The sequence below is a fragment of the Frigoribacterium sp. Leaf186 genome (assembly GCF_001423905.1).
In the GTDB taxonomy this organism is placed as follows: Bacteria; Actinomycetota; Actinomycetes; order Actinomycetales; family Microbacteriaceae; genus Frigoribacterium.
Map to the genome: position 1 here is coordinate 99,512 of NZ_LMPQ01000001.1, position 56,856 is coordinate 156,367.

Sequence of the window (56,856 nt, forward strand, 5' to 3'; positions counted from 1 at the left end):
GGGACGATGACCTCCGAGCTCACCTGGCCCCTGATCATCGACGCACTGCTGACCGGTCGCGACCTCTCGATCAGCGAGGCCACGTGGTCGATGGACCAGGTGATGACGGGCGACGTCACCCCCGCGCAGTTGGGTGCCTTCCTGGTGGCGCTCCGGGCCAAGGGCGAGACCGTGGACGAGATCGTGGGCTTCCGTGACGCCGTCCTGGCGCACGCCGTCGCCCTGCCGGTCGACACCATGGCTGTCGACATCGTCGGCACGGGCGGCGACCGCTTCGGCACCGTGAACGTGTCGACCATGGCCTCCGTCGTCGTCGCCGCCACGGGCGTGCCCGTCATCAAGCACGGCAACCGCGCTGCGAGCTCGTCGTCGGGCTCGTCGGACGTCCTGTCGGCACTCGGCATCGACCTCACCATCGGGGCCGATCGCGTCGCCGCGGTGCTCCAGGAGGCCGGGCTGACCTTCGCGTTCGCCGCCGCCTTCCACCCGGGCTTCGGCAACGCCGCCGTCGTCCGGCGCGAGATCGGCGTTCCCACCGTGTTCAACTTCCTCGGGCCGCTCGTCAACCCCGCCCGGCCGGAGGCCAGTGCGGTCGGCGTGGCGTCGCTCGACAAGGTGCCCTTGATCGTCGGGGTGTTCCAGACCCGTGGTGCCACGGCGCTGGTGTTCCGGGGCGACGACGGTCTCGACGAACTCACGACGACCGGTCACAGCCACATCTGGGAGGTCACGGCCGGGTCGGTGACCGAGCACGACCTCGACCCGCTCGAGCTCGGCATCCCGAGGGCCAGCATCAGCGACCTGATCGGCGGAGACGCCGTCCACAACGCCGGCGTCGCCCGGGAGGTGCTGGCGGGGGCGCGGGGACCGGTGCGCGACATCGTGTTGCTCAACGCCGCGGCGGGCCTCGTGTCGTACGGGCTGGCCGCCGATCCCGGTCAGCGAGAACGCCCCCTCCTCGCCCGGTTCCGTGAACAGCTCGAGGTCGCGGCCCGGGCCGTCGACTCGGGGGCGGCGATCGCCAAACTCGACCAGTGGGTGGCGGCGACGCGCGCGTCCTGACCGTCACCGCGCCTCCTGACCGTCACCGCGCCTCCTGACCGTCACCGCGCCTCCCCGCCCTCGCGGCACGTCCTCGTGACCGGGGACGTGCCGGGCGGGACGACGAAGGGCCCGTCCTCGCGGACGGGCCCTTCGCACGGCGTGGATCAGTTGACGTCTTCGTCGACCCAGTCGAAGGTCTTCGTGACGGCCTTCTTCCAGAGGCGGAGCGTGCGGTCACGCTCGTCCGCGTCGATGTTCGGCGTCCAGCGCTTGTCTTCCTGCCAGTTGGCGCGGAGGTCGTCGAGGGTCTCCCAGAAGCCGACCGCGAGACCGGCCGCGTAGGCCGCGCCGAGTGCGGTGGTCTCGGCGACGACGGGTCGCACCACGGGCACGTCGAGGATGTCGGCCTGGAACTGCATGAGGGCGTCGTTGGCCGTCATGCCACCGTCCACCTTCAGCTCGGTCAGGTCGACACCCGAGTCGGCGTTCACGGCGTCGAGCACCTCGCGGGTCTGGAACGCGGTCGCCTCGAGGGCTGCGCGGGCGATGTGCCCCTTGTTGACGTAACGCGTGAGGCCGACGAGGGCGCCTCGGGCGTCGGAACGCCAGTAGGGCGCGAACAGGCCGGAGAAGGCGGGCACGAAGTAGACGCCGCCGTTGTCGTCGACGGTCTTGGTCAGCTCTTCGACCTCAGGCGCCGAACCGATCATGCCCAGGTTGTCGCGCAGCCACTGGATCAGCGAGCCGGTGACGGCGATCGACCCCTCGAGTGCGTAGTGCGGGGCCGCGTCGCCGAGCTTGTAGCCGAGGGTCGTCAACAGGCCGTTCTTCGAGTGGACGATCTCTTCGCCCGTGTTGAAGATCAGGAAGTTTCCGGTGCCGTAGGTGTTCTTCGACTCGCCCTGGTCGAAGGCGGCCTGGCCGAAGGTCGCGGCCTGCTGGTCGCCCAGGATGCCGGCGATCGGCACCTCGCGCAGCAGGCTCGACGCCTCGACGGTGCCGTAGACCTCGGACGAGCTCTTGATCTCGGGGAGCATCGACTTCGGCACGTCGAACGCCTCGAGGATGTCGTCACGCCACTGGAGCGTCTCGAGGTCCATGAAGAGGGTGCGCGAGGCGTTGGTCACGTCGGTGACGTGGACGCCGCCGTCGGTGCCGCCCGTGAGGTTCCAGAGGACCCAGGTGTCGGTCGTGCCGAACAGCAGGTCGCCGGCCTCGGCCTTCTCGCGGGCACCCTCGACGTTCTCGAGGATCCAGACGACCTTCGTGCCCGAGAAGTACGTGGCGAGCGGCAGGCCGACGATCGGCTTGAAGCGCTCGACGCCGCCGTCCGCCGCGAGGCGGTCGACGATGGGCTGCGTGCGGGTGTCCTGCCAGACGATCGCGTTGTAGACGGCCTTGCCGGTGGTCTTGTCCCAGACGACGGCGGTCTCGCGCTGGTTGGTGATGCCGACGGCCTTGATGTTGTGACGCGTGATGTCGGCGCGGGACAGGGCCTGGCCGATGACCTCGCGCGTGTTCTCCCAGATCTCGGCGGGGTCGTGCTCGACCCAACCGGCACGGGGGAAGATCTGCTCGTGCTCCTTCTGGCCGGTGGCCACGATCGAACCCGAGTGGTCGAAGATGATGGCGCGGGTGCTGGTGGTGCCCTGGTCGATGGCCAGGACGTAGTCGGTGTCGCTCACGGGTGGAACTCCTTCGTCGTTGATGGATGCGGCTCGCACAGAGGCCCGGGTCGGTCCATTCGAGCGGACGGGCCCGAGCCTCTGCTGGGAGCGGGTGGTGCGATCGGGGTCGGTCGGCGCGGGTGAGCCGGCCTCGGCCGATCAGGGGGACGCCGGGGTCAGGCGGCGAGGGGGAGGAGCGGGAAGGACAGCAGTGCCGCGAGGGCACCGCCGACGAGGGGGCCGACGACCGGCACCCAGGCGTAGGACCAGTCGCTGCCGCCCTTGCCCTTGATGGGCAGGAAGGCGTGGGCGATGCGCGGTCCGAGGTCACGGGCCGGGTTGATGGCGTAGCCCGTCGGGCCACCGAGCGAGGCGCCGATGCCGACCACGAGCAGGGCGACGGCGAGGCCGCCGAGCGGGCCGAGGTTGGCGGCGTTCGGCGAGGCGCCGTTGGTGATGGCGATGATCGTGAAGACCAGCACGAAGGTGCCGATGATCTCGGTGACGAGGTTCCAGCCGTAGTTGCGGATCGCGGGGCCGGTCGAGAAGACGCCGAGCTTCGTCGCGGGGTCGGGCTCGTCGTCGAAGTGCTGCTTGTAGGCGAGCCAGACGACGACCGCACCGATGATCGCTCCGACCATCTGAGCCAGCACGTAGACGAGGAAGGCCCCGAACGTGATGTTGCCCAGGATGAGCTGCGCGATGCTGACGGCCGGGTTCAGGTGTGCCCCCGACGAGTACGAGGCCAAGATCCCGACGAAGACCGCGAGGCCCCAGCCGAAGTTGACCATGAGCGTCCCGCCGTTGAAGCCCTTCGTCTTCGTCAGCGCGACGTTGGCGACGACGCCGCCACCGAGGGTGAGCAGCAACGCGGTGCCCACCGTCTCTGAAAGAAAAATCAATCCCAGGTTCACGTCGACCTTCCTTGTCGTACGGCGGGGCGACAGTGCACCCGCGGTGAGCGTGTGTCAACACCTTAGTGCTGTGATCACACGCGATGAGAAGGAAACATCGGGTGTTTGCACATATGTGCATCGGGGTGCCCTGGGAGTAGGTTGAGCGGCAGCCTGATGCCCTCAGCACCGTGTCCCGCGCCGCGAAAGGTACTTCGATGAAGAAGCTCATCAACGATCCGTCCGATGTCGTCGACGAGGCCGTGGCCGGCTTCGGCGCGGCTCACGCCGACCTGGTCGTCGTCTCCCACGACCCGACGTTCGTGCGGCGGGCAGCGGCCCCCACGCCGGGCAAGGTCGCGATCGTCAGCGGTGGCGGCAGCGGTCACGAACCCCTGCACGCCGGGTTCGTCGGGTTCGGCATGCTCTCGGCCGCCGTGCCCGGTCCGGTCTTCACCTCGCCGACGCCCGACCCGGTCGTCGCCGCCACGCAGGCCGTCGACGGCGGAGCCGGGGTGCTCTACATCGTCAAGAACTACACGGGAGACGTCCTCAACTTCGAGACCGCCGCCGACCTCGCCGAGGCCGAGGGGATCACGGTGCGGTCCGTGCTCGTCGACGACGACGTGGCGGTGAAGGACTCCCTTTACACCGCCGGTCGTCGAGGCGTGGCCGGCACCGTCGTGGTCGAGAAGACGGCGGGTGCCGCGGCGGAACGCGGCGATTCCCTCGACGCGGTGGCCGAGGTCGCCCGTCGCACGAACGAGGCGACCCGGACCATGGGCGTCGCGCTCACGGCGGGGACCGTCCCGCACGCCGGCGAGCCGAGCTTCACGTTGGCCGACGACGAGATCGAGATCGGCATCGGCATCCACGGCGAGCCGGGGCGAGAGCGCGTCCCGCTCGAGCCCGTCGACGCGGTCGTCGACCGTCTGCTGGCGGCCGTGACCGACGACCTCGGGGTCACGTCCGGTGACCGGGTGCTGCTCTTCGTGAACGGCATGGGGGGCACGCCCCTCGTCGAGTTGTACATCGCCTACCGTCATGCCGCCGAGGTGCTCGAAGGTCAGGGCGTCGAGGTGACGCGCAGCCTCGTCGGTTCGTACGTGACGTCCCTCGAGATGCAGGGCATGTCGATCACGGTGACGCGCCTCGACGACGAACTGACCGAGCTCTGGGACGCGCCGGTCGAGACCGCCGCGCTCCGCCGGGGGCGGTGACCCGGCGCCGCCGGACCCGACGAGACCACGCCACGCCGACACCACCACACGGTCACACCGCTGCACCGCTGCATCGCACCACGGCGTGACGCCGCACCACCGCACCACGAGAGGAACGACGACCGCATGACACTCGACGCCACCTGGACCCGGGCCTGGATCGACCGGACGGCCGACGTCGTCGCCGCCGAGCACACGGCTCTCAGCGAGCTCGACCGGCAGATCGGCGACGGCGACCACGGCGAGAACCTGTCGCGGGGCTTCACCGCCGTGCGCACCCGGCTCGCCGACCTGCCCGCGGACGCGACGCCGGGTGCGGCGCTCAAGCTCGTCGCCACGACGCTGATCTCGACGGTCGGCGGCGCCTCGGGTCCGTTGCTGGGCACGGCGTACCTCAAGGGGTCGGCGGCCCTCGGCGACGCCACCGAGCTCGACTCGAAGGCGGTGGTGGCGTTCCTCACGGCGGCTCGCGACGGAGTGGTGCTGCGCGGCAAGGCGGAGGTCGGCGACAAGACCATGATCGACGCCTGGACGCCGGCCGTCGACGCCGCCGCGGCTGCCGCAGCCGGGGGAGCGAGCCCCGCGGACGTCCTCCGCGCGGCCGCGGACGCCGCCGCCGCCGGAGCCGCGTCGACCGAGCCCCTGGTGGCCCGCAAGGGTCGGGCCAGCTACCTCGGCGAGCGAGCCGTCGGCCACCGGGACCCCGGCGCCCAGTCGTCGTCCCTCATCATCGCCGCGGCGGCGGACGCCGCCGACGGCACGACCAAGGAGTCCTGAGCATGCCCACCATCGGAATCGTCGTCGTCTCGCACAGCACCAAGATCGCCGAGGGCGTGGTCGAGTTGGCCCGCCAGATGGCGCCCACGACGACCCTCGTCGCCGCCGGCGGCACGGACGACGGCGCCATCGGCACGAGCTTCGACAAGATCTCGGCCGCCCTGGCCGAGGCCGGAGCCGGTGGGGGAGCGGTCGTCCTCTGCGACCTCGGCTCGGCCATCCTCACGAGCGAGACGGCCGTCGACTTCCTCGACGACGCCGACAAGGAGCGCGTGATCATTGCCGACGCCCCGTTGGTCGAGGGCACGGTGGCCGCGGCCGTCGCGGCCGAGACCGGGGGAGACCTGGACGCCGTCGCCGCGGCGGCGCGCACGGCGACGGGCGTCGCGGACGCCCACGCCGACGAGCGCGAGCTGCGTGGCGGGGACGCCATCGAGCGCTCCGCGGTGCTGGTGAACGAGTCCGGGCTGCACGCCCGGCCCGCCGCCGACCTCGTCACGCATGCGTCGAAGTACCAGGCCGACGTGACCGTCAACGGTGTCGACGCGAAGAGCCTCCTGCGCATCATGGGGTTGAACGTGGGCGTCGGTTCGACCGTGGCCGTGATGGCCACGGGCCCCGACGCCGCCGCGGCCGTCGACGACCTCATCACGCTGATCGAGGGCGGGTTCGGCGAGAAGGCGAGCTGACCGCCCCGCGCGACCCGTGCCTCCCGGGCGCCGACGTCAGCGGCGGCGCGACCACTTCGTGAGCAGCATGTCGCCCGAGAGCAGCACGTGGTCGAGGCTCAGGCCCTCGAGCGCCATCGCCTCGCGGGCCGCGACGATGCGCGGCCCGGCCCCGCCCTCGAGGTTGGGCGAGACGGTCAGGCAGAGCTCGTCGACCACGTCGGCGGCCACGAGGTCGCCGAAGAGCGCCGGCCCGCCCTCGGTGTGGACCTGCGGGAGTCCTCGGTCGACGAGGGCCCGGACGAGGAGGCGCGGGTCGACCCGGTCGTGACCGCACGACACCACGTCGGCGACCTCGTCGAGTCGGGCCCTGGCGTCTCGAGGGGCGCCGTCGTGCGTCAACACCACCGGCCGCACGGGGGCGTCGGCGAAGACGCCGCTCGTCGGGTCGAGCCCGAGGGACCCGGAGACGATGGCGAACACGGGGTGGTCGGGAAGGCCGGCCGCACGGCGCCACGCCACCGCGTCGTCACCGAGGCTCATCGGGCCGTAGCCCTCGTCGCGGACGGTGCCCGCCCCGACGACCACGACGTCGCAGAGGCGGCGCAGCAGGTCGAACACGAGCAGGTCGGCCGGGCCGCCGAGGTCGCGCGTGCGGCCGGCGGCCGTCGCCGACCCGTCGACGCTCGCGACGAAGTTCGCCCGCACCCGAGGGTTCGCGCGGTCGCGCGGGGCGTGCAGGTCGACGAGGTCGTCGAGCGTCAGCGCCCTGCCGATCTGGGGGGGAACGGGGTGCAGTTGCGTGATGGTGGTCGCGGTCACGAGGCCCCTTCGTCGATGTTGTGGCGTTCCAGGACGGGGGCCCGCCAGCCGAGGATCGCCTCGACCATGCGGACGGCGTCGACGCTGGCCCGGACGTCGTGCATCCGGACGATGCGCGCGCCCTGCAGCACGCTGACGGTGGCCGCGGCGAGCGAACCCGCGAGCCGGTCGGGCTTGTCGCGGCCGAGCGACTCGCCGACGAAGTCCTTGTTCGACACCGCGGCGAGCGTCGGGTGCCCCAGGGCGGCCACCTCGGACAACCGGCGCGTGAGCTCGAGCGAGTGTCGCGTCGTCTTGTTGAGGTCGTGGCCCGGGTCGACGACGAGTCGGTCGTCGCGGACGCCGTGGGCCCGCGCGAGGTCGACCCGGCGGGCCAGGAACTCGACGACCTCGGCGACGACGTCGTCGTACCGGGGGCGCGGATGGGGGCGTCGCGGTGCCGCGAGGCTGTGGGTGACGACGAGCGTGGCGTCGGAGTCGGCGACCACGTCGGCCAGGCGGGGGTCGTGCAGCCCCGTCGTGTCGTTGATCACGTGGGCCCCGGCGGCGACGACCCGCTCGGCGACCTCGGGGCGGAAGGTGTCGACCGAGATCACGACGTCGGACCGGACGGCGAGGGCCTCGACCACGGGCAGCACGCGGTCGAGTTCGTCGGCGGGGGACAGTTCGGGCCCCGGTGCGAAGGGGACGCCGCCGATGTCGACCCAGTCGGCGCCCGCCTCGGCTGCGTCGACGGCGGCCTGCACCGCACGGTCGAGCGCGAAGGTGGCGCCCTGGTCGAAGAAAGAGTCGGGCGTCCGGTTGACGATCGCCATCACGGCGACCTGTCGTGAGAAGTCGAAGGTGCGTGCCCCGATGCGCCGCACCGGGACGTGCAGCGTGGGCAGGACGACGGCCGAGGCAGCGGCCCCGCGGGCATCGCCGGCGGGGTCAGGCACGGGAGGCGCCGATGAGGGCGACGGCCTCGGCGCGCGCCGCCGGCTCGGAGAGCACGCCCCGGCTGGCGAGCGTCACCGTCGTGCTCGCGGTCTGGCGAGGGCCCCGCGTCGTCACGCAGCCGTGCGACGCGTCAAGCACGACGAGGACTCCGTCCGGTCGGGCCCCGGCCTGGACGGCATCGGCGATCTCTTCGCCGAGGCGCTCCTGCAGCTGCGGTCGCGAGGCGACGGCGTCGACGACCCGGGGGAGCGCGCCCAGTCCGACGATGGTCTCGCCGGGCACGTAGGCCACGTGGGCGACGCCCACGAAGGGCAGCAGGTGGTGCTCGCACACGGAACGGAACGAGATGTCGCGGACGATGACGACCTCGCCGAGCTGGTGGCTCTCGGCCGGGACGGTGGCCTGGGCCACGAGGTCGGCGGCGTCGACCGTGAGCCCCGAGAAGAACTCGGCGTAGGCGTCGGCCACGCGTCGTGGCGTCGACTCGAGCCCGGGCCGCCCCACGTCCTCACCGATGGCGGCGAGCAGTTCGAGCACGGCGGCCTCGATGCGGGGCCGGTCGATCGGCGGGTGGGTCATCGCACCATCCTCTCAGGCGGTGGGCTCGGTCGTGCCGTCCGCCTCGTCGGCGTCTCGGTCGGCGCCGGCGGCGCGGTCGGCGCGATCAGCGCCGTCGGCGCGGTCGCGGGGGAGCGCCTCGTGGTGCCGCCGTCCGTGGCTGCGCCGCGCCTCCTTCATCTCGGCCTCGAACAGGTGCCTCCTGCCGCCCGCCAAGGCATCACGAGCGTTCTTCTCGTGCTCGCGGAAGGCGGCATGGTAACCGTCGTCGTAGTCCTCGACGAGCTGGTACGTCCACGGGCCCTCGACGACGTTGCGGCCCACGAGGTCGCGTTCGAGCAGGTCGGCGATCTCGGCGTGGCCGGCGTCCCGCAACGAGTCGACCGCATCGCCGAGCGCGAGGTCGGCCTTGCCGGTCAGGCGGTGGAACCCGTACAGGAAGCCCCGGGCCTGCTCGACGATCTCGAGTGCGGCCGAGAGATCGCCGAGTGCTGCCACGGTCGCGTCGTCGAGCCCGTCGGGTCGGCGGTGCGCCTCGTCGGGGCCGTCGCCGTCGGTGGCGTCGTCTGCTTCGGTCGTGTCGGTCGCGTCGGTCGTCATGCGACCAGGCAACTCCGAGGAGGCGCGACGCGCGCCGCCGGGGAGCGGCTGTCAGTCCTCAGATCAGCATTACTTGACATAATGTACATTATCAGTCACCCGGGGCTGGTCCGGAGAGGGGTTGGTGGCAACCCGTCCGGCACGCGCTGTCGGCCTGCGCCTGGCGCTGGTCGAGTCAGCCCCGGCCGAGCACCTGACGCAACAGGTCGGCCAGGTCGGCGGGTTCGACCGGCTCGTCGGTGGTCGCCAATTCGTCGAGTGTGAACCAGCGCGACGCGAGGATGTCGGTCCGCTCGTCGTCGGTCCAGTCGTCGTCGACGACCTCGAAGTGCGGCAGGCGCACGACGAAGAACTCGGCGTGGCCGTGGGTGTGGTCGGCGTCGTCCCACGGCACCTCGAAGTCGTCGACGCGCACCACGTCGCCGACGTGGGTCACGACCTGGCCGGTCTCCTCGTGCAGTTCACGGACGGCCGCCTCGACGTGCGTCTCGCCCGGGTCGACCCCGCCGCCCGGAGTGATCCACCGCGCGAACCGGCTCGTGTCGGGTGCGACCGTCTTCATCAGCAGCAGACGGTCGTCGTCGTCGAGGACGAGGAGTCGCGAGGTCGGACGCACGACCCTCTCGGTCACGAGGTGGCCCGCCTCAGACGATCGGCGCGAAGTCGCTGGTGTCGCCCACGAGCCGGGTGTGGTCGGCCGGGACCGGGTCGACGGCGGCCGACGCGACCTCGGCCGCGAACTCGGCGACGTTGTACAGCTTGCCCGCGCTCTCTTTGCGCGACGAGATGGCCCCCGGGTTCGACCGCTCGAGCAGCGTCGCCGTGATGGTGCCCTCGATCATGTCGCCCGAGACCACGACGAACTCGACGCCCGCGGCCTCGAGCTGGGGCAGCATCTCGCGCAGGGCGTCTTCGCCGGCGCGCTTGCTGAGGGCCACCGGCCGGTACTCGGGCATCGTCTCGGTGGTGCGGATGAAGTGCGCCTGGTGGCTGGTGACGAAGACGACGCGCGACCCCGGGGCGAGCAGCGGCAGCGCGGCCGTCAGCAGGGCCACCTGGGCGTCGCGGTTGAGCTTCAGGGCGTAGTCCTCGGCCATGCCGGTCTCCATGCCGCCCGAGGCGTTCATGACGAGGACGTCCAGCCCGCCCCACGCGTCGCGGACCGTGTCGAACATCGCGGTGAGGCTGGCGTCGTCGGTCAGGTCGGCACCGATCGCGATGGCCTCGCCACCGGCCTCCTCGATCTTCGACACGAGCTGCAGCGCCCGCTTCTCCTTGTTGCGGTAGTTGACGACGACCTTGGCCCCGGCCTCGGCGAAGTAGCGCACCGTGTCGGCGCCGATCCCCCGGGACGACCCGGTGACCAGGACTCGGGCTCCGGTGAGGGACTCTGCGGCGAGGGGATTGGACAAGGCGTGCTCCAGACTGTGCAAGGGGTCGGTCGGCCCGCGGGCCGGACTCGACCCTACCAACGACCCTCGTCAGCGTCGGTGGCGGGTGGTAGTTTCCATAACAGGGGAACGAGAGAAGGTCCACATGGACGTCCTGAACGATTTCGCATGGGTCGCGTGGGTCGCGCTCATCCTGGTGTTCGTCATCGTCGAGGTGACGACGCTCGAATTCACCTTCTTGATGCTGGCCATCGGCAGCGTCGGCGGTCTGCTCGCGGGGCTCTTCGGCGCGCCGTGGTGGCTGCAGGCGATCGTCGCCGCCGTGCTCGCCGTCCTGCTGCTGTTCACGGTGCGGCCTCCCCTTCTCCGAGCCCTGCGCCGAGGGGGCGACCCGACGCCCAGCAACGTCGAGGCCCTGCTCGGCCTGCGCGGCACCGTCGTGGTGCCGATCGGCTCCGACCCCGGGCAGGTGAAGCTGTCCAACGGCGAGACCTGGACGGCACGGGTGCTGTCCTCCCCCACGACGTCGGCGGCCGCCGACCTCGCCCTCGACACCGGGTCCCCGGTCGTCGTGACCGCCATCGAGGGGTCGACGGCGTTCGTCGCCCCCGCAGAGAGGTCCTGAACCCATGGACACCATCAGTGCCGGCACCGTCGTCACGATCGTGGTCGTCGCGATCATCGTCGTGCTCGTCCTCGTCATCCTGTTCCGCTCGGTCCGCATCATCCCGCAGGCGAGCGCCGGCGTCGTCGAACGACTGGGTCGGTACCACAAGACCCTCTCCCCCGGGCTCAACCTGCTCGTGCCGTTCATCGACCGGGTGCGCCCGCTGATCGACATGCGCGAACAAGTCGTCTCGTTCCCGCCCCAGCCCGTCATCACCGAAGACAACCTGGTCGTCTCGATCGACACGGTGGTGTACTTCCAGGTCACCGACGCCCGGGCCGCCACGTACGAGATCGCGAACTACCTGGGTGCCGTCGAGCAGCTCACGACGACCACGCTGCGCAACGTGGTCGGCGGGTTGAACCTCGAGCAGGCGCTGACCAGCCGCGACAACATCAACGGTCAGCTGCGCATCGTCCTCGACGAGGCGACGGGCAAGTGGGGCATCCGGGTGGGCCGCGTCGAGCTCAAAGCCATCGACCCGCCCCTGTCCATCCAGGACTCGATGGAGCAGCAGATGCGCGCCGAGCGCAGCCGTCGCGCCGCCATCCTGACCGCCGAGGGCACCAAGCAGTCCCAGATCCTCGAGGCCGAGGGCTCACGCCAGTCGTCCATCCTCAAGGCCGAGGGCGACGCGAAGGCCCAGGTGCTGCGCGCCCAGGGTGAGGCCGAGGCCATCGCCACGGTCTTCAACGCCATCCATGCCGGCGACCCCGACCCGAAGCTGCTGGCCTACCAGTACCTCCAGACCCTGCCGAAGATCGCCGACGGCACGGCCAACACGATGTGGATCATCCCGAGCGAGCTGACCGAGGCGCTGAAGGGCATCGGGCAGGGGTTCTTCGCCCCGCGCGACCCGAACGCCCCCGGGTGGACCCCGACCGAGGCGCCCAAGGTCTCCGAGATGGACGTCACGCCCGACCTGGCGTCGACGGTCGACCTCGAGGCCGAACCCGACCTGGGCTTCCCGACGGTGACCACGCCTGGTGGCACCACCGGCGGCACTCCTCCCCGAGGAGGCGCGGCGGGCGACGCTCCCGCCGGTCCCGCCCCCGAGGGGGGCACCGCGGGCACCGGGCCGACCACTCCCCCCGCGACCTCGTCGTGACGTCCGCTCCCCCGGTCTCGGCCGGCTGGTTCGCGCCGCCCGGGCCGCGCGTGCTCGCCCACCGCGGCCTGGCCGTCGAGGCGCCCGAGAACACCATGCTGGCGTTCGCCCTCGCCGTGTCGGCCGGAGCGACCTACGTCGAGACCGACGTGCACGCCACGCGCGACGGCATCGCGGTCATCAGCCACGACCCCGACCTGAGGCGGCTCGCCGGACGTGACCAGCGCCTCCTCGACCTCGACCTGGCCGACGTCAAGACCGTCCGGCTCGACGGCGAACACGAGATCCCGACCCTCGACGAGGCCCTGGACGCGTTCCCCGAGACGCGGTTCAACGTCGACCTCAAGTCGGACGAGGCCGTCGCGCCGGCGGTCCGGGCGATCAAGCGGGTGCGCGCGACGGACCGCGTGCTCGTCACCTCGTTCGACCATCGGCGCCGCCTCCGTGCCGTGGCGGCGCTGCCGGGCGTGGCCACCTCCGCCTCGTCTCGCGGCATCACCGCAGCCGTCGCCGCCGGGCTCGTCCCCGTCGCCGGCCTCCGACGCGCCCTCCTCCGGCGGGCGTTGGCTGGCTGCGGCGCCGTGCAGGTGCCCGAACGCAAGGGGCCCGTCCGCATCGTGACGGCCTCGCGCGTGGCCGAGTTCGCCGCGTTGGGCGTCGAGACCCACGTCTGGACGGTCAACGAGCCCGCCGTGATGGCCCGCCTCCTCGCCCTCGGCGTCCACGGGATCGTCTCCGACCGGGCCGATCTGGCCCTCGTCGAGGTCGGTCGCCTCGCGATCTGAGCGTCGTTCCCGCCTGCCCGGGCACTGTGAAGCGACTGTGAAAGCGCACGGCTCGGAACGGGCAGGGTCCAGAACGGGTTACAACGGGTGATTGCAACGCGAGAGGAGACCACACAATGGCAGATCGCAGTTTGCGCGGAATGAGGCTCGGCAGCCAGAGCCTGCAGAGCGAAGAGGGCGTGGAGTTCTCGCCCCGCAAGAAGGCCGTCTACCAGACGACCGACGGTCAGACGTTCGACATGGTGTTCGCTGCGGACGCCGAGATCCCGGACATCTGGCAGTCCCCCAAGAGTGGTCAGGAAGGCCGCCTCTTGTCGGCCGACGGCAAGCCGGTCGAGATCGACGCCGGCGACGTGAAGGTCCCCCGCAGCCACTGGGACATGTTGCTCGAACGTCGCAGTCGAGCCGAGCTCGAAGAGCTCCTGCAAGAACGACTCGACTTCTTGCGGGCCCGCAAGGGTCAGCACAAGATCGGCGCCTGACCGCAGACCACGAGAGGCCCGGACACCGCGAGGTGCCCGGGCCTCTCGCCGTCGCGTGCGGTGGGGGCGTGCCGATCAGTCGACGACTCGCCACCGCGGCAGCACCGGGTCGGGTGCCTCGTCGAGCAGGCGGCGTCGACGTGACCGGCGGGTGCCGATGAAGAGTCGGGACAGGACGAGCACGGCCAGCCCGAAGAACGAGACCAGCAGCTCGATCGCCCGACTGGCGACGACGGCCGGGGTGGTGCCCGTCCCGAGGTCGACGACGGCGACCATCGTGCCCGGTTCGTAGTCGGGGATGCTCGCCGTCGTCCGCCCCGAGGCGTCGATGGCCCGCGTCGACGCGACCGTCGAGACGTTGACGAGGGGGCGTGCGGTCTCGATCGCCCGGAGGCGCGCGATCGCGAGCTGCTGTTCGTTCTCGTCGGTCTGGCCGGGCCTCGTGCCGAAGTCCGCGTTGTTCGTCTGGCCGATGATCACCTGGGCGCCCTCGTCCATCATGTTGGTGATGAGCTGGTCGTCGACGATGTCGAAGCAGATCGAGATGCCGGCCCGGAACCCACCCAGGTCGAAGACCTCGTCCCGCGTGCCCGGGGTGTAGTCGCGACCGATGAGGTCGATGAGGTCGGGGGCGAACGGGCGCCAGAAGTCGCGGTCGGGGACGTACTCGCCGAACGGGACCGGGTGCTTCTTGTCGTACTGGTCCTGCACGGCACCGTCGGCCCAGAGCAGGGACGAGTTGTAGACGGTCTCGCCGTCGTCGCTCTGCGTGATGACGCCGGAGACGAGCGGGGCGTCGTAGCCGCGGCTGATCGCGTCGAAGACGTACCGCCCGGCGGTGTCACGGGTCGGGTCACGGTCGCTGCCGCCCTCGGGCCAGACGATCATGTCGAGGTCGCGCTGGTCTTCGGGGAGCTGGGCCAACTGGGCCTGCAGGCTGCTCATCGCGAGCACCTGGGCGTTGGTCAGGTCGCCGTACTCGCGATCGGAGAAGTAACCGGCGTCGCCGTCGCCCTGGACGGCGGCGATGGTCGCCGTCCCGGCGGAGTGGGTGGGCCAGGCGGGCACCACCAGTGCGGCCACGACCACGGTGGCGCCGGCGAGCACCCGGGTCGACCCGCGGACGGTGGTCTGGAGGGCGAGCTGGAGGAGCGCCGCGACGATCGCCACCATGAGGAACGACAGGCCCGAGATGCCCAGCCAGGCGACGAGTCCGGCGAACGGGCTCTCGGACTGGCTCAGGGCGACCCGACCCCAGGCGAAGCCACCGTAGGGCCAGTTGCCGGCGACGAACTCGCGGAGCGTCCACAGCCCGCCGACGACGACGGGAAGCAGGACGGTCCGGCCCAGGGTGCCCGGCCAGACCCGGGGCACCCAGCGGTACGCGAGCGTGATCAGCATCGCTCCGGCCGCGAAGAACAGGGCCTCGAGCGTCGACAGGGCGGCCCACGGAACCACGCCCAGGAAGAGCGTCGCCCACGAGATGTGGATCAGGTAGAACGACAGCCCGGCCACGAGGCCCACGAGGAACGAGCCGCCGAGCGACCGGCCTTTCAGTGTGAGCAGGACGAAGCCGATGCCGACGAACGTCAGGGGCCAGATGTCACCGTCGGGGAAGCCGCCGTCGAGGACGGCACCCGCACCGAGCGCGACGACCACGGCGAGCCAGAGGGGCAGTCGGACGTCGGTCGCTCGGGAAGACACCCCGCGATTCTAGGTGGCGGCGTCTGGGAGACCCGCCGCCCGCCCACCACCCCGCCGGCTGGAGGAGCGACGCCTCAGGGGCCGACCGCCGTGTACGCCACGATGCCCCGGCGGACCGCGTCCAGCGCCTGACGGGCCGTCGGGCCGACGGGGAGGTCGCCCACGACCGACAGCTGGTCGAGCAGGTCGATGGTCTGCTTCGTCCACCGGACGAAGTCGCCCGCGGCGAGGTCGGCGTCCTCGAGGACGGAGTCGAGAGGAGCCCCACGGGCCCATCGGTGCATGGCGAGGGCCAGCCCCGGCGCGGGCTGCTGGCTGCCCGGCAGGCGGTTCTCCTGTTCGAGGTCGTCGAGCTCGGCCCAGAGCGTCTGGGTGGCGTCGAGTGCGGTGCGGAACTCGCCTCGCGGCAGGAAGCGCTCGGAGAGCTGCCCCTCGTCACGGCGGGGTTCGTACACCAGGGTCGCCGCCATCGCCGCCAGGGACGGGACGTCGAGGAGGTTCCAGAGGCCGAGGCGCAGGCTCTCGGCCACGAGGAGGTCGCGATCGCCGTAGATGCGTCGGAGCGTGCGGCCGGCCGGGGCGACGGAGACCTCGGCGTCGCGTGGTACGCGACCCGTGCCTCCGGCCTTCGTGCCCGTCGGGACGAGGTACCCGCGGTCGAGCAGGACGTCGGTGACCCGGTCGAAGACCTTGGCCACGGCACCCGTGCGACTGCGGATCTGGGCCGACAGCTGGTCGGTCTGCTTCTTGAGCTTGAACCACCGTTCGGACCACCGGGCGTGCTGCTCGCGCTCGGGGCAGGCGTGGCACGGGTGCTGCCGCAGCTGCCGGCGGAGTTCGGTGATTCGGCGCTGACGCTTGTCGCGCTCGGCGCGCGACTGCGAATCGGCGCGGGCGGCGCCCTGCTTCTCGAGGTCGCCCACCTCGCGACGCAGCAACGTGTACTCACCGAAGTCGCCGAGGTGACAGGCCATCGAGGCGGCGTAGCCGTCGAGCGACTGCTGCTGCGACCGCACCTTGCGCGCCAGGTCGACGACCGAGCGGTCGGCCTGGAACTGCGCGAACGAGGTCTCGAGGACCTCGCGGGTGCGCGAACGCCCGAACTGCTCGATGAGGTTGACGGCCATGTTGTAGGTCGGCCGGAAGCTGCTGTTCATCGGGTACGTGCGGCGCGACGCGAGGGAGGCGACGGCCTGGGGGTCGAGGCCCTGCTGCCACTGGATGAGCGAGTGGCCCTCGACGTCGATGCCCCGGCGGCCGGCACGGCCGGTCAGCTGGGTGTACTCGCCCGGGGTGATCGGGACCCTGGCCTCGCCGTTGAACTTCTCGAGCTTCTCGAGGACGACCGTCCGGGCCGGCATGTTGATGCCGAGCGCGAGGGTCTCGGTCGCGAAGACGACCTTGACGAGCTTCTTCTGGAAGAGCTCTTCGACGACCTCCTTGAAAGCCGGCAGCAGCCCCGCGTGGTGCGCGGCGACGCCGCGCTCGAGCCCGTCGAGCCACCGCCAGTACCCCAGCACCGCCAGGTCTTCGTCGCGCAGGGTGCGGCACCGGGCCTCGACGATCTCGCGGATCTCGTGCCGCTGCTCGGCGGTCGTCAGACGGATGCCCGACCGCAGCACCTGGGCGACGGCCTGATCGCAACCGACGCGGCTGAAGACGAAGAAGATCGCCGGCAGGAGGTTCTGGTCGTCGAGCATCTCGACGATCTTCCAGCGGTCGAGTCGGCCGGGGCCGCCCTGCGTCGGCGGCACGACGTGGCCCCGCGAGCCGCCGCGCCCGGACGAGTGCCCCTCGCTGCGTCGACCGCCGCTGCGCCCGCCACGCCGCCCGAGGGAGGTCGCCCGGAGCAGCTCGGGATTGACCCTGTTGGTCGCGGCCTGCCCCGACGAGTCGAACAGGTCGAGGAACTTGCCGCCGACCAGGACGTGCTGGTCGAGGGGCACTGGGCGGTCCTCGGAGACGACGACCTCGGTGCTGCCGCGCACGGTCTGCAGCCAGTCACCGAATTCTTCGGCGTTCGACACGGTGGCGCTCAACGAGATGAGGCGCACGTCGAGGGGCAGGTGGATGATGACCTCTTCCCACACGGCACCACGGAAGCGGTCGGCCAGGAAGTGCACCTCGTCGAGGACGACGTACCGGAGGTCGGTGAGCATCTCGGAACCCGCGTAGATCATGTTGCGGAGGACCTCGGTGGTCATGACGACGATGCGGGCCCGCGAGTTGACGTTCGTGTCGCCGGTGAGCAGGCCCACCTCGGAGGCCCCGTACTCGGCGACGAGCTCTTGGAACTTCTGGTTGCTCAGCGCCTTCATCGGAGCGGTGTAGAAGACCTTGGCCCGGGGGTCCTGCATCGCGAGGTGGATCGCGAACTCGGCCACGAGGGTCTTGCCCGCACCGGTCGGGGCGGCGACGAGGACGCTGTTGCCGTCTTCCACCGCGGCACACGCGGCTATCTGGAACGGGTCGAGAGAGAACCCCAGGCGGGACCGGAAGGCCTGGAGCCTGGGCGTCTTGACGCGCGTCTTCGCGGCGGCGAAGCGTTCCGCCGGGCTGAGGTCGGGACTCACCGGATCAGCTCGCAGCCAGCTCGGCGTCGAGGGCTGCTGCCCGCTTCGCCACGCGGCGGTCGTGCAACCAGGCCACCCCCGCGGCGAGGAAGAACAGGATCACCATCGGGACGGCGAGCAGGAACATCGAGAAGATGTCGGCGGAGGGCGTCGCGATGGCCGTGAAGAGGACGATCACGAGGATGGCGACGCGCCAGCCCTTGATGATCGCGGACGCGGAGATGACCCCGACGAAGTTCAGCAGGACGAGGAACACCGGCATCACGAAGGCGATGCCGACCGCGAGGACGAGCTTCAACACGAAGTCGTAGTAGACCTTCGACTCGATGATCGTGGAGTCCTGGGTGTCGACGAAGCTCGTCATGACCTCGACGATGTGCGGCAGGACGTACCACCCCGCGACGCAGCCGCCGAGGAAGAGCGGGATCGCGGTGCCGATGAACCCGACGGCGTAGAGCTTTTCCTTGCGGACGAGCGCCGGGACGATGAAGGCCCACACCTGGTACAGCCAGACCGGGCTCGAGATGACGACGCCGACCGTGACGGCGATCTGGAGCTTGAGGTCGAACGCACCCGTGATGTTCGAGTAGTTGAGGGTCGTCGCCCCCGTTCGTGCCGCAGCGATCGCCTCGACCGGCGACCTCAGGGCGTCGAGGACGAAGGGAGCGAGGAACCAACCGGCGACAGCGGCCAGGATGAGGGCCAGGGCGGAGATGAACAGCCGCTTGCGCAACTCGAGGAGGTGTTGACCGAGCGACATCTTGCCGTCGCGACCGCGGACGCGGCCTGAACCTCGCCCCTGGGTGCTGTCGCCACGAGTCGTCGTCGTGGCCACGCGTCAGGACTTCGGCGGGAGGTCGCGATCGGGCGACGGGTACGAGTCGTCGACGCGACGAGCGGTGGTCGAGTCGGTGGACCGGGCGGAGGACTCGTCGGAACGACGGGTGGGACGCTCGTCGTAGTCGTCGACCGGGTCTTTCTTGTCGCTGGCGACCTCGTTCTTGAAGATGCGCATCGACTGGGCGATGCTCTTCGCGAGGGCCGGCAGCTTCGGCGCACCGAAGAGCAACAGGACGATCGCCAGGATGATGATCAGGTGCCAGCCTGAGAGCGCGTTTCCGAACATGATGGGGTCTCCTTGCGGGGCAGGGTGACGATCAGTCTACCGTCACGTGTCGCCCGCGACGGGTGCGGCGCAGGCGATCCACAGGGCGGATCGCCGCACGAACGTCAGGAGGCGCGTGTCGCCTCGTCGTCGTAGCGCGCGATCGCCGTGCGGACCCAGTCCGCCACGGCCGTGCGAGCGGACTCGGGCGAGACGACCTCAGGGCGTCCCGGCAGGCCGGCGACGACCCGGCAGAGCGTCCCGAGCCGGTTGACCCGCAGTCGCAACCGCACGCGACCGCCGTCGAGCACCTCGGGTTCGTCGGGGCCGTAGTCGGCCAGCAGGGGGGCCGCCGCCGCGTCTAGGTCGACGACCACGTCGAGGTCGTCGGGCGATCCCTCGAAGAGGGTCTCGGGCAGGGCCACGTCGACGGCCCGGTGGGCGATGGGCGTCGAGGTGAGCGCAGGGGCGGCTATCCGGTCGAGGCGGAAGGTGCGAGGGGCCTCGCGGAGGTGGTCCCAGGCGCGGAGGTACCAGTCGGCGTCGACCGACTCGACCCGCAGGGGGTCGACCCGGCGACGTTCGGCCACCCCTCGGGTGCCCCTGTAGTCGAACTCGAGCTGGACGCCGGTCTCGACCGCCCGGCCGACGAGGCCGAGGACCTCGCTCGTCTCGGTCTGGTCGACCGCGACCTGGCTCGGCTCGCTCGAGGCTCCGCGGGACAACTTGCTCATCAGCGTGGCGATGGCAGCCCGGTCCGCGTTCTCGGGCAGTGACGAGAGGTACTGCAGACCCGCGATCAGGGCGGCGGCCTCGCGAGCCGAGAAGCGCGGCGAGTCGTCGATCGCCACCAGGTTGGTCAGGACGATCACGTCGTTCTGCTCGAAGTCGTCCCAGGCGATGTCGAAGAGGTCGCCGTGCTGGTACTGGGTCGTCTCGCCCGGGACCCCCGAGACGGCGATGAGCTCGACCGCTCGTCGGATCTCGGCCACGCTCACGCCGAAGTGGTCCGCGGCCTCGGCCACGCTGACCCGTTCGTGGTCCATCAGCCAGGGGACGAGCGAGAGCAGGAAGGCCAACTTGTCGGCCGCGTGCAGGGCACCCCGCGCGTCAGCCACCGGTGCCTCCCGTGACGCCGTCGACGACCGACGAGGGGGTCGTGTCGTGCGCACGCAGCACGCCGGTGAGTCGGCCCAGCACCAGTGCCCGCAGGCTCTCGGGCTCGAGGACGGTCACCTCGGGGCCGAAGGAGGCCAGCTCGTCGGCGAGCAGGTGCTCGTCGGTCCAGTGGACTGTCAGGGCGTCGGGGGCGACGCGGGTCGTGCCGCGGCGCTTGCCGAGGCGCGTCTCGGCGTCCGACAGGGGCTCGACGCGGACGGTCGCCGTGCGGTCGCGCCAGACCTGCTCGAGGTCGGCCAGGGCGCGTTCGGCCGTGGCGCCGTCGGGGCGGGCGAACGGCGTCGAGGTGACCTGCACCGGACCGACGACGCGTGACAGCAGGAAGGTCTTGACGGCCCCCGTGCCGATCTCGACCGCGGAGACGAGCCACCGACCGTGGTGCTGGACGAGTGCGGCCGGGGCCACCTCGCGTCGGCGTGCGGCCTCGTCGCCGGGCTTGAGGTAGTCGAACCGCACGACGACGCCCCGGTCGAGGGCGCTGCGCAGGGGTTCGAAGGCCGCGTCGCGCGACCGGAGGCGGGGGGCGTACTCGAGCTCGGGCACGCTCGCCGAACCACCGAGCGACCGCAGCTTGAGCAGAGCCCGACGGGACTCGTGGGAGAGCGACCCCTCGCGCCAGACCATGGCGGCCAACGTGAGCAGCGCGGTCTCTTCGGAGGAGAACGCGATGTCGTCGGGCAGTTCGTACGCCCCGCGCGGGATGCGGTAGCGGAGGGCCTGGTTGTTGCCGGCCGCCGACGGGTCGTCGATCGTCTCGAGGGGGACGCCCAGCTCGCGGATGTCGTCCTTGTCGCGTTCGAACTGTCGCTCGAGGGCGGCGTTGTCGCCGGACCGCGAGTACTTCTGCCGGTACCCCTGGACGGTCGACAGGATCTCGGTCTTGCTCAGCCCGGAGTCCGTCGCGAGCAGGGCCAGCACGAGGCTGAACAGACGCTCTTCGACGGGGACGCGGGGGGTGCGGGCAGCGGGCACGGAGGACCGTCTCAGCGGGTGGGGGTCATCGGATCGCGCCGAGCACGTCGAACACGTAGACGTAGGCCGACCCACCGCTCGCGGCCGAGGCGGGCAGCACGACCATGACCTGCGAACCGACCTGCTGGCCGACCAGGGCGGACCGGATGTCGTCGGGGATCTGCGCGTCGCCCAGGTCGACCGGCGTCGCCGACCCACCGTTCGTCCACGTGGACCCCGCGACCGTCGAGGGCTGGCTCCAGGTGACCGCCGTGAACTGCACGACGGCGGTGTCGTCGGCGGTCAGGGTGGGGCCGTGGCCCTTGCGGACGAGGTGGACGACCTCGCTGGTGGGTGCGTCGCCCGCGGGGATGGTGATGCCGGGGGCGCCGTCGGGCGCGGTCACGACGGCCGGCAGGCCGTTCGCACCGAGCTGGAGGACGCCGTCGGCCTTGGCGAGGAAGGCGCGTTTGACGTCGACCACGGCCACGTAGGCGGCGTCGGGGTCGTCGTTCGGCGTGGCCGCTGCGCCGTTGATCGACGCGGAGAGGTCGCTGGCCTTCACCGCGACGGCGACGCGGGAGCCCACCGTCGAGCACTCGAGCGCGTCGACGAGGGGTGCGAGGGTCTGGCCGCCCACGGTCAGGGGCACGTTGGTCGATCCGTCGTACCCGCTGTCTTCGAGTTCTTGCCCTGTGGTGCCGTCGAAGAGCGTGTAGTCGATGACCACCGGCGTGCCGTCGACGAGCCGCTGGCCGTCACCCTGGATGAGCGTCGAGACCTCGGTCTTCTTCGTCACGATGGGGGTGGGCACGTCGACGTCCGGCTTCGAGCCGAAGTCCCCCGTCGCCGTCACGACCGAGGCGGCGTCGCCCGTGGGCGGGCAGCCTGCCGAGCCGGGCCCGGTCGCGGTCGAGCAGGCCGTCATCGAGGCGAGCAGGCCGACCGTCACGACGAGGGCGGGGATCTTGCGCACGGGGACTCATTTCGTCGAGGCGACCGGGGGGTCGAGTGGGGCGACCGGTCGGGTCGCACGGATGCGGAGACAGCTTAGCGGGGGCGTCCTCCCCGCTCGTGCGGCTCAGGCGGGAGCGGGACCCGACGGTGTGCCACCGTCGACGGCCTCGGTGGCGGCGATGGCGGCGTCGGCCGCCGAGCGGGCCTGGCGGGCGGTCTTGCGCAGCTTCTTGTCGCTCGCCGACCGGTCGCCGAGGGCCCCGGGGGTCCACGCCTCGACGTCGGCCTCGCTGTAGTCCGACTTGGACGGGCGGCGCTTGAGCTGCGGCAACACGGCACCCGGGGCGAGGCGCCTCGCGGTGAGGAGGAACCCGGTGTGGCCGATCATGCGGTGGTCCGGGCGCACGGCCAGCCCCTCGACGTGCCAGCCCCGCACGAGGGTCTCGGACGCGTCGGGCTCGGTGAAGGCGCCGGAGGACCGCAGCGCCTCGGCCGTCCGCGAGAGCTGGGTCGCCGTGGCGACGTAGCAGACGACCAGGCCGCCGGGCTTCAGGGCGTCGGCCGTGACGTCGACGTTCTCCCACGGGGCGAGCATGTCGAGGACGACCCGGTCGACCGAGCCGTCGGGCATGGCCGCCGGCAGCTCGTCGGCGAGGTCGCCGACCGTGACGGTCCAGTTGCCGGGCTCGGCGCCGAAGAAGCTCGCGACGTTGCCCTCGGCCACGTCGGCGAACTCCTGGCGGCGCTCGAACGAGGCCAGGCGCCCCTCGGGGCCGACGGCACGCAGCAGCCAGAGCGACAGCGCACCAGAGCCCACCCCGGCCTCGACCACCGTGGCACCCGGGAAGATGTCGGCGAAGGCGACGATCTGGGCGGCGTCCTTGGGGTAGACGATCGCGGCACCCCGCGGCATGGACATGACGAAGTCGCTCAGCAACGGGCGGAGGGCGAGGTACTCGTCGCCGGTCGTGCTCGCGAGGACGGACCCGTCGGGCAGCCCGACGACGTCGTCGTGCGCGATCATGCCGCGGTGGGTGTGGAACACGGCGCCCGGCGTCAGCACGATGGTGTTCATCTTGCCCTTGGGGCCCGTGAGCTGGACCTTGTCACCCTCGACGAAGGGGCCGGACTGTCGGCGGATCGCGGTCATGCGGCGGTGCTGCTTTCGATCGGGTCGCACCCCGAGGGGTGCAGGAGGCGCGGTGGGCGCACCGGGGGTCAGGAGTCGGAGGTCGACCGGTCGCGGAGGGCGCGACCCGCCCGGTGGAGGTCGCGCAGGTCGTCGACGGTCGTGCCGACGAGCGTGTCGCGACGGATGAAGGTGCCGTCGTCGGCGAGCGGCGCGTGGTGCTCCACGCCGAGGGCGACGGTGCCGGCGGCGACGGCCGAGGCGAGCCCGGGCGTGCTGTCCTCGATGGCGATGCAGTCGGCCGGGTCGACGCCGAGCAGCTCGGCGCCGCGGAGGTAGGCCTCGGGGTGGGGCTTGGCGTGCTCGACGTCGTCACCCGCGACGATCGCGTCGAACGCCTCGAACTCGATGGCGTCGACCATGAACTGGGCCATGCGTCGGATCGACATGGTGACGAGAGCCGTGGGCACGCCCTCGCGGCGCAACTCGGCGAGCAGCTCTTTCGCACCGGGCCGCCAGGGGATCTCGACGGCGGAGCGCTCGAGCACGGCCGTGGTCAGGCGGTCGATGATCTCGTCCTCGGACAGCTCGACGCCGTGGGACTGCAGCACGCGGGCGGACTGCCACAGGCCGCTGCCGATCATGGCGTCGCCGTCGGCGCGGCTCCAGGTGCCGCCGAACGACTCGACCAGTTCGACCTGGCAGAGGAACCAGTACGGCTCGGTGTCGACGAGGGTTCCGTCCATGTCCCACAGGACGGCGGCAGGCAGGGTTTCGGTCACGGCGGACGAGTCTACCGGGCGTGGGCTCCCCGGCCCCCGACCCGCGCCTCCTCGTCGTCGTCACGGTCTATCGTGGAGGGTCAAGCGCCGGACGCCCTCCGGCACGGTGAGGACTCAGGTTGACGAACACGTCGAATTTCGCTGCGGGACGCCTGCTGGTGGTGGCCTTCGAGGGCTGGAACGACGCCGGCGAGGCCGCCAGCGGCGTCGCCCGCAGCCTCGTCGAGACGCTGTCGCTCGAGCCGGTGGCCGAACTCGACGGTGAGCGGTACATCGACTACCAGTTCAACCGGCCCCAGGTGGGGCTCGACGACGACGGCGAGCGGACGCTCGTGTGGCCGCGCATCCAGTTGCACGCGGCCGCCGACGCCGTGACGGTCCTCCCCCGCGACCCGGCGGCCTCCGCCACCGAGGTGCTGGTGCTGCTCGGGGCCGAGCCGTCGCGCAGCTGGAGGGGCTTCGCCGCCGAGATCGTCGACCTCATCGACGTGCACGACGTCACGGGCGTGGTGTTCCTCGGGGCGATGCTCGCCGACGTGCCGCACACACGACCCATCTCGGTCTTCGTCAGCAGCGAGAACGAGTCGGTCCGCGACGAGTACACCCTCGAGCGGAGCACCTACGAGGGGCCGGTGGGCATCCTATCGGTCCTGGCCGACGCCGTCGAGGCCGCCGGCGTGCCGACCCTGTCGATCTGGGCGTCGGTGCCGCACTACGTGCACAACGCCCCGTCGCCCAAGGCCACGCTCGCCCTGATCGAGAAGCTCGACGAGCTGTCGGGCGTGGCGATCCCCCGCGGTGAGCTCGCCGCCGAGTCGACGGCCTGGGAGTCGGGCATCGACGCCCTCGCGGCCGACGACGACGACATGGCGGGCTACATCGAGCAGCTCGAGCAGGCCCGTGACACGGTCGACAGCCCCGAGGCCAGCGGCGAGGCCATCGCCCAGGAGTTCGAGCGCTACCTCCGCCGGCGCGACGGCAAGGGCGGCGACGGTCGGCCGGACGACCCGCGCTACCCGCCCGTCCCCTGACGCCCGGCCGGGCCGGCGGCACGGGCGTGCCGGGCCGGGCTGCTCAGCGCTGCGCCTCGCCGGGGACGGCCACGCCGTTCTCGTAGGCGTACACGACGGCCGCCGTGCGGTCGCGCAGCCCGAGCTTGCCGAGCACGTTCGAGACGTGCGTCTTGACGGTGGCCTCGCCGAGGAAGAGCCGACGGGCGATCTCGGCGTTGGACTCCCCCGACGCCAGGCGGTCGAGCACCTCGCGCTCACGGTCGGTCAGGGTCGCGAGGTCGGGGCTCGGCACCACGATGCGGGCGGTCGTGCCGTCACCGACGGCACGCTCGACGACGGCCCGGGTGAGCTGTGGCGAGAGGAGCGCGTCGCCGCGGTGCACGACCGCGATCCCCTCGATCAGCTCTTCGGGGGTGGCCGTCTTCAGGAGGAACCCGCTCGCCCCGGCCCGCAGCGCTCCGAACACGTAGTCGTCGCGACCGAAGGTGGTCAGCACGAGGACGGCGGGGCCGTCGTGGGGAGTCTGCTCGAGGATGCGCCGGGTGGCCTCGAGGCCGTCGAGGACGGGCATCTCGATGTCCATCACGACCACGTCGGGGCGGAGCCGCCGGGCGAGGTCGACCGCCTGCAGCCCGTCGCGGGCCTCGCCGACGACCCGGAGGTCGGGGGCGGTGTCGAGGATGATGCGGAACCCCGTGCGGACGAGGTCCTGGTCGTCGACGAGCAGGACGCTGATCGGATCGGTGGTGTCGTTCATGCTCTCTCGGAGGGGTCGGGGGTGACGGCGTGCTCGCGGGGACGGGAGTCGACGCAGGCTCCGACGGGCAGGACGGCTCGGACGCGGTAGCCGCCGCGACGTCTCGGGCCGAGGTGCAGTTCGCCACCGTGCAGGTCGACGCGTTCGCGCATGCCCCGCTGCCCGAGGCCGGCGCCGGACGTGGCGGCGTCGTTCGGGCGTCCCGCCCCCGGGTAGGGCGTGGGGCCGGGGCGTCCGTCGTCGACCACCTCGACCTCGACGGTGCGGTCGCCGTACCGCAGCGACACCTCGGCGAGGGACGCGTTGCCGTGCTTGAGGGTGTTGGTCAGGGCCTCTTGGGTGATGCGGTAGAGCGTGACGCCGATGCTCTCGGGGACCTCGCGCGGGTCACCGTGCACCGAGAAGCGGACCTCGAGGCCCAGGGCGCGGGTGTCGGTCATCAGGTCGGGCAGGGCGGCGAGGCCGGAGGGGCCGGGGTCCGTCTCGCCGTCGCGTGACCGCAGCACGCTCAACAGGCGTTCGAGCTCGTCGATGGTGGTCCGCGCCGTGCCCTCGACGGCGGCCAGTGCGCCGCGGGCGATCTCGGGCCGGTCGAGGGTCCGCCGGGCCGCACCTGCCTGGATGCCGATGACGGCGACGTGGTGGGCCACGACGTCGTGCAGCTCGCGGGCCAGTCGCGTGCGCTCCTCGTTGATCGCCCGGTCGGCCACGAGCTCGTGGGCGGCCCGCAGCTCGACCCCGGTGCGTTCGAGTGCGTGCAGGCGGGTGGCCGAGACCCGCGCCGCACGGCCGAAGGCGATGGCGGTCACCAGGACGATGCCGTTCGACACGAGGGTGTACGCGATCGTGGCCAGGGCGACGGCGTCGGGCGACTCGGCGCCCGAGACGTAGACCGTCCGCAACCACACCCCGAGCCAGACGAACATGACGGCCGTCACGGCGACGCTGACGACGAGCGCCCGACCGCGACGGGCGGCCCAGGCGTTCGCGGTGAAGATCGCGACGAACTCGACGATGGACGGGGTCAGCGTGTCGGGGTAGCCCCTCAGCTGTGCGGCCAGGAAGACGGCCGAGACGACGACGAGCACCGCGACGGGACGTCGTCGGCGCAGGGCGACGGGCGCACACAGGGCGGCGAGCCAGAGGACCGACTCGACGGTCGAGGGCGTGCCGGCGCCCTCGGAGCCGTCGACGATGACGGCGCTCAGCCAGAGCGTCGCGAGGCCCAGCCCGAAGACGAGGCCGGCGATCCAGAGGTCGACGCGGCCGTCGCGCCGGGTGAGGGGGCGCCGTTCGTCGACCGACGCGTCGGACGGGGCCGAGACGGTGGTGGTCGACGGGTGCACGCCGACCATCGTAGGGCAGACGATCGTGCTGGTTGAGAGAGTCTCATGCATATGCATGCAAAACGGGTCGTCCGACCCGTTTCGAGGCGGGAAGAGCGGGTCGAACCCGGGGCTCACCGGCTCAGGGACGCAAGTCGACTCCCAGCAGCGCCTGCACGGCGTCGACGTCCACCTCGGACGGCGTCGTGCCCCCGGCGACGACGGCGTCGACGGCGAGCAGGGCCGCCGGCGTGTCGAGGTCGGACCCGAGGGCGGACCGCAGGGCGACGACCAGCGGGGTGGGCGCCGGGACCGACGCCGCGCCTCCTTCGCTCGTCGCGGCCCAGGTGCGCCACCGGACGAGGCGGGCCTCGGCGTCGACGAGGTCGGCGTCGAACCACTCCCAGTCGGAGCGGTAGTGGTGCGACAGGAGGGCGAGGCGGACGGCCCTCGGATCACGGCCGGCGGCGACGAGCTCGCTCACCTTGACCAGGTTGCCGAGCGACTTGCTCATCTTCTCGCCCTGGTACCCGACCATGCCGGTGTGCGTGTGGTGCACGGCGTACGGGCGCCCGGTGAGAGCCGTGCCGTGGGCCGTGCTCATCTCGTGGTGCGGGAAGACGAGGTCGCTGCCGCCGCCGTTCACCGTGATCGGGACGTCGAGGTGCTGCTGCGCGATCACCGTGCACTCGATGTGCCAGCCGGGCCGGCCTGCACCGAGCACGGTGGGCCACGAGGGCTCGTCGTCACGGGCCGCCCGCCAGAGCAGGGGGTCGAGCGGGTCGCGCTTGCCGGGGCGGTCGGGGTCTCCCCCGCGTTCGGCGAAGAAGCGGGCCATGGTCTCGGCGTCGTAGCGGCTCTCGAGGCCCAGGTGCCAGTCGGTCTCGTGCTCGGCCCGGCGGACGTCGAAGTAGAGGTCGTCGCCGGCCGACGAGTCGTCGGTCGGCACGGGGTAGGCGAGACCCCGGTCGAGGAGGCGCGCCACGGCCTCGGCGACGTCGGTCACCACCTCGGTCACCGCGACGTAGTGCGTCGGCGGCACGACGGCGAGGTGCTCCATGTCGCTGCGGAAGAGGTCGGTCTGACCGTCGGCGAGTGCGCGCCAGTCGACGCCGGTCGCGGTCGCGCGCTCGAGGAGCGGGTCGTCGACGTCGGTCGTGTTCTGTGCGTAGACGACCTCGACCCCGGCGTCGCGCCAGACCCGCAGCAGGGTGTCGAAGGCCAGGTAGGTCGACGCGTGGCCCAGGTGGGTGGCGTCGTACGGCGTGATGCCGCAGACGTACAGCCCGGCCCGCGAGCCGTCGACCTCGGTGGGGTGCACCGTGCCGGTCGACGTGTCGTGCAGCGACGGGAGGTCGCCGAGGCCCGGGAGGCGCGGGACGTCGGGTTCTGCCCAGGACCTCACGCGGCCACCACGCCCGTGCCGAGGAGGACGAGCAGGACGACGCCGAGCACGATGCGGTAGGCCACGAAGGGGGCGAAGCTGCGCCGCGAGATGTAGTTCATGAAGAACGCGATGACGACGAAGCCGACCACGAAGGCCACGACGGTCGCGGCCAGGGTCTCACCGAGCGAGTAGGGGCCGGGCTCGCTGAAGCTCTGGACGAGCTCGTACAGGCCGCTGCCGAAGACCGCGGGCACCGCCAGCAGGAACGAGAACCGGGCGGCCGCCGGGCGCGTGTAGCCGAGGGCCAGGGCCGTGGTGGTGGTCGCCCCGGACCGCGAGACGCCGGGGAAGAGCGCCAGCACCTGGGCGAGGCCGACGGCGATGCCGTGGCCGTAGCGCATGTCCTCGAAGCGTTCGGTCTTCTTGCCGAGACGGTCGGCGAGCCCGAGCAGCACGCCGAACACGATCAGGACGATCGCCACGATCCAGAGGGAGCGGAAGACCGTGCGGATGTACTCCTGGGCCACGTAGCCGACGAGGACGATCGGCACCGTGCCGATGATGACGAGCCAGCCCATGCGCACGTCGGGGTCGGTGCGCGGGATCTTGCCCGTGACCCCCGCGAACCAGCGCGAGACGATGCGGGTGATGTCGCGCCAGAAGTAGATGACCACCGCGAGCTCGGTGCCGAGCTGCGTGATGGCCGTGAACGTGGCGCCCGGGTCGAACTCGGCCGCCGCCCCGGGGTCGCTGAAGAACAGGCCGACGAGCCGCAGGTGCGCGCTCGACGAGACGGGGAGGAACTCCGTGAGGCCCTGGACGAGGCCGAGCAGGAGTGCCTGGAGGAGATGCTCCACGCGGGTGACCCTTCTGGTGCGGGGGGTGCTAGTAGGTCGACAACAAGTCCCGCAGGACGCGACTGCCAAAGGATAGTGCGTCGAGCGGCACCCTCTCGTCGACCCCGTGGAACATCGCCGGGAAGTCCATGCCCTCGTCGAGCCGGAGGGGCGCGAACCCGTAGCCCGCGATGCCGAGCAGGCTGAGCGCCTTGTTGTCGGTGCCGCCAGAGAGCAGGTAGGGCAGCACGGGCGCGCCCGGGTCGTGCCGGTCGAGGGTCGCCGTGATGGCCTCGACCAGGGGGCCCGAGAAGGGCGTCTCGAGGCCGATGTCGGTGTGCATCGTCTCGATCTCGACGTCGTCGCCGATCAGCGACCGCACCTCGGCGAGCACGGCCGCTTCTTGCCCGGGCATGCAGCGGATGTCGACGAGGGCCTCGGCCGTGTCGGGCACGACGTTGTGCTTGTAGCCCGCCGTGAGCATCGTGGGGTTCGTCGTCGTGCGCAGCGACCCGCGGATGAAGCCCTTCGCGGTGCCGGTGCGCAGGACGAGCTCGTCGGGCGCGACCTCGTGCACGTCGACGTCGAGGATGCGCGCCACCTCGCCGAGCAGCGCGGTCGTCGTGTCGGTGAGGACGATCGGCCACTGCTGCCGCCCGAGGACGGCGACGGCCTCGGCGAGTCGTGTGACGGCGTTCGCCTCGATCATCTGCGATCCGTGGCCCGCGGTGCCGCGCGTCCGCAGCTTGATCCAGATGAGGGCCTTCTCGCCGGTCTGCAGCAGGTACGAGCGGCGACCGTCGATGAAGGTCGAGTAGCCGCCGACCTCGCTGATCGCCTCGGTGGCGCCGTCGAACAGGCCGGGGTGCTCGGTCACGAGGAAGTGCGAGCCGAGGACTCCCCCGGCCTCCTCGTCGGCGAGGAAGCCCAGGACGAGGTCGCGGGCGGGTCGTTCGCCGGCGCGGAGGATGTCGCCGACGGCCGTCAGCATCATGGCGTCCATGTTCTTCATGTCGACGGCTCCCCGCCCCCAGAGCATGCCGTCGCGCACCACCCCGCCGAACGGGTCGACCGACCAGTTGGCCGGGTCGGCGGGGACGACGTCGAGGTGGCCGTGGACGACGAGGCCGGGCTTGGCCGGCTCGGCCCCCTCGACGCGGGCGATCACGCTGACCCGGCCGGGCTCGGACTCGAACAGCTGCGGCTCGAGGCCCAGGTCACGGAGCGCGGCCTCGACGTACTCGGCCGCGTCGGCCTCGCCGTTCGACCGTCCGCCGCCGTAGTTCGACGTGTCGAAGCGGATCAGGTCGCGGGCGATGCGGGCCGTCTCGTCGAGCTCGGGATCGGTCGGGCCGGTGCTCGTGGGGGTGGTCGTCATGCGCCCCACGCTACCTGTGCCGCCGGTCGTGGCGACGGAGGTGGCCGTGGTCACGAGGGCCCTCGGAGCCGTGCTAATCTTTCGTGTCGGCTTCGGTCGGCACCATCCGGTCCGGGTGGCGGAAATGGCAGACGCGCTAGCTTGAGGTGCTAGTGCCCGTATAGGGCGTGGGGGTTCAAGTCCCCCCTCGGACACTCGGAACACCTCTCTCCAGGGATGTTCCCCACGATCTGTGTTGAGACAGATGCTTGCTCGCAAGCGACGGAAGGCCCGCACACCCTGGGTGTGCGGGCCTTCCTTGGTTCAGGGATCTTCCTGGGTTCGCCGGCCGTCGTCGGTCGTCAGACCGCGCTGCCGGGGTTGCCGCTCGCGACGATCGCCCCGTTGATGCCCTGCGGGAAGAACCCGCCCTTGTCGATCTGGTTCGGCGTCAGGTACACGACGTTGAGCACGCGCTCGGCGGTCCGTCCGTAGACGATCGCGTTGGCGTCGGTCGGCACGAGGTTCTGCACGCCGCCGAGGGTCAGGCCCTGGTCGTCGTCCGTCGACCCGTCGAGGGAGTCGCGGGCGTCCGAGATCTTCGTCGCGGGCACCTGCAACCCCTTGGCGTTCAGCGTGGTGCGGATGATGCCCGCGTGGTAGGCCTCGACCGCGAGGATGCCGGCGGCCGCCCCGAGGTAGGTCTTGTTGTAGATCAGGGGCGCGGCCCCCTTGTAGGCGGTGACGCCGACGTCCTCGAAGATGAACGCCCCGAGCAAGAAGTTCTCCTCCGAGGCGAACGGGTCGAAGGTCTGGCCCGGCGTGATGACGCCGGCCGCGAGGGCCGCCGCCGTGAAGCTGCTCTTGAGGTCGATCGCCGGGCGCGACACCTTGGCCCCGCCGAGCGCCGACCGCAGGAAGGCGACGTGCGCCTTCTCGTCGGCCGCGATCTCTTGGGCGATGCGCTTGACGATCGTCGTCTTGAACGGGACGGGAGCCCCTCCGGTCACGGCTCCTTGGGGGTCGATGCCGGTGATCTGGTCGGCGGGCAGTCCCGAGCCGGTGACGGCTCGGAGGTAGAACTCCGCCTCGAGGTACTCGAGGTTGAGGGCGAAGTTCAAGATGGTCGAGTCGCTGATCGCCTCGTCGGACGGCGAGACGGCGGCGGCGGACTGGGCGGGCAGCGTCGCGGCGACCGCGGCGAGCCCCGTGCCGAGGCCCGTGACGCCGGCGGCGGCGAGCAGCCGTCGTCGGTCGATGGGGGTCTCGGCGCTCCGGGAGATGGCACTGCTGATGAAACGTGTGTCGAACATCGTCGTTCCTTCGGGGTGGATTCGTGCAGCGATGCGTACCGCCCATGCGCGCTCCCAGATGACGGCACCGGCGACGTCGGGGTCGGGTGACCCGTACGGGGGTCAAGCTATCCCCCGACGGGGCCCGATCGCCAGCCCCCGTTCCGCCCCGGCGTCGACGACGCCCGTAGGGTCGGGTCATGTCGCTCTCGATGGCCGTCACCCGGGCCCTGCTGCGCTTCCGACCGAGGTCGACCGAGTCGGAGGACTCCCTCGTGCGGTCGATCGCCCGCCAGGGCTCCGCCGCCCCGGTCTCGCGGGCGGCTCGACGGGTCGCGATCGTCGAGGAGGCGCAGGTCGCCGGGGTCACGGTCGTCACCCTCCGGCCGCGTCGGGCCCCGAGCGGCGTGCACGTCGTCCACCTCCCCGGGGGCGCCTACGTCCACCCCGTCCGGACCACCCACTGGGACCTCCTCGCCCGGCTCGTCCACGCCTCCGGAGCCGTCGTCAGCGTCCCGCTCTACGGGCTGGCCCCGGCGCACGACGTGGACGAGGCGCTGCCGGTGCTGGACGCCGTCCTCGACGACGCTCGCCGCGCCTCCCCGTCCCGCCTCGTGCTCTCGGGCGACTCCGCGGGCGGGGCGCTCGCCCTGGTCGCCGCGATGCGGGCCCGCGACGCCGGCCGCCCGGCGCCCGACGCGCTGGTGTTGTTCTCGCCGTGGGTCGACGCGGTGCTCGACTCCCCCGGTGCGCGCGAGGTGGCGGCCGTCGACCCGATGCTCGGTCGCGACGGGCTCATGGCGGCAGGCCGGTGGTGGGCGGGCGACCGCGACCCGGCCGACCCCGTCGTCAGCCCGGTGCGCGGCGACCTCTCGGGGCTGCCGCCGGTGTTCGCCTACGCCGGCGACCGCGACCTGCTGACGCCCGACGTGACGCGGCTGGTGCGGGGCGTCACCGGAACCGGGGGGCGAGCCGAACTGCGCCTGTACCGCGGGGCGTTCCACGTCTTCGTCGGGGCGCCCTGGACCCCGGAGGCGCGGCGTGCGGTCCGTCACGCCGCCTCGGTGATCCGCGGGGACGCGCCCCCGGCGGGTCGGCCCGCCGCCGCCCGCGCGTAGGGTCGCAGGCGGCGGGGCCGCCGGTGCCACGCCAGGACGACGAGAGGGACGACCCATGGAGTACGCACGACTGGGCACGAGCGGTCTGACGGTCTCGGCAGTGACCCTCGGCTGCATGAGCTACGGGGTGCCCGAGCGCGGGACGCACGAGTGGAGCCTGCCCGAGGACGAGAGCCGGCCGTTCATCGCCCGGGCGCTCGAGCTCGGCATCACGACCTTCGACACCGCCGACGTCTACTCGGACGGCACGAGTGAGGAGATCGTCGGCCGGGCCCTGCGCGACTTCGCCCCGCGCGAGGAGGTCGTCCTGGCGACCAAGGTGCACGGTCGCATGCGTCCCGGGCCGAACGGCGCCGGGCTCAGCCGGGGCCACGTCATGAGCGCGATCGACGACAGCCTGCGCCGCCTGGGGACGGACTACGTCGACCTCTACCAGATCCACCGTTTCGACCCCGAGGTGCCGGTCGAGGAGACCATGGAGGCGCTGCACGACGTCGTCAAGGCCGGCAAGGCGCGGTACGTCGGTGCCTCGAGCATGTGGGCGTGGCAGTTCGCGACGATGCAGCACGCCGCCGACCTCGGCGGCTGGACGCGCTTCGTCTCGATGCAGGACCAGTACAGCCTGATCCAGCGAGAGGAGGAGCGCGAGATGCACCCGTACTGCCTCGACCAGGGCGTCGGGGTGCTGCCCTGGTCCCCCCTCGCCCGCGGCAAGCTGACGCGGGACTGGGACGCCACGACCACGCGCACCGAGTCCGACCGGTTCGGTCAGACGCTCTACAAGCAGCGCGAGGACGGCGACCGCCGCGTCGCCCGGGCCGTCGCCGACGTCGCGGAGGCGCGGGGCGTCTCGCGCGCCCAGGTCGCGCTGGCCTGGGTGCGGCAGCAGGACGCCGTCACGTCGCCCATCGTCGGGGCCACGAAGATGCAGCACCTCGACGACGCCGTCGCCTCGGTCGACCTGTGGCTGACCGACGACGAGCTCGACACCCTCGAGTCGCCGTACGTGACCCGCGAGAACGAAGGCTTCTGAGCAGGCGCCGCGTCTCGTCCGATAGACCGCCCCGCGGTCTAGGGTGAGCGGCACGGACGGCGACGTCGCCGTCCGACCTCGACGAACGGGAGCAGCCATGGGCAGCGACGCCAACCACCACGAGCACGATCACGGCTCGAACGCCGACGACCGGGTCTCGGCCCAGGACGGCTCGTACGTCGACGACGACCTCCACGGCGGCAGCGCCCGCACCGGAGGGCCGCACGACGGCGAGGCCGACGGCACCTACACCGAGGAGCCCGGCACCAGCGAGGGCGACGGGTCGTACGTCGACGCCGACGTCCCCGACGAGTCCGCCACGACCGGCGGCCCGCACGACGGTGAGCCCGACGGGTCGTTCACGCAGAGCGACGTCGACGGCGGTCGCTGAGCCACACACCTGCAGGACCGGGCGGTCCGGGCCTGTCGTGGGCCCGGACCGCCTCGTCGTGTGTGTCACCCCGCCGACCGGCCCGGGGTACGGTCGTCTGAGGGAGGAACACATACATGACCAAGCGAATCGTAATTCTCGGCGGCGGTTCCGCCGGGCTCACCACCGCACTCGAACTGCAGAAGCGGCACCCACCCCAGGCGGCGAGCATCACCCTCGTCGACCAGGCCCCGTACTTCACCTACCAACCGTTCTTGCCCGAGGTCGCCGGCGGCCACATCGCGGCCCGTGACGTGACGGTGCCGCTGCGCAAGACGCTCAAGCGGACCAAGGTCGTCGAGGCGTCCGTCACCGGGCTCGACAGCGAGGCCAAGACGGTCACCGTGACCAGCGCCGACGGCGAGGCGAGCGACATCGCCTACGACCAGTTGGTCGTCGCCCTCGGCGCCGTCACCCGGACCTTCCCGACGCCGGGCCTGGCCGAGAACGGCGTGGGCTTCAAGAGCGTCGAAGAGGCCCAGTACGTCCGCGACCGCATCCTGGGCAACATCGCCGAGGCCGCCAGCGTCAAGGACCCCGCCGTCCGTCGGAAGCTGCTGACCGTCGTGTTCGTCGGTGGCGGCTACACCGGCGTCGAGGCGCTCGCCGAGCTGTCCGACGCCGCCAACTCGGCCGTCGACACGTTCCCGAACCTGTCCCGCGACGAGCTGCGCTTCGTCCTGGTCGAGGCGCTCGACCGCGTCGCGCCCGAGGTCGGCCCCGAGCTCTCGAAGTGGACGCTCGGCCAGCTGCGCGGACGCGGCATCGACATCCGTCTCAAGACCACGATGCCCTCGTGCGTCGACGGCGACGTCGTGCTGAGCGACGGCGAGACCATCCCGGCCGGCACCATCGTCTGGACGGCCGGCGTCAAGCCGAACCCCGTCCTCGGCGACATGGGCCTGCCCCTCGGCCCGAAGGGTCACGTCAACGTCAGCGCCACCCTGCAGGTCCAGACCGAGGACGGCCAGAAGCTCGACGGCGTCTGGGCGCTCGGCGACGGCGCGCAGGTCCCCGACCTGCTGGCCGAGAAGCAGCCGGCGTACTACCCGCCGAACGCGCAGAACGCCGTGCGGCAGGCGGTCACGGTCGCCGACAACGTCATCGCGACGCTGTCGGGCGAGCCGGTCAAGGAGTACCGCCACGAGTCGCTCGGCACCGTGGCGAGCTACGGCATCGGCAAGGGTGCGGCCAGCATGTTCGGCCTGCAGCTCAAGAACGTGCCGGCCTGGCTGGCGCACCGTGGCTACCACCTGTACGCGATGCCGACCCTGAACCGCAAGTACCGCATCCTGTCCGGCTGGGTGACGAACTTCGTCGGCGGCCGCGACACGACTCCCCTGGTGGGGCTCGGCGACCCGCGCGCCGGGTTCCTCAAGGTCACCCCGAAGGTCGACGCGAAGAAGTAGACGCGAGTCGACGACCGAAGGAGGCGCGTCCCGGGTGACCGGGGCGCGCCTCCTCCGTCGTCGGTGCCGGTCGGCGGGCCGTGCCCGGGTCAGGCGGTCGTCAGGCGACGCACGGCCTCGCGCACGATCTCGCGTTGCAGGGCGGGGTCGAGGACGACGCCCGGGTGCGCCTCGCCGAGACCGGGGAGGTTCTGCCAGGCCCGGGCGAGCGACATGACCAGGGCGAAGATGTCGTCGCTGCTCCAGGACACCGTCACGGCCGGGTCGTCACGGAGGTGGTCGAGCTGGGCCAGGGCGGCGTCCTGGACGGCGCGCAAGGTGGGCACGGAGGCCTCCCAGTCGTGCTCGCCCTCGAGTCGTGCCCAGGCGATCAGCCGGCTGTGGTCGGGGTGGGCCTGCATGTGGTCGAAGACGGCGAGGGCGAACTCCTCGATGCTCCCGGCGGGGCGCGACGCCGCGTCACCCATGGTCTCGAAGGTGCCGTTCAGCACGGTCGTGAAGAGCGAACGCTTGTCGCCGTAGTTCGCGTAGAGGCGCTCCTTGCTGCACCCGGCCTCGGCGGCGATGCGGTCGACGCGCGCCCCGGCCAGGCCGTGGCGCGAGAACTCGGCCGTCGCCGCCTCGAGGATGGCTCGACGGGTCTCGGCAGCATCGGTTCGCATCGGATCACCGTAGCCGACTTACGAACCAACCAACTAGTAGGTAGGGTGATCCGTCGTCCCCCTCAGAGAAACAGGTACCGCAGTGACCACCGTCGCCCCCGCCCCCACCGAGACGCGCTCGTCGCGCCGCTGGTGGGTGCTCGTCATCGTCGCCCTCGCGCAACTCGTCGTCGTCCTCGACGGCACCATCGTCAACATCGCCCTGCCCGACGCCCAGGCCGACCTCGGCCTGAGCGACGAGAACCGCCAGTGGGTCGTCACGGCCTACGCCCTCGCCTTCGGCGCCCTGCTGCTGCTCGGCGGCCGCATCGCCGACTTCTGGGGGCGCAAGCGCACCTTCATCGTCGGCATGGTCGGCTTCGGCGCGGCCTCGGCCTTCGGCGGTCTCGTGCAGACCGGCGGCGAGCTCATCGTCGCCCGCGGCCTGCAGGGCGTCTTCGCCGCACTGCTCGCCCCGGCCGCCCTCGCCGTGCTGACCACGACGTTTGCCTCGGGACGCGACCGCAACACGGCGTTCGCCGTCTTCGGCGCCATCTCGGGCGCCGGTGCGGCCGTCGGACTCGTGCTCGGCGGCGTGCTCACCGAGTTCGTCAGCTGGCGCTGGTGCCTGTTGGTCAACGTGCCGATCGTGGTCGTCGCCATCGTGGCGGCCGCGCTCGTCGTGAGCGAGAGCCGCGCCGAGGGGCGCAACCGCCTCGACGTCGTCGGCACGATCGTCGTCGCGGCCGGCCTCGCCAGCCTCGTCTACGGCTTCACCCGGGCCGAGGACGGCTGGGGGTCGGCCGTCGTCATCGGCTTCATCGCCCTCGGCGCCGGTCTGCTCGCGCTCTTCGTCGTCGTCGAGCGGCGCAGCGACCACCCGTTGCTGCCGATGCGCGTGCTGGCCGACCGCGTCCGCGGCGGGGCGTTCCTCGTGCAGTTGATCGTCGGCAGCGTGATGATCGGGGCCCTGCTCTACCTGACCTTCCACCTGCAGATCGTGCTCGGCTTCGGCCCCCTCGAGGCCGGGCTCGCGAGCCTGCCGATGACCCTCGTCATCATGGTCTGCGCTCCCCTGCTGACCAAGCTGCTGCCGGTCGTCGGTCCCCGCCCGATGATGATCGTCGGCCCGCTGGTGGCCGGGGCGGGCCTGCTCTGGCTCGCCACGCAGATCACCGCCGACGGCTCGTACGCCGTCCAGGTGCTGCCCGCGCTGCTCGTCATGGGCGTGGGGCTCGCGGGGGTCTTCGTGCCCATGCAGAACCTGGCGCTCAGCCGCGTGGAGCCGCACGACGCCGGGGCCGCCAGCGCGACGTCGAACGCCATGATGCAGATCGGCGGTTCGATCGGACTCGCCGTCTTCACGAACGTGTACGCCGGGGCGGTCGCCTCGTCGACGTCGACGGTGGGCGGGCCGCTCGGTCCGTTCGTCGACGGCTACTCGGTGGCGTTCCTCGCCGCCGCGATCGCCATGCTGCTGGCCGCACCGATCTCGTTCGTGCTGATCCGCGGTCGGAAAGAGGACCTGCTGCCCACCCAGGCACCCGTGCACCTGGGCTGACCCGCAGGCCCCCGTGGCCGGTCAGGCCGGGGTGGGGGCGCCGACGGCGGTCCGAGGGAGTCGGACCGCCGTCACGGCGGCGACGGCGAGGAAGACGGCCGCCACGCCGAACGCCGCGGGGTACGAGACCGTGTCCACGAGCAGCCCGGCGACGAGCGGCCCGGCGATGGCCCCCACGTCCGAGCACATCGAGAAGATCGCGACCGGGCGGCCACCGCGGGCGCCTGCCGCGTCGCCCACGAGCGCTGCGGGTGCGGTGCCCATGAACGCCGTGGCGACGCCGTAGACGCAGAGCAGGGCGCCGAGGGTCCAGACGTCCCCTGCGAACGAGACCGCGAACAGGGCCATGGCGGCGACGCCGAAGGAGCCGATCACGGCCGGTCGTCGACCCACCGTGTCGACGAACCGGGCGGCCGGGGCGAGGGCCAGCGTCTGGGCCACGGCGGAGGCGGCGAAGAGCAGGCCCGTCCAGGCGGTGGGGCCTCGCAACACCTCGACCACGAGCACCGGGACGAGCGCGCTGCGCACCCCGAGCGACGACCAGCCCTGGGCGAAGTTGGCCACGCACGCGGCGCGGAACCTCACGTCGCGCAGGACGACCCCCATCGGCACCGGAGGCGCCACCGCGGTCGTCGAGGCGTGCTGCGGTGCCCGGCGCAGCAGCACCACGCCGACGAGCCCAGCCACCGCGAGCGTGCCCGCGTAGAAGAAGAACGGCGCCGTCAGCGAGATCGTCGCGAGCAGCCCGCCGAGCGCGGGGCCGGCCATGCCGCCCACGAGGAACCCGCCCTGGTAGAAGCCGACCGCCCGGGCCCGCAGCGACGGGTCCGTCGCCCCGAGCAGCAGGGTCATGGCCGCGATGCTGAACATGGCCGACCCGATGCCCCCGACGCCCCGGAGCAGCAGCAGCTGCGGGTACGTCTGGGCGAGGCCCGCGAGCCCGCTCGACAGCGCCACGATGCCGATGCCGACCGAGAGGACGACCCGTTCGCCCATCAGGTCGATCAGCCGCCCCACGAACGGGCTCGCGACGAGGCGCATCAGGGCGAAGGCCGACAGGACGGCGCCCACGAGGGCGTGGTCGACGCCGAAGCTGCGGGCGTACACCGGCAGCACGGGCACGACGACGCCGAACCCGACCATCACGAAGAACGCGATGACGCCGAGGACGTAGACGTCGCGGGTGAGGCGGGGGCGGTCGAGGTCGACGACGCGAGGGCGGAACGGGTTCACCGACACAGGCTACGGGTCCCCGAGTGTGACGCCGTGTGTCGGGTCCGGCGACAGCGCGTGCCCGGGTGGCGAGGATGTCCCCATGACTCGACGAATCCGGTTCAACGCCTTCGACATGAACTGCGTGGGGCACCAGTCCCCCGGTCTCTGGCGTCACCCCGACGACCGCTCGGCCGACTACACGAAGCTGAGCTACTGGACCTCTCTCGCGCGCCTCCTCGAGAAGGGCGTCTTCGACGGCCTCTTCATCGCCGACGTGCTGGGCACCTACGACGTGTACGGCGGCAACCACGACGCCGCCCTGCGGAACGGCACGCAGACCCCGGTCGGCGACCCGGTGCTGCTCGTCTCGGCGATGGCCGCCGCGACCGAGCACCTCGGCTTCGGCATCACGGCCGGCACCGCCTACGAGCACCCGTACCCGTTCGCGCGCCGCATGTCGACCCTCGACCACCTCACCGAGGGCCGCGTGGGGTGGAACGTCGTGACGGGCTACCTGCCGAGTGCGGCGCGCAACATGGGCGCCGACGACCAGCTCGACCACGACGCGCGGTACGACCAGGCGGACGAGTACCTCGAGGTGCTCTACAAGCTGTGGGAGGGCTCGTGGGAGGACGACGCCGTGGTCCGTGACCGCGAGACGGGGGTCTTCACCGACCCGGCCAAGGTCCACGAGATCGGTCACGAGGGCACCTACTACAAGGTGCCCGGCATCCACATCGCCGAGCCCAGCCCCCAGCGCACGCCGGTGATCTACCAGGCCGGCGCCTCCCCGCGGGGCATCCGCTTCGCCGCCGGCAACGCCGAGTCGATCTTCGTGGCCGCCCCGACGAAGGAGCGCCTCGCCGCGACCGTCGGCAAGATCCGGGACGCCCTCGAGGCCGCCGGTCGCGACCGGTACTCGGCTCGCATCTACACGTTGCTGACGATCATCACCGACGCCACCCCCGAGGCCGCCCGGGCGAAGCACGAGGAGTACCGGCGCTACGCCTCGCACGAGGGTGCCCTCACGCTGATGTCCGGCTGGATGGGCGTCGACCTCTCGACCTACTCGCTCGACGACCCGGTGGGCGACGTCGAGAGCAACGCGATCCAGTCGGCGCTGGCCAACTTCCAGGCACAGGAGGGCGACACCGGCAAGGAGTGGACCATCCGCGACATCGCGGAGGCCGCCGGGATCGGCGGGCTCGGGCCCCGCATCGTGGGCTCGGGCGAGGAGATCGCCGACCAGCTCCAGGAGTGGGTCGACGAGACCGACGTCGACGGCTTCAACCTCGCCTACGCCATCACGCCGGGCACCTTCGAGGACATCGTCGAGCACGTCGTGCCCGTGTTGCAGGCCCGAGGCGTCTACCCCACCGAGTACGAACCGGGCACGTTGCGGCAGAAGCTGTTCGGCCGCGGCGACCGACTGCCGGACGAGCACCACGGGGCCCGGTTCAAGGTCTCGACCGGAGCCCCGGTCGGATGAGGGAGGCCCTGGGGGCGATGATCTGAGGATCGTTACAACGGCGTGTCGACGAAAGTCGACACGCCGTTGCCATCTGGGCTTTTCTCCGAACGATTCGATAACGGCAGGTGACTCACGGGCCCCTCGGAGGGTGGTCGGCGACATGACGCGGCGTGGGGGCCGTGGTTAGTGTGGACGCCGGTCGCCTCTCGGGGAAGCGACGATTCGGACTGATGGTCGTTGCTCAGAGGAGATGGTCTGCTTGGCGTGGGATTTCGTGGTCGACCGGTGGAGCCAGATCTGGTTCGCCTCCTGGCAGCACCTCTCGCTCGTGGTCCAGTGCCTCGTCTTGGCCGTCGTCATCTCGGTCGGCCTCGCCGCCATGGTGCACCGCAACCCGACGCTCTACGCACTGGCCAACGGGGTGTCGGCCGTGGGGCTGACCCTTCCGTCGTTCGCGCTCGTCGGCCTGCTCATCCCGTTCGCGGGGTTCGGCGTCGCGCCGTCGGTCATCGTCGTCACGTTCTTCGCCGCGCTGCCGATCCTGCGGAACGCCGTCGTCGGCCTGCACGAGGTCGACGGTTCGCTCGTCGAGTCGGCCCGCGGCATCGGCATGGGACGATTCCGGACCCTCGCGACCGTCCAGATGCCCCTCGCCTGGCCGATCATCCTCACCGGCGTGCGCGTCAGCGCGCAGATGGTGATGGGCATCGCCGCGGTCGCGGCGTACGCGCTCGGCCCGGGCCTCGGCGGCTTCATCTTCTCGGGCCTGTCCCGACTGGGCGGCGCCAACGCGCTCGCCTCCGTGGTCACGGGCGTGGTGGGCGTGGTCCTCCTCGCCCTCGTCCTCGACCTCCTCCTCGTCGGCCTCGGCCGCCTGACCATCTCGAGAGGCATCCGTGTCCAGAACTGACCCCACCCGCGCCTCCTCGTCCCCCTCGGACGAGGTCTCGGGCCGCAGCATCACGCTCGACCAGGTGACCAAGCGCTACCCCGGCCAGGCGAAGCCGGCCGTCGACGGCATCACGCTCGAGATCCCGGCCGGCAAGATCGTCATGCTCGTCGGACCGTCGGGGTGCGGCAAGACCACGACCCTCAAGATGATCAACCGGTTGATCGAGCCCACCGAGGGGCGGATCGTCCTCGACGGCGACGACGTCACCTCGATCGACGGCGACGAGCTGCGTCGTCGCATCGGCTACGTGATCCAGGCCGGCGGGCTGTTCCCGCACATGACCGTCGGGGCGAACATCGCCATCGTGCCGAAGATGCTCGGTTGGTCGAAGGAGCGCATCGCCGTCCGCGTGGACGAGCTCCTCGAGCTCGTCTCGCTCGACCCCGGCACCTACCGCGACCGGTACCCCCGTGAGTTGTCGGGCGGCCAGCAGCAGCGCGTCGGCGTCGCCCGGGCCCTCGCCGCCGACCCGCCCGTCCTGCTAATGGACGAGCCGTTCGGCGCCGTGGACCCGATCACCCGCCAGCGCCTGCAGGACGAGCTGATCAACATCCAGCACGAGCTGCAGAAGACCATCGTCATCGTCACCCACGACTTCGACGAGGCCGTCAAGCTCGGCGACTGGATCGTCATCTTCTCGGAGGGGGCGCACATCGTGCAGTACGACACCCCCGAGCGCATCCTCGCCGAACCGGCGAACGAGTTCGTCGAGAACTTCATCGGCTCGGGGGCCGGGCTCAAGCAGCTCACGCTGACCCGCGTGCGCGACGTCGACCTCGCCGAGGCGGTCGTGGCCCGGACGGGCGAGTCCGCCGCCGACGTCCTGACTCGCGTCGAAGCGGCCGGCCACGGCCACGCCGTCGTGGTGGACGACCGCGACCGGCCCGTGTCGTGGCCTTCGCGGCGCCAGCTGGGGCGTCTCGGCACCTTGGGCGCGACCCCCGACGCCGACCTTCCCGTCATCGGCAGCGGTGCGACCCTCAACGACGCGCTCGACACCATGCTCGTCTCCAGCGCGGGGGCAGCCCTCGTCACCGGCCGCCGCGACGCGTTCATCGGCGTCATCACCGTCGAGGTCGTCATGGAGGCCATCACCCGGGCGCGCGCCTCGGCCGCCGAGGCCCAGCACGACGCCCCCGTCGGCACCAACACCGGGTCGTTCGACGTCGTGCCCGGCGCCCCCGCGGCCGACGAGGACGCGGCGTGACCGCCGCCGTCGCACCGTCCCCCGCCGACGGCCGGTCGACCGGTCGTCGCCGTGCCCGGCCCGCGTGGCTCGGTCTGCTCGTCCAGCCCGTCGCCGTGCTCGCCGTCTTCGCGGCCTTCGCGGTGTGGCTGACGACGGCCGACCTCAGCGCGGCCGAACGCACCACCCTCAACCCCTCCGAGCTGGTGGCCTACACCGGCGAGCACCTCGCCCTGACCTTCGTGTCGGCCGCCATCGTCCTGGTCATCGCGATCCCGCTCGGGGTGCTCCTGACCCGACGCCCGTTCGTCCGCATCAGTGGGCCGATCCTGGTCGTCGCGAACTTCGGGCAGGCCGCCCCGGCCATCGGGCTGATCGTGCTGCTCGCCTTCTGGCTCGGCTTCACCTTCTGGGCCGCCGTCGTGGCCCTCGTGCTCTACGCGGCGCTGCCGGTCCTGCGGAACACCATGATCGGGCTGCAGAGCGTCGACCCGCGTCTCGTCGAGGCGGGCCGGGGCATGGGCATGAGTGCGTCGTCGGTGCTGCTCAAGGTCGAACTGCCGCTCGCCGTGCCCGTGATGCTCTCGGGGATCCGGACGGCCCTGGTGCTGCTCGTCGGATCGGCCGCGCTGGCCACGTTCATCGGGGCCGGAGGCCTCGGACTGCTCATCACCACCGGGGTCAACCTGTTCCTGCCCCGGGTCCTCGTGTCGGGGGCCCTGCTCATCGCCCTGCTCGCCCTGCTGATCGACTGGCTCGGTCGCGTCGTCGAGCACGTCGCCCGTCCGAAGGGACTCCGCGCATGACCCCCTCGCGCCTTCCTCGCCGGCTGCGCCGCGCCTCCTCGTCCCTCGCCGTCGTCGCGGCGGCGACGCTCGCCCTGACCGGGTGCGGTCTGCAACCGGCCACGGCCTTCGTGCCGGCGGTGGCACCGGGCTCGATCGAGGCGATCGAGGGGTTGCCCGAGGACGCGGCCATCACGGTCACGGCGAAGAACTTCACCGAGCAGCTGATCCTCGGCAAGATCGCGGTGCTGGCGGCCCAGGCGGCCGGATTCGAGGTCACCGACATGACGAACGTGCCGGGATCGGTGGCGGTGCGCCAGTTGATGCTCGACGGCACGGCCGACATGACGTACGAGTACACCGGCACCGCCTGGCTCACCTACCTCGCCCAACCGGAGGGCATCCCGGACCAGCGCGAGCAGTACGAGGCCGTGCGCGAGGCGGACGCCGAGAACGGGCTGACCTGGCTCGACCCGGCTCCGCTCAACAACACGTACGCCATGGCCGTGCGGTCGGAAGCCGTGCCCGAGCTCGGCGACATCACGTCGCTCTCGCAGATCGCGGCGCTGCCCGTCGAGCAGCGGACGTTCTGCGTCGAGGCCGAGTTCAACTCGAGGGCCGACGGCTTCGCGCCCATGCTGGCCGCCTACGGCCTCGAGCTCGGCGCCGCCGACGGCGTGCCGACCGGCAACGTCAGCATCCTCGACACGGGCACGGTCTACACGGCGACCGACCGGGGCCGGTGCAACTTCGGCGAGGTCTTCACGACGGACGGTCGCATCGACTCGCTCGACCTCAGCGTGCTCGAGGACGACGGCGGGTTCTTCCCGGCCTACAACGCGGCGCCGGTGCTCTCGACGGCCACCCTCGACGAGTACCCGCAGCTCGCCGACGTCTACGACGAGATCTCTCCGGCGCTGACCGACACCGAGATGCGACGCCTCAACCTGGCGGTCGACGTCGAGGGTCGGGAGCCCGCCGACGTGGCCTTCGACTGGATGGTGGAGCAAGGGTTCGTCACCCGTCCGTGACACGCGGGCGAGGGTGATTGTGACGGGTGATGCGCCCCTCGGCCGGTAGGCCGGGGGGCGCTGTCCGTCTGTACCCCACCCCCGGCAGAACGGGACGGTTCGAAGCGCCGTGAACGACATCTGTCGTGGGGGTGAACAGTCGCCCGCCGGGGTGGCCCTGCTGATGCGGGGCCCTGGTAAGAAGGCCTTGGCCAGGACTTTTGTCGAGCGGACCGAGTGGTTCCCGGTCGAGGCGGTCACGCTGGCGTCCCTCTCGCTCGATTCACGGGACTTTGTCACCCCCGCACGGGTGACACCAGGGGGTCGCGGGTCACCCGTTCGGGTGTCGGCAACAGGGGGGACACGGACGCCCCCGAACGGGGGGTCTGGCTAGACTCTTCTGACGGGTGCCCCCCGAACTAGAGTCACAACGTCCGCTGGTCGACCCGAAATCACCACGAAGGACGAGAAACCCGAACCAGGGCGGAGCCACCGCTCCCCCACCCGCACCGACCCGAACCGTGCGTCGAGCAGACCCGCTGCCCGTCGCGCCCGTCGTCGCCCGAACCGACGCCCCGCACCCTCGGGGCCCGTGTCCTGGCGCGACGCCCGGGCGGTCGATCGAACCCGAACCTCGATCGACCGCCCTCCCCCGCCCCGTCGTCACCACCGGCGTGGGCGTGCCGTCGCCTACCCGAACCCGAGCCTCGATGTCCAGCACGCAGAGCGAACTCCGCTCAGCCCTGGTCGGACCGTCACCCCGACGGATCGACCCCCCGTACGACCTGCCCACGGCCGACGACGCCCACGCCTCGAGCGTGGTCGCCGCGCCGAGCCGTCCGGCCGTCGACGCCGAGTCCGGCGCGGCCTGGGCGCGACGCTACCGCCGTCGCCTGCGTCTGGTCGACACCGTGGTCCTCGCCGCGAGCATCGTCGGTGCCGTCGCGGTCGACGCTGCCAGGGCCATCGCCGCCGGGCGGGGCACGGACGCGTCCACCCTCGCCGAGTCGGTGGGCTCGCCGTGGCTGCCCGTCGTGGTGGGGCTGGTCTGGACGGCGTGCCTCACCCTGCACCGCACGCGTGACCTCGCGGTCGTCGGCAGCGGTGTCGTCGAGTACAAGCGCCTGCTCACCGCGAGCGTCTGGGCCTTCGCCGTCGTGGCGATCGGGTTCGCGTCGGTCGGGCACATCGGTGGCGAGGGCTACTTCCTGGTGGCTCTGCCGGTCGGCGGGGCCGGCCTGGTGACCGGTCGCTGGACCATGCGACGCTGGCTCGAGCGTCAGCGCGCGAAGGGGCACTACCTGTCCCGCGCGGTCGTCGTCGGGTCTCGTGACGACATCGCCGACGTCGTGCGGCGCATCGACAAGACCAGTGGCGCGGTGTACGACATCGTCGGGGCTGCCGTCCCCGACTCCGACCCGCGCGGCATCGTCGTCGGCGGGCGAGTCGTCCCCGTGGTGGCCGACCTCGACGACGTCCCGAGTGCGGTCTGGCGCCTGGGTGCGGAGAGCGTCATCGTCGCCGGTGAACCGGGCCGCGGCCGGGAGTACCTCCGCGACCTCGGCTGGTCCCTCGAGGGCCGGGCCACCGAACTCGTCATCGCGTCCCGCCTGACGAACGTGGCCGGCCCCCGCATTCACTACCGGCCCGTCGAGGGGCTCCCCTTGATGCACGTCGAGCTGCCCCAGTTCGACGGCCCCCGGCACGCCCTGAAGCGTCTGTCCGACCTGGTGCTGGCCTCCGCCGCACTCGTGGTCCTCTGGCCGGTCTTCGCCGTGGTCGCCCTCGCGGTGCGCCTCGACGGACCGGGCCCCGTCCTCTTCCGCCAGGAGCGGGTGGGCCGGGACGGACGGACCTTCGAGATGCTGAAGTTCCGGTCGATGGTCGTGGACGCCGAGAGTCGACTCTCCGACCTGGCCCAGGCCGACGAAGGAGCCGGCCTGCTCTTCAAGATGAAGTCGGACCCCCGGGTCACCCGCGTCGGCGCCGTGCTCCGTCGCTGGTCGCTCGACGAGCTGCCCCAGCTGCTGAACATCCTGCGGGGCGACATGAGCGTCGTCGGGCCCCGTCCCCCGCTGCCGCGCGAGGTCGAGGGCTACGAGGACCACGTCCACCGTCGCCTCTACATCAAGCCGGGTCTCACGGGCATGTGGCAGGTGAACGGGCGCAGCGACCTCAGCTGGGAGGAGAGCGTCCGGCTCGACCTCTACTACGTCGAGAACTGGTCGTTGACGGTCGACTTCGTCATCATGTGGCGCACCGTCCGGGTGCTGTTCGAGCACCGCGGGGCCTATTGACCTCGAGCACCGACCGCACCCGCAACCATCTCGGGCCGTCCGCCGGCCCCGACCACGCTCACGACGACAGGGGAGAGAGCATGTCGATCGACATCAGGCACTACCAGGACCGCGAGGCGTCACCCGCGACGCCGTCCGCCGACGAGACCACGCACGGGGTCGTCCGTCCGGGCACCGACCTGCCCGAGCTGCCGCGCCGCCGCCGGGGCTCGCGTCGCAGCAAGGTGTTGCTCGTCCACTCGTCCGACGAGATGTACGGCTCGGACCGCATCGTCGTCGAGGTGGTCGGCGAGCTCGCCGCCCGCGACGATCTCGACGTGACCGTGTGGCTGCCCTCCGACGTCGCCGTGGGCCCGTTGGGTCCGAGGCTGCGAGAGCTCGGAGCCCGCGTCGAACGGACCCCCCTGCCGATCCTGCGCCGCACCCGCCTCGGGCCGCTCGGCCTCGTCCGCCTGGCTCGGGACGCCGTGCGGACGGCCTTCCGCCTGTCGGGTCGGCACTTCGACCTGGTCTACTGCGCGACGAGCGCCTGCCTCGTCGTCGCCCCCGTCGCCCGTGCCATGGGCGTCCGACGCATCGTCGGCCACCTCCAGGAGCCGTGGAGCGACGGCGACCGTCGCGGACTCCGCCCGCTCGCCCGGGCCTGCACCTCCCTCGTGGCCGTCTCCCGGTCCGTGCTCGACTCCTCCGGCCTGTCGGACGATCCTCGGGCCGTCGTCGTCCACAACGGCGTGTCCGACCGGTCGGTCGACGCGATCGAGCGGGTCGCGGATCGCGCTCCGCAGTACGTCGTCGCCAGCCGCTGGAACGGTCACAAGGGCCACGCGACCCTGCTGACGGCGTGGAACGCCGCCGGCTGCCCCGGCCAGCTCGTCGTGCTCGGCGGCCCGCCCGCCGTCGGCTCCGCCGTGGACGTGCCCGCGCTCGTGGCCGCGATCGTCTCGCGGCCCGAGACCGTGACCGTCGTGGGCGAGGTCGCCGACGCGTCGCCGTACCTCCGAGACGCCGACGCGGTCATCCTCCCGACGGACACCCTCGAGGGCTTCGGACTCGTCACGCTCGAGGCGTTCAGCCAGGGCCGACCCGTGATCGCGAGCCGATCGGGCGGACCGGAGGAAGTCGTCGACGAGGGGCGGACCGGCTGGCTGTTCGACCGCCGTGACGTCGACGGTCTGAGCGCCATCCTCTCGTCCCTGGACGTCGAGACCCTCGCCGAGGCGGGCCGTCACGCCCGCGAGGCCTACGTGCAACGCTTCACGCCGGAGCGCATGCGTCGGCGCATCGGGGCGGTCGTCACCCGCGAGCTGCACACGGCCGACGTCGGCACGTTGGCGGTGGCCTCGTGAGCGGCCGGTCGTCGACGGCCGAGTCGTCCCACGGCACGCCGGCCCGGGACGCCGTGCCGCGAGCCGTCCGTCCCGCGATGGCCGCGCTGGCGTCCGCGCAGAAGCCGTCCACGGGCGCCCCCGCCTACTCGCGCTTCGTCAACCGTCGACTCGGGCGCTGGGCGGCTGCGGTCGCCTACACCCTGGGGGCGACGCCCAACCAGGTCACCGCCCTCAGCGCCGCGTGCACCTTCGCCGGCATCGCGGTGCTCGCCCTCGTGCCGTCCGGCATCGGCACGGCCCTGGCCGTCGTCCTCCTGCTGGTCGTGGGCTACGCGCTAGACTCCGCCGACGGTCAGCTCGCCCGTCTCCGTGGCGGCGGCAGCCCTGCCGGCGAGTGGCTGGACCACGTCATCGACGCCACCAAGATCGCGGTGCTCCACCTCGCGGTGTTCGCGTCGTGGCTGCGCGAACCCGAAGGCCGGGAGGCGCTCCTCGCCGTCCCGCTCGTCTACCAGGTCGTCGCGACGGTGGCGTTCTTCGCCATCGTCCTGACCGACCAGCTGCGTCGTGCCGAGGCGGCCAAGACGGGCGTCGCCGCGCCCGTGGGCCGTCGCACCGGACTCCTGTACTCGCTCGCCGTGGTGCCCACCGACTACGGCCTGATGTGCCTGGCCTTCGTCCTGCTGGCGTGGCCGCCGGCGTTCACCGTGGTCTACGTCGCCCTGCTCGTGGCGAACGCCGCGTACCTCGTGCTGGCGCTGCCCAAGTGGTTCCGCGAACTGCGGGCCGTGTCGCCGTCGCCGTCCGGGACGCGGCCGTGACCTCGGGTCCCGGCCCGCGGGCCGTCCTCGGCGGCCTCGGCCGGGCGGTCTCCCGCCATGCGGCCCTGGTCGGCGTGGCGGCACTCCTCGGTGCGGCGGCGGGCATCGGCGCAGCCCAGCTCGCACCGACCGGCTGGAGCGCCGACGCCACGCTGCTCGTCCGGGTCGAGTCCCCCGGCTCCGGCCTCGCCGCCAGGAGCCAGTTCGCCCAGCAGCGGGTGTCGTCGTACGCCGAGCTCGGGACCAGTCCGGAGGTCCTCGAGCCGGTGGCCGCCGACCTGGGCGTCCCGGTGGACGGCCTCGCCGAGCGGGTCTCGGTGGTCAACCCCGGCGACACGGCGGTCCTCCGCGTCCACGCGACGGCGTCGACCCCGGAGGCGGCGGCGACCCTCGCCGACGACGTGGCCGAGAGCCTGTCGGCGGTCGTGGACCGCGTCGAGTCCCGGGCCGGCGCCGGCGGCCAGACCGTCGCCCTCGAGCTCTCCTCCCCCGCGAGCGTCCCCACCAGCCCGGACGAGCCGGGTCTCGTCCTCACCGTCCTGTCGGGCCTGCTGGCGGGTCTCGCGGTGGGACTCGCCGCGGCCCTCGTCCTGGCCAGGGCGCGACCGACCGTCGACACCGTCGACGACGTCCGCCGCCTCACCGGCCTCCCGGTCGTCGGGCAGCTGCCCGGGACGCTCCGTCACGACGACTCCGGCACGGACGCCTCGTCCGCACGCACCCGCACAGCCCTCCGGGAGGTCGTGCAGAACACGCGCACGCTCTGCGGTGGATCGTCGCCCTCGACGCTCCTGCTGGCTCGCACCGACGCCGTCCGCGAGGCGATGGGCGTCGACGGTGGTCTCGCCCGCGCCGTCGTCGAACTCGGCGCCACCTGCGCCCTGGTCCAGTCCGACTTCGACGCCCGCACCCTCGCGCGTCCGTCGACGGTGCCCGACGGCGCCGTGCCCGAGGAGGTCGAGGGCGACCGACACGGGTACGACCGCGTCCCCGTGCCGGACGGCGTCGTGGCCTCGTCGCGACGCCACGTCCGCAGCGGCACGCACGCCTTCTTCACGGCGCTCCGCGAGGACTACGACGTCGCCGTCGTCCAGGCGTCCAGCGAATCCCACCCCCTGTCCCTCCGCAGCGTCACGGCGGAGGCCGACGGCGTCCTGCTCGTCGTGCGCTCTGGCGTCACGACCGTCGAGTCGCTGCGCAGCCTCAGCGCCGAACTGCTCAGCCTCGACGTCGAGCCCGTCGGGGTGGTGATGACGGGCGTCCCGCCCTGGCGCCGCGTCCTCGTGCGGGCCACCTGGCTCGACGGCGACGTCCGGGCCGTGCCCGAGCAGTCCCCGCCGTCCTTCAGCATCGCCGACCTGGTCGACCACGCCGGAGCACCCGCGTCCGGCCGGCCGTTCCCCGACCTACCGCGGCAACGTCGACGGCCCGGCACCCGATCGTGACCCCCTACGCACCCCACCCCGACGAGAGGACCACACCCGTGGACGTCATCACCTCCCCCGCCCCCGGCACCGAGCCCGTCGAGGCGTCGACCCCCCGAGGAGGCGCGGGTCGCGTCGGTTACGCCGCCGGGGCCTTCGACCTGTTCCACATCGGGCACCTGAACCTGCTGAGGCACGCGTCCGCGCAGTGCGACCACCTGATCGCGGGTGTCGTGTCCGACGAGATGCTGCAGGTCACGAAGGGCATCTCGCCCGTCGTGCCGCTGGCCGAGCGGCTGGAGATCGTCCGGCACATCGACGTCGTCGACGACGTGCACGCCGAGATGGTCCCCGACAAGATGGACGTCTGGCGTGAGCTGCGGTTCGACGTCTTCTTCAAGGGCGACGACTGGCGCGGCACCGAGAAGGGCCTGCGGCTCGAGCGGGAGTTCGGCGCCGTCGGCGTCGAGGTCGTGTACTTCCCGTACACGATGAGCACCTCGAGCACGGTCCTGCGCAGGGCCCTCCGGGCGCTCTCGGGTGCCGGCGGGCAGGGAGCCGACCAGGCTCCCGCCGCCGAGTCCGTCCGCCTCCAGGGCTGACCGGTCCTCCCCACCCCCGACGCGCGTGGGGGCGGGGAGGCCACCCTGGGGACAACTCCGTCGGGCGGGCCTCTGGCCACGACGATCGAGCCATGACAGCCTCCTCCGTCCTCGACGTCCCCTTCCGCGCCTCCGTCGTCTCGCCCGGGTCACCCGGCGGCGGCGACGCCGTGCCGGTCGCCGATCCCCATCGCCCGGTGCGCGACGTCCCCGACCTCGTCCGACACGTCGGGGCCATCGTCCCCACGGCGGTCCGTCGGCAGCTCTGGACGCTGTTCTTCGACTCGGACGACATCGCCCTGCCGCTCATGGTGCCCCTCGAGGGGGTGCCCGCCACGCCGGACGACGTCGCCGTCGAGCACTACGGCGACGCCCTCGGGGCGGTGGCCGCCGAGTTCGGGGCGGCCTCGGTGGCGTTCGTCCTCGAGCGCCCCGGGCCCGCGGCGTCGTCGGCGTCCGACGGACGGTGGGCAGAGGCTCTGACGGCCCTGGCTCGACACCGGGTCTTCGAGGTGCGCCCCGTGCTGCTGTGCTCCGACGCCGGCGTCTCGGTGCTCGACGAGGCGTCAGGCCGGTCGGGCCGATCGGGCCGGTCGGGCCGCGGCGACCGCCCTCAGGCGTCCTCGAGCCCGGTCCGCCTGGCCGACATCGTGCGCCTGCCCTGACCGCGCTCCCGATCGACCGAGCGCCACCAGGCCGTCTCGGCGAGGCCGACGGAGGTGTAGACCCCGAGCCGAGCCGGTTCGGCGTCGGTCGGACTCCACCTGCTGAGACGGTAACCGCCGCCGAACCGTTCGATCACGGCTTCGGGCGCCCCCTCGGCGTCGGAGCGCACGGTCCACCGGTCGGGGGCGGTCTCGTCGAGCATCGGTCGATCGTACCCGCGTCAGGCGCGTTGGCCGAGACGTCCCCGCAAGACGTCGATGCGCTTTTGGATCTGCTCGGTGCTGGCCTGCGCGACCGACGGGCCCCCGCTGACCCGCCGCAGTTCGGCATGGATCAGCCCGTGGGGTTCGTTCGAGTGGCGCGACCAGATCGAGACCAGCCGGCTGAGCTCTTGACGCTGTTCTTTGATCGTCTGGTAAAGCGGGCGGGCCTCGTCGCGGGGCGCGGTCGTGGGCAGGCCGGTCTTCGGAGCGCGTCGTGCCTGCGTGGCCTGGCGCTGCCGCAGCAGGTCTCGCACCTGGTCGGGCTCGAGCAGCCCCGGGATGCCGATGAAGTCCAGTTCTTCGAGGCTGCCGATCTCACCGCCCGTGCCGAACTCACCACCGTCGTAGAGCACCCGGTCGAACGACGCCTGCGAGTCGAGGGCCTCGAAGGGCTGCTGCTCGAGCAGGCTCGACGCCTTCTCGTCGCGGTTCGCCGCGGCCATCATGTCTTCTTCGGGGGCGAAGAGGCCGTCGTCGGCGTCGGTGGGACGATCGAGGGCGTGGTCTCGCTGCAGCTCGAGCTGGTTGGCGAGCGCCATCAGGCTCGGCACGCTCGGCAGGAAGATCGAGGCGGTCTCACCCCGACGGCGGGCCCGCACGAAACGCCCGACCACCTGGGCGAAGAAGAGCGGCGTCGACGCGGACGTGGCGTACACCCCGACGGCCAGTCGGGGCACGTCCACGCCCTCGGAGACCATGCGCACAGCGACCATCCAGCGGCTGTCACCGTCCGAGAACGCCTGGATGCGGTCGGATGCCGCCTTCTCGTCGCTGAGGACGACGGTCGGTCGTTCGCCGGTGATCTTCTGCAGGACGGCCGCGTACTGCCGGGCCGCGGTGTGGTCGGTGGCGATGACCAGGCCGCCGGCGTCGGGGACGCCCCGACGCACCTCGGTGAGGCGCTTGTCGGCGGCCGACAGGACGGCGGGGATCCAGTCGCCCTGCGGGGACAGGGCCGTCCGCCAGGCCTGCGCCGTGATGTCTTTCGTGACGGCCTCGCCGAGGGACGCGCTCATCTCGTCGCCCATGCGGGTGCGCCAGCGCATCTGCCCGGCGTACGCCATGAAGAGCACCGGCCGGACGACCCCGTCGGCGAGGGCCCGGCCGTAGCCGTAGGCGTAGTCCGCACGCGAGGTGCGGATGCCGTGCTCGTCGGGGGCGTACTGGACGAACGGGATGGGCGCGGTGTCGGACCGGAACGGGGTGCCGGTCAGGGAGAGCCGTCGCGTCGCCCCGGTGTAGGCCTCGCGGATGCCGTCGCCCCAGCTCAGCGCGTCGCCGCCGTGGTGCACCTCGTCGAGGATGACGAGGGTGCGCCCGGCCGTCGTGATCGCCTTGTGGACCTCGGGTTTCATGCCGACCTGCGCGTAGGTGACGGCGATGCCGTGGTAGTGACGACCGAAGGTGCCGTCGGCGTTCTTGAACATGGGGTCGAGACGGAGGTTGACCCGGTCGGCGGCGTCCGCCCACTGGCGTTTGAGGTGCTCGGTCGGCGCGACGACGACGACCCGGTCGATCTCGCCGCGCGACAGCAGTTCGGTGGCGAGCCGCAGGGCGAAGGTGGTCTTGCCCGCGCCGGGCGTGGCCGCCGCGAGGAAGTCCTTCGGCGAGGACGAGAAGTACAGCTCGAGGGCTTCGGCCTGCCAGGCCCTCAGCTTGCTCGCCGTGCCCCAGGCTGCGCGTTCGGGGAACGCGGGCGAGAGGTGCTCGGCCGCCGAGTTGCCCGCGGAGACGCCCACGTCGAGCGGGTCGGTCGGGGTGCCCTCGAGGTGCCGGTCACCCCCGGTGGGGTCGGATGCGTTGGCGGTGCTCACTCGAACCGAGTTTACCCTCGACCGGCGTCGTCGCCGGACGCCTCGGCGGGGCCGCGGCCGCCGGCACCGGGTCGGCGGCGGGACGCGCCGAGCAACGAGGCGGGGGTCAGCATCGACGAACCGAACCGCGCGCGGAGGGCGTCCATGGTCGACTCGGCCTCGCGCCAGTCGGCGTCGTCGTCCCAGAGGCCGAGCGAGTCGCCGCCGGCCCCCTCGCTGAGTTGTTCGACCCGCACGCCGACGAGCCGGATGCGCTCGTGCTGTTTTCCGGTGGCCTCGTAGAGCGAGCGCACCTCGTCGTAGATGCGGCGCCCGAGGTCGGTCGGGTCGGCGAGCGTGCGAGACCGCGTGATGGTGACGAAGTCGGTGGTGCGCAATTTGAGCACGACCGTCCGGCCGCTGACCCCGGCGGCGCGCAGCCGCACGGCCACCTTGTCGCTCAGCCGCAGCAGTTCGCGTCGGACCACGTCGGGGTCGACGACGTCGCTGGCGAAGGTGTTCTCGTTGCCGACGCTCTTCTCGACCGACTCGGTGTGCACGCTGCGGGGGTCGCGGCCCCAGGCGAGGTCGTGCAGCTTGGCGCCGGCCGCCGGCCCCACGGCGTGCACCAGCATGTCGAGCGGAGCCGAGGCGACGTCGCCGACCGTCCTCAGGCCCCGGTCGAGCAGGACCTGTTCGGTCTTGCCGCCGACGCCCCAGAGGGCGCTGATCGGACGCGGGTGTAAGAACGCGAGCGTGTGGCGGTGCGGGACGAGCAACAGCCCGTCGGGCTTGGCGACGCTCGACGCCAGCTTCGCCACGAACTTCGTCGACGCCGCGCCGATGCTGCAGTGGAGGCCGGTCTCGGCGTGCACCCGTCGCCGCAGGGCGGTCGCGATCTCGTACGGGGAGCCCATCAGGCGGATCGAGCCGCTGACGTCGAGGAACGCCTCGTCGATGCCGAGGCGTTCGACCAGGGGCGTGACGTCGTCGAACATCGACATGACGCGCGAGGACCAGTGCTGGTACTTCTCGAAGTGCGGTTCGAGCACGACGGCCTGCGGGCAGCGCCGCAGGGCGATCGCCATCGGCATCGCCGAGTTGACGCCGTACTTGCGGGCCTCGTACGTCGCGGCCGTGACGACCGACCGGTCGGATCGGTGCCCGATGACGACGGGTCGACCCCGCAGCTCGGGGTGGTCGAGCAGTTCGACGGAGGCGAAGAAGGCGTCCATGTCGACGTGGAAGATCGGCGCGGTCGCGTCGTCGGTCGGCACCGTGGTGACGAGCCGCCCGCTGCCGTCTTGTTTGCTCACCGGAGCATCTTCACACGCGCCGCCGACATCGACGCCGTCCGGGCCCGGCCGTCGCCCGCCGGCCGTCTCGCCCGCGTCGACGCGGGCGTCAGGACGACGCCGGCCCCAGCAGCGCGGCGGCGACGGTCGCGTGCGCCGAGTCGGTGCTCGACGGGTGGAACCGCCCGGCCAGGACGTCCCGCTGCAGGCGACCGAGCTCGGACGAGGACCGGTACGACCCGCCCCCGGCCACGGTCACGGCCTGCTCGACCACGGCGCGCGCCGTCTCGGTGGCGCGGGTCTTCAGCCCGACCACGAGCCGTGGCCAGTCCGGCCCGTGGTCGACCAGGTCGTCCACGTCGCGGGCGATGCGGTCCACCTGGGGCTCGAGCCCGTCGACGGCCAGCCCCGCGTCGGCGACGCGCCAGCGGACGACGGGGTCGAGAGCGCGGGCCGCTCCCCCGGCTCGCCGCGAGGTCGACGCCTGCGCCGACTCGACCGCGAGCTCGAGCGCCCGGCGCGCGATCCCCCGGTAGACCGCGGCGATCGTCGTCTCGAACACCGCGAAGACGGCGAACACGAGGGGGTCGGCGCTCGGCCCGACGGGCAGGCGACGGACGATCCGCGAGGCGGGCACCTCGACGCCGGTCAGCCGCGTGGTGTGGCTCTGGGTGGCCCGCATGCCGATCGTGTCCCAGTCGCCGAGCGAGGCGTGGCCGGGTTGGTCGCGGTGGACGAAACCGTGGACGAGTGCCGGCGAGGCCGGGTCGGAGTCGTCGCGGCCGAAGACGCCGAGGCGCGTCCAGACGGGCGAGAGCGACGTGGACACCTTCGTGCCGGTGAACCGGAACCCGCCGTCCCCCGTGGGCACGGCGGAGGTCACCGAGTCGAACAGCACGAGGTCGTTGCCGGGCTCGCTGACCCCGAAGGCGAACACCTCGTCGTGGCCGGCGTCCTCGACCACGAGGTCGAGCGACTCGTCCCCCCGGGCGTGCAGCACCGCCGCGCAGCCGGTCCAGACCAGGTGCATGTTCACCGCCAGCGCCGTCGCCGGGGCCGCGGTCGCGAGCCGGGACTGCAGGGACGCGACCTGTTCGAGTCCGAGACCCGCGCCTCCCCGGTCGGTCGGGACGAAGGCCCGCAGGTAGCCGCGCTCGCGCAGCTCGGCGAGGTCGGCGTGCGGGAACGTGTTGTCGCGGTCGTGGCCCGCGGCCCGGTCGCGGAACCGCCCGAGCAGGTCGTCGGGCAACAGGTCGACCGGCGACCAGGAGGCGCGGGTCGGGTCGGACGCGGGGGCGGGCTTCGGTGCGGGCACGCGTCGAGAGTAGTTTGGTCGCATGAGTCAGCAACACCCGTGGTCCCGTTACGTCGCCATCGGCGACTCGTTCACCGAGGGGATCGGCGACCCCGAAGAGCGCTCCCCCGGGGGCCACCGGGGCTGGGCCGACCGTGTGGCCGAGGTGCTCGGCGCCTCGACCGACGACTTCGCGTACGCCAACCTCGCGGTCCGGGGCCGGCTGCTGCAGCAGATCATCGACGAGCAGTCCGAGGCCGCCCTCGCCTTGCGGCCGGACCTCGTCACGGTCTC

Annotated in this window: 55 protein-coding genes and 1 tRNA gene (1 of these 56 running past the window's edge); 27 read left to right on the forward strand and 29 right to left on the reverse strand. The window is 72.0% G+C overall.

Annotated features, from left to right (window positions below):
* Window positions 1-6: 6 nt before the first annotated feature.
* Window positions 7-1,062, forward strand: coding sequence for an anthranilate phosphoribosyltransferase (gene trpD, locus ASG05_RS00510; protein WP_056256110.1), 1,056 nt, complete (start codon window positions 7-9; stop codon window positions 1,060-1,062).
* A 146-nt stretch (window positions 1,063-1,208) separates the two neighbouring features.
* On the opposite strand, the gene glpK is transcribed toward trpD, so the two are convergent.
* Together glpK and ASG05_RS00520 are read right to left on the reverse strand one after the other, a co-directional pair.
* The gene (gene glpK, locus ASG05_RS00515) at window positions 1,209-2,729 is read right to left on the reverse strand and encodes a glycerol kinase GlpK (protein ID WP_056256112.1); all 1,521 of its coding nucleotides are present in this window, start codon (window positions 2,727-2,729) and stop codon (window positions 1,209-1,211) included.
* 158 nt (window positions 2,730-2,887) lie between these two features.
* Window positions 2,888-3,625, reverse strand: coding sequence for an MIP/aquaporin family protein (locus ASG05_RS00520; RefSeq protein WP_082486191.1), 738 nt, complete (start codon window positions 3,623-3,625; stop codon window positions 2,888-2,890).
* A gap of 197 nt (window positions 3,626-3,822) precedes the next feature.
* Here ASG05_RS00520 and dhaK point away from each other — a divergent pair, with 197 nt between their 5' ends.
* The 3 genes from dhaK (at window position 3,823) to dhaM (ending at window position 6,290) form a co-directional block, all read left to right on the forward strand.
* Window positions 3,823-4,824, forward strand: a complete 1,002-nt coding sequence (gene dhaK / locus ASG05_RS00525) for a dihydroxyacetone kinase subunit DhaK (protein ID WP_056256114.1) — start codon at window positions 3,823-3,825, stop codon at window positions 4,822-4,824.
* 126 nt (window positions 4,825-4,950) lie between these two features.
* Window positions 4,951-5,601, forward strand: coding sequence for a dihydroxyacetone kinase subunit DhaL (dhaL, locus tag ASG05_RS00530; protein ID WP_056256116.1), 651 nt, complete (start codon window positions 4,951-4,953; stop codon window positions 5,599-5,601).
* 2 nt (window positions 5,602-5,603) lie between these two features.
* Window positions 5,604-6,290 (forward strand): dihydroxyacetone kinase phosphoryl donor subunit DhaM, encoded by a 687-nt coding sequence (gene dhaM, locus ASG05_RS00535; RefSeq protein WP_056256119.1) that lies wholly within the window; start codon window positions 5,604-5,606, stop codon window positions 6,288-6,290.
* A 36-nt stretch (window positions 6,291-6,326) separates the two neighbouring features.
* Here dhaM and ASG05_RS00540 read toward each other — a convergent pair whose 3' ends face one another.
* The 6 genes from ASG05_RS00540 to ASG05_RS00565 all read right to left on the reverse strand — a co-directional run bounded on the left by ASG05_RS00540 (window position 6,327) and on the right by ASG05_RS00565 (window position 10,600).
* Entirely contained in the window at window positions 6,327-7,091 is a 765-nt protein-coding gene (locus ASG05_RS00540; RefSeq protein ID WP_082486192.1) for a pyrimidine reductase family protein, read from the reverse strand.
* A complete protein-coding gene (folP, locus tag ASG05_RS00545; protein ID WP_056256122.1) occupies window positions 7,088-8,029 on the reverse strand; it encodes a dihydropteroate synthase in 942 nt (313 codons plus the stop codon). The genes ASG05_RS00540 and folP overlap by 4 nt, the downstream gene beginning before the upstream one ends.
* Window positions 8,022-8,609, reverse strand: coding sequence for a GTP cyclohydrolase I (folE, locus tag ASG05_RS00550; RefSeq protein WP_056256124.1), 588 nt, complete (start codon window positions 8,607-8,609; stop codon window positions 8,022-8,024). The genes folP and folE overlap by 8 nt, the downstream gene beginning before the upstream one ends.
* 12 nt (window positions 8,610-8,621) lie before the next feature.
* Complete coding sequence (locus tag ASG05_RS00555; RefSeq protein WP_369814022.1) at window positions 8,622-9,188, reverse strand: hypothetical protein; 567 nt, start codon at window positions 9,186-9,188, stop codon at window positions 8,622-8,624.
* Window positions 9,189-9,363: 175 nt separating this feature from the next.
* Window positions 9,364-9,804, reverse strand: coding sequence for an NUDIX hydrolase (locus ASG05_RS00560; protein ID WP_255354529.1), 441 nt, complete (start codon window positions 9,802-9,804; stop codon window positions 9,364-9,366).
* A gap of 28 nt (window positions 9,805-9,832) precedes the next feature.
* On the reverse strand, window positions 9,833-10,600 hold the full coding sequence (locus ASG05_RS00565; protein ID WP_056256131.1) for an SDR family oxidoreductase: 768 nt from the start codon (window positions 10,598-10,600) through the stop codon (window positions 9,833-9,835).
* Window positions 10,601-10,724: 124 nt separating this feature from the next.
* Here ASG05_RS00565 and ASG05_RS00570 point away from each other — a divergent pair, with 124 nt between their 5' ends.
* From ASG05_RS00570 to ASG05_RS00585, 4 genes are all read left to right on the forward strand, one after another.
* Window positions 10,725-11,204: an NfeD family protein gene (locus tag ASG05_RS00570; protein WP_056256135.1), complete on the forward strand. Its 480-nt coding sequence runs from the start codon at window positions 10,725-10,727 to the stop codon at window positions 11,202-11,204.
* A gap of 4 nt (window positions 11,205-11,208) precedes the next feature.
* Complete coding sequence (locus ASG05_RS00575) at window positions 11,209-12,354, forward strand: SPFH domain-containing protein (RefSeq protein WP_082486193.1); 1,146 nt, start codon at window positions 11,209-11,211, stop codon at window positions 12,352-12,354.
* Complete coding sequence (locus ASG05_RS00580) at window positions 12,351-13,139, forward strand: glycerophosphodiester phosphodiesterase family protein (protein WP_056256138.1); 789 nt, start codon at window positions 12,351-12,353, stop codon at window positions 13,137-13,139. Before ASG05_RS00575 ends, ASG05_RS00580 begins: the two co-directional genes overlap by 4 nt.
* A 116-nt stretch (window positions 13,140-13,255) precedes the next feature.
* Window positions 13,256-13,621: an RNA polymerase-binding protein RbpA gene (locus tag ASG05_RS00585; RefSeq protein ID WP_056256142.1), complete on the forward strand. Its 366-nt coding sequence runs from the start codon at window positions 13,256-13,258 to the stop codon at window positions 13,619-13,621.
* Window positions 13,622-13,696: 75 nt separating this feature from the next.
* On the opposite strand, the gene lnt is transcribed toward ASG05_RS00585, so the two are convergent.
* The 9 genes from lnt to ASG05_RS00630 all read right to left on the reverse strand — a co-directional run bounded on the left by lnt (window position 13,697) and on the right by ASG05_RS00630 (window position 24,001).
* The gene (gene lnt / locus ASG05_RS00590) at window positions 13,697-15,325 is read right to left on the reverse strand and encodes an apolipoprotein N-acyltransferase (protein ID WP_056256144.1); all 1,629 of its coding nucleotides are present in this window, start codon (window positions 15,323-15,325) and stop codon (window positions 13,697-13,699) included.
* Window positions 15,326-15,399: 74 nt separating this feature from the next.
* Window positions 15,400-17,898: an RNA helicase gene (locus ASG05_RS00595; RefSeq protein WP_056256146.1), complete on the reverse strand. Its 2,499-nt coding sequence runs from the start codon at window positions 17,896-17,898 to the stop codon at window positions 15,400-15,402.
* A gap of 4 nt (window positions 17,899-17,902) precedes the next feature.
* Entirely contained in the window at window positions 17,903-18,658 is a 756-nt protein-coding gene (gene tatC, locus ASG05_RS00600) for a twin-arginine translocase subunit TatC (protein WP_056258140.1), read from the reverse strand.
* Window positions 18,659-18,736: 78 nt separating this feature from the next.
* Window positions 18,737-19,024 carry a twin-arginine translocase TatA/TatE family subunit gene (tatA, locus tag ASG05_RS00605; protein WP_056256149.1) on the reverse strand — a complete coding sequence of 96 codons (288 nt, stop codon included), beginning with the start codon at window positions 19,022-19,024 and terminating at the stop codon, window positions 18,737-18,739.
* 104 nt (window positions 19,025-19,128) lie between these two features.
* Window positions 19,129-20,121: a YafY family protein gene (locus tag ASG05_RS00610; protein ID WP_056256152.1), complete on the reverse strand. Its 993-nt coding sequence runs from the start codon at window positions 20,119-20,121 to the stop codon at window positions 19,129-19,131.
* Window positions 20,114-21,154, reverse strand: coding sequence for a YafY family protein (locus ASG05_RS00615; RefSeq protein WP_056256155.1), 1,041 nt, complete (start codon window positions 21,152-21,154; stop codon window positions 20,114-20,116). Before ASG05_RS00615 ends, ASG05_RS00610 begins: the two co-directional genes overlap by 8 nt.
* A 25-nt stretch (window positions 21,155-21,179) precedes the next feature.
* Window positions 21,180-22,109, reverse strand: a complete 930-nt coding sequence (locus ASG05_RS00620; RefSeq protein WP_056256157.1) for an FKBP-type peptidyl-prolyl cis-trans isomerase — start codon at window positions 22,107-22,109, stop codon at window positions 21,180-21,182.
* A gap of 105 nt (window positions 22,110-22,214) precedes the next feature.
* A complete protein-coding gene (locus ASG05_RS00625) occupies window positions 22,215-23,240 on the reverse strand; it encodes a tRNA (adenine-N1)-methyltransferase (RefSeq protein ID WP_056256160.1) in 1,026 nt (341 codons plus the stop codon).
* 68 nt (window positions 23,241-23,308) lie between these two features.
* Window positions 23,309-24,001 (reverse strand): HAD family phosphatase, encoded by a 693-nt coding sequence (locus ASG05_RS00630; protein WP_235491343.1) that lies wholly within the window; start codon window positions 23,999-24,001, stop codon window positions 23,309-23,311.
* Between the two features lie 119 nt (window positions 24,002-24,120).
* Here ASG05_RS00630 and ASG05_RS00635 point away from each other — a divergent pair, with 119 nt between their 5' ends.
* A complete protein-coding gene (locus tag ASG05_RS00635; RefSeq protein WP_056256167.1) occupies window positions 24,121-25,032 on the forward strand; it encodes a proteasome assembly chaperone family protein in 912 nt (303 codons plus the stop codon).
* Between the two features lie 43 nt (window positions 25,033-25,075).
* Here ASG05_RS00635 and ASG05_RS00640 read toward each other — a convergent pair whose 3' ends face one another.
* The 5 genes from ASG05_RS00640 to ASG05_RS00660 all read right to left on the reverse strand — a co-directional run bounded on the left by ASG05_RS00640 (window position 25,076) and on the right by ASG05_RS00660 (window position 30,697).
* Window positions 25,076-25,771 (reverse strand): response regulator transcription factor, encoded by a 696-nt coding sequence (locus tag ASG05_RS00640; RefSeq protein WP_056256170.1) that lies wholly within the window; start codon window positions 25,769-25,771, stop codon window positions 25,076-25,078.
* Window positions 25,768-27,117 (reverse strand): sensor histidine kinase, encoded by a 1,350-nt coding sequence (locus tag ASG05_RS00645; protein WP_157489991.1) that lies wholly within the window; start codon window positions 27,115-27,117, stop codon window positions 25,768-25,770. The genes ASG05_RS00640 and ASG05_RS00645 overlap by 4 nt, the downstream gene beginning before the upstream one ends.
* 121 nt (window positions 27,118-27,238) lie before the next feature.
* Window positions 27,239-28,501 (reverse strand): cysteine--1-D-myo-inosityl 2-amino-2-deoxy-alpha-D-glucopyranoside ligase, encoded by a 1,263-nt coding sequence (gene mshC, locus ASG05_RS00650; protein ID WP_056256176.1) that lies wholly within the window; start codon window positions 28,499-28,501, stop codon window positions 27,239-27,241.
* Entirely contained in the window at window positions 28,498-29,340 is an 843-nt protein-coding gene (locus ASG05_RS00655) for an undecaprenyl-diphosphate phosphatase (RefSeq protein ID WP_056256177.1), read from the reverse strand. Before ASG05_RS00655 ends, mshC begins: the two co-directional genes overlap by 4 nt.
* 28 nt (window positions 29,341-29,368) lie before the next feature.
* On the reverse strand, window positions 29,369-30,697 hold the full coding sequence (locus ASG05_RS00660; protein ID WP_056256179.1) for a M20/M25/M40 family metallo-hydrolase: 1,329 nt from the start codon (window positions 30,695-30,697) through the stop codon (window positions 29,369-29,371).
* A 109-nt stretch (window positions 30,698-30,806) separates the two neighbouring features.
* On the opposite strand from ASG05_RS00660, the gene ASG05_RS00665 reads away from it, so the two are divergent.
* Window positions 30,807-30,891 (forward strand) — tRNA-Leu (locus ASG05_RS00665).
* 147 nt (window positions 30,892-31,038) lie between these two features.
* Here the strand turns inward: ASG05_RS00665 and ASG05_RS00670 are convergent.
* Entirely contained in the window at window positions 31,039-31,989 is a 951-nt protein-coding gene (locus tag ASG05_RS00670; RefSeq protein WP_056256182.1) for a ferritin-like domain-containing protein, read from the reverse strand.
* A 179-nt stretch (window positions 31,990-32,168) separates the two neighbouring features.
* Here ASG05_RS00670 and ASG05_RS00675 point away from each other — a divergent pair, with 179 nt between their 5' ends.
* The 4 genes from ASG05_RS00675 (at window position 32,169) to ASG05_RS00690 (ending at window position 35,958) form a co-directional block, all read left to right on the forward strand.
* Entirely contained in the window at window positions 32,169-33,086 is a 918-nt protein-coding gene (locus tag ASG05_RS00675; protein WP_056256184.1) for an alpha/beta hydrolase fold domain-containing protein, read from the forward strand.
* Window positions 33,087-33,141: 55 nt separating this feature from the next.
* Complete coding sequence (locus ASG05_RS00680) at window positions 33,142-34,119, forward strand: aldo/keto reductase (protein WP_056256190.1); 978 nt, start codon at window positions 33,142-33,144, stop codon at window positions 34,117-34,119.
* 97 nt (window positions 34,120-34,216) lie between these two features.
* Entirely contained in the window at window positions 34,217-34,510 is a 294-nt protein-coding gene (locus tag ASG05_RS00685) for a hypothetical protein (RefSeq protein WP_056256193.1), read from the forward strand.
* 116 nt (window positions 34,511-34,626) lie between these two features.
* Window positions 34,627-35,958, forward strand: a complete 1,332-nt coding sequence (locus ASG05_RS00690; RefSeq protein ID WP_056256196.1) for an NAD(P)/FAD-dependent oxidoreductase — start codon at window positions 34,627-34,629, stop codon at window positions 35,956-35,958.
* Window positions 35,959-36,047: 89 nt separating this feature from the next.
* Here ASG05_RS00690 and ASG05_RS00695 read toward each other — a convergent pair whose 3' ends face one another.
* Window positions 36,048-36,620 (reverse strand): TetR family transcriptional regulator, encoded by a 573-nt coding sequence (locus ASG05_RS00695; RefSeq protein ID WP_056256199.1) that lies wholly within the window; start codon window positions 36,618-36,620, stop codon window positions 36,048-36,050.
* Window positions 36,621-36,702: 82 nt separating this feature from the next.
* Here ASG05_RS00695 and ASG05_RS00700 point away from each other — a divergent pair, with 82 nt between their 5' ends.
* Window positions 36,703-38,160: an MFS transporter gene (locus tag ASG05_RS00700; protein WP_056256202.1), complete on the forward strand. Its 1,458-nt coding sequence runs from the start codon at window positions 36,703-36,705 to the stop codon at window positions 38,158-38,160.
* Between the two features lie 21 nt (window positions 38,161-38,181).
* Here ASG05_RS00700 and ASG05_RS00705 read toward each other — a convergent pair whose 3' ends face one another.
* Complete coding sequence (locus ASG05_RS00705) at window positions 38,182-39,393, reverse strand: MFS transporter (RefSeq protein WP_235491344.1); 1,212 nt, start codon at window positions 39,391-39,393, stop codon at window positions 38,182-38,184.
* A gap of 82 nt (window positions 39,394-39,475) precedes the next feature.
* Here ASG05_RS00705 and ASG05_RS00710 point away from each other — a divergent pair, with 82 nt between their 5' ends.
* The 11 genes from ASG05_RS00710 (at window position 39,476) to ASG05_RS00760 (ending at window position 51,916) form a co-directional block, all read left to right on the forward strand.
* Window positions 39,476-40,864: an LLM class flavin-dependent oxidoreductase gene (locus tag ASG05_RS00710; RefSeq protein WP_056256207.1), complete on the forward strand. Its 1,389-nt coding sequence runs from the start codon at window positions 39,476-39,478 to the stop codon at window positions 40,862-40,864.
* Window positions 40,865-41,105: 241 nt separating this feature from the next.
* Window positions 41,106-41,756 carry an ABC transporter permease gene (locus ASG05_RS00715; RefSeq protein WP_235491345.1) on the forward strand — a complete coding sequence of 217 codons (651 nt, stop codon included), beginning with the start codon at window positions 41,106-41,108 and terminating at the stop codon, window positions 41,754-41,756.
* Complete coding sequence (locus tag ASG05_RS00720) at window positions 41,743-43,005, forward strand: ATP-binding cassette domain-containing protein (protein ID WP_056256212.1); 1,263 nt, start codon at window positions 41,743-41,745, stop codon at window positions 43,003-43,005. Before ASG05_RS00715 ends, ASG05_RS00720 begins: the two co-directional genes overlap by 14 nt.
* The gene (locus ASG05_RS00725; RefSeq protein WP_056256215.1) at window positions 43,002-43,790 is read left to right on the forward strand and encodes an ABC transporter permease; all 789 of its coding nucleotides are present in this window, start codon (window positions 43,002-43,004) and stop codon (window positions 43,788-43,790) included. Before ASG05_RS00720 ends, ASG05_RS00725 begins: the two co-directional genes overlap by 4 nt.
* Complete coding sequence (locus ASG05_RS00730; RefSeq protein WP_056256216.1) at window positions 43,787-44,800, forward strand: glycine betaine ABC transporter substrate-binding protein; 1,014 nt, start codon at window positions 43,787-43,789, stop codon at window positions 44,798-44,800. Before ASG05_RS00725 ends, ASG05_RS00730 begins: the two co-directional genes overlap by 4 nt.
* Window positions 44,801-45,489: 689 nt before the next feature.
* Window positions 45,490-47,076: a sugar transferase gene (locus tag ASG05_RS00735; protein ID WP_157489992.1), complete on the forward strand. Its 1,587-nt coding sequence runs from the start codon at window positions 45,490-45,492 to the stop codon at window positions 47,074-47,076.
* An 80-nt stretch (window positions 47,077-47,156) separates the two neighbouring features.
* On the forward strand, window positions 47,157-48,422 hold the full coding sequence (locus tag ASG05_RS00740) for a glycosyltransferase family 4 protein (protein ID WP_157489993.1): 1,266 nt from the start codon (window positions 47,157-47,159) through the stop codon (window positions 48,420-48,422).
* A complete protein-coding gene (locus ASG05_RS00745; protein ID WP_235491346.1) occupies window positions 48,419-49,225 on the forward strand; it encodes a CDP-alcohol phosphatidyltransferase family protein in 807 nt (268 codons plus the stop codon). The genes ASG05_RS00740 and ASG05_RS00745 overlap by 4 nt, the downstream gene beginning before the upstream one ends.
* Window positions 49,222-50,670: a hypothetical protein gene (locus ASG05_RS00750; protein WP_162240615.1), complete on the forward strand. Its 1,449-nt coding sequence runs from the start codon at window positions 49,222-49,224 to the stop codon at window positions 50,668-50,670. Before ASG05_RS00745 ends, ASG05_RS00750 begins: the two co-directional genes overlap by 4 nt.
* A gap of 47 nt (window positions 50,671-50,717) precedes the next feature.
* Window positions 50,718-51,251, forward strand: a complete 534-nt coding sequence (locus ASG05_RS00755; RefSeq protein ID WP_082486397.1) for an adenylyltransferase/cytidyltransferase family protein — start codon at window positions 50,718-50,720, stop codon at window positions 51,249-51,251.
* Window positions 51,252-51,343: 92 nt separating this feature from the next.
* Window positions 51,344-51,916 (forward strand): hypothetical protein, encoded by a 573-nt coding sequence (locus ASG05_RS00760; protein ID WP_056256225.1) that lies wholly within the window; start codon window positions 51,344-51,346, stop codon window positions 51,914-51,916.
* Here the strand turns inward: ASG05_RS00760 and ASG05_RS00765 are convergent.
* The 4 genes from ASG05_RS00765 to ASG05_RS00780 all read right to left on the reverse strand — a co-directional run bounded on the left by ASG05_RS00765 (window position 51,865) and on the right by ASG05_RS00780 (window position 56,583).
* Window positions 51,865-52,119 (reverse strand): hypothetical protein, encoded by a 255-nt coding sequence (locus tag ASG05_RS00765; protein WP_056256227.1) that lies wholly within the window; start codon window positions 52,117-52,119, stop codon window positions 51,865-51,867. The two genes, ASG05_RS00760 and ASG05_RS00765, sit on opposite strands and share 52 nt — an antisense overlap.
* Before the next feature lie 18 nt (window positions 52,120-52,137).
* The gene (locus ASG05_RS00770; RefSeq protein ID WP_056258155.1) at window positions 52,138-53,919 is read right to left on the reverse strand and encodes a DEAD/DEAH box helicase; all 1,782 of its coding nucleotides are present in this window, start codon (window positions 53,917-53,919) and stop codon (window positions 52,138-52,140) included.
* Window positions 53,920-54,005: 86 nt separating this feature from the next.
* Window positions 54,006-55,289: a DNA polymerase IV gene (locus ASG05_RS00775; RefSeq protein ID WP_056256229.1), complete on the reverse strand. Its 1,284-nt coding sequence runs from the start codon at window positions 55,287-55,289 to the stop codon at window positions 54,006-54,008.
* 88 nt (window positions 55,290-55,377) lie between these two features.
* Window positions 55,378-56,583, reverse strand: a complete 1,206-nt coding sequence (locus ASG05_RS00780; protein ID WP_056256230.1) for an acyl-CoA dehydrogenase family protein — start codon at window positions 56,581-56,583, stop codon at window positions 55,378-55,380.
* Window positions 56,584-56,605: 22 nt separating this feature from the next.
* On the opposite strand from ASG05_RS00780, the gene ASG05_RS00785 reads away from it, so the two are divergent.
* On the forward strand, window positions 56,606-56,856 hold the 5' end (the start) of the coding sequence (locus ASG05_RS00785) for an SGNH/GDSL hydrolase family protein (protein ID WP_056256233.1). 538 nt of this gene lie beyond the right edge of the window; the window shows 251 of its 789 coding nt (coding positions 1-251); the start codon lies at window positions 56,606-56,608; its stop codon lies beyond the right edge, outside the window.

What these genes read in the sequence shown, in the direction of transcription:
- dhaK (WP_056256114.1), top strand. Translation starts at nt 3,823, where the DNA reads ATGAAGAAGCTCATCAACGATCCGTCCGATGTCGTCGACGAGGCCGTG.
- ASG05_RS00690 (WP_056256196.1), top strand. Translation starts at nt 34,627, where the DNA reads ATGACCAAGCGAATCGTAATTCTCGGCGGCGGTTCCGCCGGGCTCACC.
- ASG05_RS00735 (WP_157489992.1), top strand. Translation starts at nt 45,490, where the DNA reads ATGTCCAGCACGCAGAGCGAACTCCGCTCAGCCCTGGTCGGACCGTCA.
- trpD (WP_056256110.1), top strand. Translation starts at nt 7, where the DNA reads ATGACCTCCGAGCTCACCTGGCCCCTGATCATCGACGCACTGCTGACC.
- ASG05_RS00740 (WP_157489993.1), top strand. Translation starts at nt 47,157, where the DNA reads ATGTCGATCGACATCAGGCACTACCAGGACCGCGAGGCGTCACCCGCG.
- ASG05_RS00765 (WP_056256227.1), bottom strand. Translation starts at nt 52,119, where the DNA reads ATGCTCGACGAGACCGCCCCCGACCGGTGGACCGTGCGCTCCGACGCC.
- ASG05_RS00730 (WP_056256216.1), top strand. Translation starts at nt 43,787, where the DNA reads ATGACCCCCTCGCGCCTTCCTCGCCGGCTGCGCCGCGCCTCCTCGTCC.
- ASG05_RS00660 (WP_056256179.1), bottom strand. Translation starts at nt 30,697, where the DNA reads ATGACGACCACCCCCACGAGCACCGGCCCGACCGATCCCGAGCTCGAC.
- ASG05_RS00585 (WP_056256142.1), top strand. Translation starts at nt 13,256, where the DNA reads ATGGCAGATCGCAGTTTGCGCGGAATGAGGCTCGGCAGCCAGAGCCTG.
- ASG05_RS00685 (WP_056256193.1), top strand. Translation starts at nt 34,217, where the DNA reads ATGGGCAGCGACGCCAACCACCACGAGCACGATCACGGCTCGAACGCC.
- ASG05_RS00760 (WP_056256225.1), top strand. Translation starts at nt 51,344, where the DNA reads ATGACAGCCTCCTCCGTCCTCGACGTCCCCTTCCGCGCCTCCGTCGTC.
- ASG05_RS00670 (WP_056256182.1), bottom strand. Translation starts at nt 31,989, where the DNA reads ATGTTCGACACACGTTTCATCAGCAGTGCCATCTCCCGGAGCGCCGAG.
- ASG05_RS00680 (WP_056256190.1), top strand. Translation starts at nt 33,142, where the DNA reads ATGGAGTACGCACGACTGGGCACGAGCGGTCTGACGGTCTCGGCAGTG.
- dhaM (WP_056256119.1), top strand. Translation starts at nt 5,604, where the DNA reads ATGCCCACCATCGGAATCGTCGTCGTCTCGCACAGCACCAAGATCGCC.
- folE (WP_056256124.1), bottom strand. Translation starts at nt 8,609, where the DNA reads ATGACCCACCCGCCGATCGACCGGCCCCGCATCGAGGCCGCCGTGCTC.
- ASG05_RS00625 (WP_056256160.1), bottom strand. Translation starts at nt 23,240, where the DNA reads ATGACCGCGATCCGCCGACAGTCCGGCCCCTTCGTCGAGGGTGACAAG.
- ASG05_RS00710 (WP_056256207.1), top strand. Translation starts at nt 39,476, where the DNA reads ATGACTCGACGAATCCGGTTCAACGCCTTCGACATGAACTGCGTGGGG.
- ASG05_RS00640 (WP_056256170.1), bottom strand. Translation starts at nt 25,771, where the DNA reads ATGAACGACACCACCGATCCGATCAGCGTCCTGCTCGTCGACGACCAG.
- tatA (WP_056256149.1), bottom strand. Translation starts at nt 19,024, where the DNA reads ATGTTCGGAAACGCGCTCTCAGGCTGGCACCTGATCATCATCCTGGCG.
- ASG05_RS00555 (WP_369814022.1), bottom strand. Translation starts at nt 9,188, where the DNA reads ATGACGACCGACGCGACCGACACGACCGAAGCAGACGACGCCACCGAC.
- dhaL (WP_056256116.1), top strand. Translation starts at nt 4,951, where the DNA reads ATGACACTCGACGCCACCTGGACCCGGGCCTGGATCGACCGGACGGCC.
- ASG05_RS00695 (WP_056256199.1), bottom strand. Translation starts at nt 36,620, where the DNA reads ATGCGAACCGATGCTGCCGAGACCCGTCGAGCCATCCTCGAGGCGGCG.
- ASG05_RS00675 (WP_056256184.1), top strand. Translation starts at nt 32,169, where the DNA reads ATGTCGCTCTCGATGGCCGTCACCCGGGCCCTGCTGCGCTTCCGACCG.
- ASG05_RS00575 (WP_082486193.1), top strand. Translation starts at nt 11,209, where the DNA reads ATGGACACCATCAGTGCCGGCACCGTCGTCACGATCGTGGTCGTCGCG.
- ASG05_RS00570 (WP_056256135.1), top strand. Translation starts at nt 10,725, where the DNA reads ATGGACGTCCTGAACGATTTCGCATGGGTCGCGTGGGTCGCGCTCATC.
- tatC (WP_056258140.1), bottom strand. Translation starts at nt 18,658, where the DNA reads ATGTCGCTCGGTCAACACCTCCTCGAGTTGCGCAAGCGGCTGTTCATC.